The organism is Pseudomonas spirodelae (assembly GCF_034653255.1).
Lineage (GTDB): Bacteria > Pseudomonadota > Gammaproteobacteria > Pseudomonadales > Pseudomonadaceae > Aquipseudomonas > Aquipseudomonas spirodelae.
Window position 1 is genome coordinate 57,672 of record NZ_JAYEET010000045.1, and the last position, 56,461, is coordinate 114,132.

At 60.4% G+C, this 56,461-nt stretch carries 57 protein-coding genes and 1 pseudogene (2 of these 58 only partly in view); 36 read left to right on the forward strand and 22 right to left on the reverse strand.

Translation table 11 applies throughout. From position 1 onward, the window contains the following. A protein-coding gene (gene bioB, locus SOP97_RS14740; protein ID WP_322949843.1) for a biotin synthase BioB crosses the window boundary here: on the reverse strand, nt 1–480 show its beginning. The gene continues 576 nt to the left of window position 1, outside the view; only the first 480 of its 1,056 coding nucleotides appear in the window; it begins with the start codon at nt 478–480; its stop codon lies off the left edge, out of view. Between the two features lie 80 nt (nt 481–560). Between bioB and SOP97_RS14745 the strand changes: the two genes are divergently transcribed. From SOP97_RS14745 to rarD, 3 genes are all read left to right on the forward strand, one after another. Then, nucleotides 561–1,295, forward strand: a complete 735-nt coding sequence (locus SOP97_RS14745) for a ComF family protein (protein ID WP_322949845.1) — start codon at nt 561–563, stop codon at nt 1,293–1,295. A gap of 64 nt (nt 1,296–1,359) precedes the next feature. Further along, nucleotides 1,360–2,334, forward strand: a complete 975-nt coding sequence (locus SOP97_RS14750; RefSeq protein ID WP_322949847.1) for a serine/threonine protein kinase — start codon at nt 1,360–1,362, stop codon at nt 2,332–2,334. A gap of 289 nt (nt 2,335–2,623) precedes the next feature. Beyond that, the gene (gene rarD / locus SOP97_RS14755; protein WP_322949849.1) at nt 2,624–3,517 is read left to right on the forward strand and encodes an EamA family transporter RarD; all 894 of its coding nucleotides are present in this window, start codon (nt 2,624–2,626) and stop codon (nt 3,515–3,517) included. Between the two features lie 217 nt (nt 3,518–3,734). On the opposite strand, the gene SOP97_RS14760 is transcribed toward rarD, so the two are convergent. Continuing rightward, nucleotides 3,735–4,253, reverse strand: coding sequence for a glycine cleavage system transcriptional repressor (locus SOP97_RS14760; RefSeq protein ID WP_322949850.1), 519 nt, complete (start codon nt 4,251–4,253; stop codon nt 3,735–3,737). A 26-nt stretch (nt 4,254–4,279) separates the two neighbouring features. Continuing rightward, entirely contained in the window at nt 4,280–4,726 is a 447-nt protein-coding gene (locus tag SOP97_RS14765) for a GNAT family N-acetyltransferase (RefSeq protein WP_322949852.1), read from the reverse strand. 295 nt (nt 4,727–5,021) lie between these two features. Here SOP97_RS14765 and SOP97_RS14770 point away from each other — a divergent pair, with 295 nt between their 5' ends. The 3 genes from SOP97_RS14770 to SOP97_RS14780 all read left to right on the forward strand — a co-directional run bounded on the left by SOP97_RS14770 (nt 5,022) and on the right by SOP97_RS14780 (nt 10,016). Then, nucleotides 5,022–7,199 (forward strand): malate synthase G, encoded by a 2,178-nt coding sequence (locus SOP97_RS14770; protein WP_322949854.1) that lies wholly within the window; start codon nt 5,022–5,024, stop codon nt 7,197–7,199. Between the two features lie 187 nt (nt 7,200–7,386). Continuing rightward, complete coding sequence (locus SOP97_RS14775; protein WP_322949856.1) at nt 7,387–9,318, forward strand: putative nucleotidyltransferase substrate binding domain-containing protein; 1,932 nt, start codon at nt 7,387–7,389, stop codon at nt 9,316–9,318. Continuing rightward, nucleotides 9,315–10,016 (forward strand): 3'-5' exonuclease, encoded by a 702-nt coding sequence (locus SOP97_RS14780; protein ID WP_322949858.1) that lies wholly within the window; start codon nt 9,315–9,317, stop codon nt 10,014–10,016. The genes SOP97_RS14775 and SOP97_RS14780 overlap by 4 nt, the downstream gene beginning before the upstream one ends. Before the next feature lie 5 nt (nt 10,017–10,021). Here the strand turns inward: SOP97_RS14780 and trhP are convergent, their stop codons facing one another. The 4 genes from trhP to SOP97_RS14800 form a co-directional block, all read right to left on the reverse strand. After that, a complete protein-coding gene (gene trhP, locus SOP97_RS14785) occupies nt 10,022–11,338 on the reverse strand; it encodes a prephenate-dependent tRNA uridine(34) hydroxylase TrhP (RefSeq protein WP_322949860.1) in 1,317 nt (438 codons plus the stop codon). Nucleotides 11,339–11,468: 130 nt separating this feature from the next. Continuing rightward, nucleotides 11,469–11,975, reverse strand: a complete 507-nt coding sequence (locus SOP97_RS14790; protein WP_322949862.1) for a hypothetical protein — start codon at nt 11,973–11,975, stop codon at nt 11,469–11,471. 83 nt (nt 11,976–12,058) lie between these two features. Beyond that, nucleotides 12,059–13,828, reverse strand: coding sequence for a sodium:solute symporter family protein (locus SOP97_RS14795; protein WP_322949864.1), 1,770 nt, complete (start codon nt 13,826–13,828; stop codon nt 12,059–12,061). A gap of 3 nt (nt 13,829–13,831) precedes the next feature. Beyond that, nucleotides 13,832–14,092 (reverse strand): DUF4212 domain-containing protein, encoded by a 261-nt coding sequence (locus SOP97_RS14800; protein ID WP_274089164.1) that lies wholly within the window; start codon nt 14,090–14,092, stop codon nt 13,832–13,834. Between the two features lie 982 nt (nt 14,093–15,074). Between SOP97_RS14800 and SOP97_RS14805 the strand changes: the two genes are divergently transcribed. Then, the gene (locus tag SOP97_RS14805; RefSeq protein WP_322949865.1) at nt 15,075–15,446 is read left to right on the forward strand and encodes a GreA/GreB family elongation factor; all 372 of its coding nucleotides are present in this window, start codon (nt 15,075–15,077) and stop codon (nt 15,444–15,446) included. 42 nt (nt 15,447–15,488) lie between these two features. Here SOP97_RS14805 and SOP97_RS14810 read toward each other — a convergent pair whose 3' ends face one another. The 9 genes from SOP97_RS14810 to SOP97_RS14850 form a co-directional block, all read right to left on the reverse strand. Continuing rightward, complete coding sequence (locus SOP97_RS14810) at nt 15,489–15,653, reverse strand: hypothetical protein (protein WP_322949867.1); 165 nt, start codon at nt 15,651–15,653, stop codon at nt 15,489–15,491. Then, on the reverse strand, nt 15,650–15,952 hold the full coding sequence (locus SOP97_RS14815) for a hypothetical protein (protein WP_322949869.1): 303 nt from the start codon (nt 15,950–15,952) through the stop codon (nt 15,650–15,652). The genes SOP97_RS14810 and SOP97_RS14815 overlap by 4 nt, the downstream gene beginning before the upstream one ends. A 50-nt stretch (nt 15,953–16,002) precedes the next feature. Continuing rightward, complete coding sequence (gene creD, locus SOP97_RS14820; protein WP_322949871.1) at nt 16,003–17,352, reverse strand: cell envelope integrity protein CreD; 1,350 nt, start codon at nt 17,350–17,352, stop codon at nt 16,003–16,005. Between the two features lie 165 nt (nt 17,353–17,517). Then, nucleotides 17,518–17,670 carry a DUF3096 domain-containing protein gene (locus SOP97_RS14825; protein WP_167376774.1) on the reverse strand — a complete coding sequence of 51 codons (153 nt, stop codon included), beginning with the start codon at nt 17,668–17,670 and terminating at the stop codon, nt 17,518–17,520. A 128-nt stretch (nt 17,671–17,798) separates the two neighbouring features. After that, the gene (locus SOP97_RS14830; protein ID WP_322949873.1) at nt 17,799–18,233 is read right to left on the reverse strand and encodes a CBS domain-containing protein; all 435 of its coding nucleotides are present in this window, start codon (nt 18,231–18,233) and stop codon (nt 17,799–17,801) included. A gap of 136 nt (nt 18,234–18,369) precedes the next feature. Next, a complete protein-coding gene (gene creC, locus SOP97_RS14835) occupies nt 18,370–19,803 on the reverse strand; it encodes a two-component system sensor histidine kinase CreC (RefSeq protein ID WP_322949875.1) in 1,434 nt (477 codons plus the stop codon). After that, nucleotides 19,803–20,489: a two-component system response regulator CreB gene (creB, locus tag SOP97_RS14840; RefSeq protein ID WP_322949877.1), complete on the reverse strand. Its 687-nt coding sequence runs from the start codon at nt 20,487–20,489 to the stop codon at nt 19,803–19,805. The genes creC and creB overlap by 1 nt, the downstream gene beginning before the upstream one ends. A gap of 116 nt (nt 20,490–20,605) precedes the next feature. Continuing rightward, entirely contained in the window at nt 20,606–22,636 is a 2,031-nt protein-coding gene (locus tag SOP97_RS14845; RefSeq protein WP_322949878.1) for a methyl-accepting chemotaxis protein, read from the reverse strand. Between the two features lie 163 nt (nt 22,637–22,799). After that, complete coding sequence (locus SOP97_RS14850; RefSeq protein WP_322949879.1) at nt 22,800–24,026, reverse strand: HD-GYP domain-containing protein; 1,227 nt, start codon at nt 24,024–24,026, stop codon at nt 22,800–22,802. A 1,088-nt stretch (nt 24,027–25,114) separates the two neighbouring features. Here SOP97_RS14850 and proV point away from each other — a divergent pair. The 17 genes from proV (at nt 25,115) to SOP97_RS14935 (ending at nt 44,820) form a co-directional block, all read left to right on the forward strand. Continuing rightward, on the forward strand, nt 25,115–26,320 hold the full coding sequence (gene proV, locus SOP97_RS14855; protein ID WP_322949881.1) for a glycine betaine/L-proline ABC transporter ATP-binding protein ProV: 1,206 nt from the start codon (nt 25,115–25,117) through the stop codon (nt 26,318–26,320). Beyond that, a complete protein-coding gene (locus SOP97_RS14860) occupies nt 26,313–27,194 on the forward strand; it encodes an ABC transporter permease (protein WP_322949882.1) in 882 nt (293 codons plus the stop codon). Before proV ends, SOP97_RS14860 begins: the two co-directional genes overlap by 8 nt. Nucleotides 27,195–27,224: 30 nt before the next feature. Then, nucleotides 27,225–28,169 (forward strand): choline ABC transporter substrate-binding protein, encoded by a 945-nt coding sequence (locus SOP97_RS14865; protein WP_274087586.1) that lies wholly within the window; start codon nt 27,225–27,227, stop codon nt 28,167–28,169. 97 nt (nt 28,170–28,266) lie between these two features. Beyond that, on the forward strand, nt 28,267–29,124 hold the full coding sequence (locus tag SOP97_RS14870) for a glycine betaine ABC transporter substrate-binding protein (RefSeq protein WP_322949884.1): 858 nt from the start codon (nt 28,267–28,269) through the stop codon (nt 29,122–29,124). A gap of 230 nt (nt 29,125–29,354) precedes the next feature. Continuing rightward, nucleotides 29,355–29,795 (forward strand): YtoQ family protein, encoded by a 441-nt coding sequence (locus SOP97_RS14875; protein WP_274087685.1) that lies wholly within the window; start codon nt 29,355–29,357, stop codon nt 29,793–29,795. A 66-nt stretch (nt 29,796–29,861) separates the two neighbouring features. Further along, a complete protein-coding gene (gene betI, locus SOP97_RS14880) occupies nt 29,862–30,455 on the forward strand; it encodes a transcriptional regulator BetI (RefSeq protein WP_322949886.1) in 594 nt (197 codons plus the stop codon). A gap of 169 nt (nt 30,456–30,624) precedes the next feature. Then, nucleotides 30,625–32,094 carry a betaine-aldehyde dehydrogenase gene (gene betB, locus SOP97_RS14885; RefSeq protein ID WP_322949888.1) on the forward strand — a complete coding sequence of 490 codons (1,470 nt, stop codon included), beginning with the start codon at nt 30,625–30,627 and terminating at the stop codon, nt 32,092–32,094. Nucleotides 32,095–32,294: 200 nt separating this feature from the next. Further along, nucleotides 32,295–33,983, forward strand: a complete 1,689-nt coding sequence (gene betA, locus SOP97_RS14890; protein WP_322949890.1) for a choline dehydrogenase — start codon at nt 32,295–32,297, stop codon at nt 33,981–33,983. A 207-nt stretch (nt 33,984–34,190) separates the two neighbouring features. Then, nucleotides 34,191–35,930, forward strand: a complete 1,740-nt coding sequence (gene argS / locus SOP97_RS14895) for an arginine--tRNA ligase (protein ID WP_322949891.1) — start codon at nt 34,191–34,193, stop codon at nt 35,928–35,930. Further along, nucleotides 35,931–36,614 carry an SPOR domain-containing protein gene (locus tag SOP97_RS14900; protein WP_322949893.1) on the forward strand — a complete coding sequence of 228 codons (684 nt, stop codon included), beginning with the start codon at nt 35,931–35,933 and terminating at the stop codon, nt 36,612–36,614. 141 nt (nt 36,615–36,755) lie between these two features. Continuing rightward, the gene (gene hslV / locus SOP97_RS14905) at nt 36,756–37,286 is read left to right on the forward strand and encodes an ATP-dependent protease subunit HslV (protein WP_298184841.1); all 531 of its coding nucleotides are present in this window, start codon (nt 36,756–36,758) and stop codon (nt 37,284–37,286) included. 28 nt (nt 37,287–37,314) lie between these two features. After that, complete coding sequence (gene hslU / locus SOP97_RS14910) at nt 37,315–38,655, forward strand: HslU--HslV peptidase ATPase subunit (protein WP_322949897.1); 1,341 nt, start codon at nt 37,315–37,317, stop codon at nt 38,653–38,655. 68 nt (nt 38,656–38,723) lie between these two features. After that, nucleotides 38,724–39,098 (forward strand): gamma-butyrobetaine hydroxylase family protein, encoded by a 375-nt coding sequence (locus SOP97_RS14915; RefSeq protein ID WP_322949898.1) that lies wholly within the window; start codon nt 38,724–38,726, stop codon nt 39,096–39,098. A 388-nt stretch (nt 39,099–39,486) separates the two neighbouring features. Continuing rightward, nucleotides 39,487–41,166, forward strand: coding sequence for a class II poly(R)-hydroxyalkanoic acid synthase (phaC, locus tag SOP97_RS14920; RefSeq protein ID WP_274087596.1), 1,680 nt, complete (start codon nt 39,487–39,489; stop codon nt 41,164–41,166). A gap of 156 nt (nt 41,167–41,322) precedes the next feature. Next, nucleotides 41,323–42,183 carry a poly(3-hydroxyalkanoate) depolymerase gene (gene phaZ, locus SOP97_RS14925; RefSeq protein ID WP_322949901.1) on the forward strand — a complete coding sequence of 287 codons (861 nt, stop codon included), beginning with the start codon at nt 41,323–41,325 and terminating at the stop codon, nt 42,181–42,183. 252 nt (nt 42,184–42,435) lie between these two features. Beyond that, the gene (phaC, locus tag SOP97_RS14930; protein ID WP_322949903.1) at nt 42,436–44,118 is read left to right on the forward strand and encodes a class II poly(R)-hydroxyalkanoic acid synthase; all 1,683 of its coding nucleotides are present in this window, start codon (nt 42,436–42,438) and stop codon (nt 44,116–44,118) included. Between the two features lie 87 nt (nt 44,119–44,205). After that, nucleotides 44,206–44,820, forward strand: coding sequence for a TetR/AcrR family transcriptional regulator (locus tag SOP97_RS14935; protein ID WP_274087599.1), 615 nt, complete (start codon nt 44,206–44,208; stop codon nt 44,818–44,820). A 60-nt stretch (nt 44,821–44,880) separates the two neighbouring features. Here SOP97_RS14935 and SOP97_RS14940 read toward each other — a convergent pair whose 3' ends face one another. The 3 genes from SOP97_RS14940 to SOP97_RS14950 form a co-directional block, all read right to left on the reverse strand. Continuing rightward, on the reverse strand, nt 44,881–45,654 hold the full coding sequence (locus SOP97_RS14940) for a phasin family protein (protein WP_322949905.1): 774 nt from the start codon (nt 45,652–45,654) through the stop codon (nt 44,881–44,883). Between the two features lie 13 nt (nt 45,655–45,667). Continuing rightward, a complete protein-coding gene (locus SOP97_RS14945; protein WP_274087601.1) occupies nt 45,668–46,108 on the reverse strand; it encodes a phasin family protein in 441 nt (146 codons plus the stop codon). A 129-nt stretch (nt 46,109–46,237) separates the two neighbouring features. Continuing rightward, complete coding sequence (locus tag SOP97_RS14950) at nt 46,238–46,516, reverse strand: polyhydroxyalkanoic acid system family protein (RefSeq protein ID WP_274087602.1); 279 nt, start codon at nt 46,514–46,516, stop codon at nt 46,238–46,240. 173 nt (nt 46,517–46,689) lie between these two features. Here SOP97_RS14950 and ubiE point away from each other — a divergent pair, with 173 nt between their 5' ends. The 9 genes and pseudogenes from ubiE to SOP97_RS14995 all read left to right on the forward strand — a co-directional run bounded on the left by ubiE (nt 46,690) and on the right by SOP97_RS14995 (nt 52,579). Further along, nucleotides 46,690–47,460, forward strand: coding sequence for a bifunctional demethylmenaquinone methyltransferase/2-methoxy-6-polyprenyl-1,4-benzoquinol methylase UbiE (gene ubiE, locus SOP97_RS14955; RefSeq protein WP_274087603.1), 771 nt, complete (start codon nt 46,690–46,692; stop codon nt 47,458–47,460). Beyond that, nucleotides 47,460–48,077, forward strand: a complete 618-nt coding sequence (locus SOP97_RS14960; protein WP_274087604.1) for a ubiquinone biosynthesis accessory factor UbiJ — start codon at nt 47,460–47,462, stop codon at nt 48,075–48,077. The genes ubiE and SOP97_RS14960 overlap by 1 nt, the downstream gene beginning before the upstream one ends. After that, nucleotides 48,074–49,663, forward strand: a complete 1,590-nt coding sequence (gene ubiB / locus SOP97_RS14965) for a ubiquinone biosynthesis regulatory protein kinase UbiB (protein ID WP_274087605.1) — start codon at nt 48,074–48,076, stop codon at nt 49,661–49,663. Before SOP97_RS14960 ends, ubiB begins: the two co-directional genes overlap by 4 nt. Before the next feature lie 67 nt (nt 49,664–49,730). Beyond that, complete coding sequence (gene hisI, locus SOP97_RS14970) at nt 49,731–50,132, forward strand: phosphoribosyl-AMP cyclohydrolase (RefSeq protein WP_274087606.1); 402 nt, start codon at nt 49,731–49,733, stop codon at nt 50,130–50,132. Nucleotides 50,133–50,139: 7 nt separating this feature from the next. After that, a complete protein-coding gene (locus SOP97_RS14975; protein ID WP_274087686.1) occupies nt 50,140–50,472 on the forward strand; it encodes a phosphoribosyl-ATP diphosphatase in 333 nt (110 codons plus the stop codon). A 27-nt stretch (nt 50,473–50,499) separates the two neighbouring features. Then, the gene (gene tatA / locus SOP97_RS14980) at nt 50,500–50,739 is read left to right on the forward strand and encodes a twin-arginine translocase TatA/TatE family subunit (RefSeq protein WP_090254894.1); all 240 of its coding nucleotides are present in this window, start codon (nt 50,500–50,502) and stop codon (nt 50,737–50,739) included. A gap of 3 nt (nt 50,740–50,742) precedes the next feature. Then, a pseudogene (tatB, locus tag SOP97_RS14985) lies at nt 50,743–51,004 on the forward strand (Sec-independent protein translocase protein TatB); the annotation flags it as partial. A gap of 67 nt (nt 51,005–51,071) precedes the next feature. Beyond that, complete coding sequence (gene tatC, locus SOP97_RS14990; protein ID WP_274087608.1) at nt 51,072–51,875, forward strand: twin-arginine translocase subunit TatC; 804 nt, start codon at nt 51,072–51,074, stop codon at nt 51,873–51,875. Then, entirely contained in the window at nt 51,872–52,579 is a 708-nt protein-coding gene (locus SOP97_RS14995; RefSeq protein WP_274087609.1) for a 16S rRNA (uracil(1498)-N(3))-methyltransferase, read from the forward strand. The genes tatC and SOP97_RS14995 overlap by 4 nt, the downstream gene beginning before the upstream one ends. A gap of 82 nt (nt 52,580–52,661) precedes the next feature. Here SOP97_RS14995 and SOP97_RS15000 read toward each other — a convergent pair whose 3' ends face one another. Next, nucleotides 52,662–53,156 carry a winged helix-turn-helix transcriptional regulator gene (locus SOP97_RS15000; RefSeq protein WP_274087610.1) on the reverse strand — a complete coding sequence of 165 codons (495 nt, stop codon included), beginning with the start codon at nt 53,154–53,156 and terminating at the stop codon, nt 52,662–52,664. A 99-nt stretch (nt 53,157–53,255) separates the two neighbouring features. Between SOP97_RS15000 and SOP97_RS15005 the strand changes: the two genes are divergently transcribed. Next, the gene (locus SOP97_RS15005) at nt 53,256–53,984 is read left to right on the forward strand and encodes an SDR family oxidoreductase (protein WP_274087611.1); all 729 of its coding nucleotides are present in this window, start codon (nt 53,256–53,258) and stop codon (nt 53,982–53,984) included. Nucleotides 53,985–54,030: 46 nt separating this feature from the next. Continuing rightward, nucleotides 54,031–54,618: a 2-hydroxychromene-2-carboxylate isomerase gene (locus SOP97_RS15010; RefSeq protein ID WP_274087612.1), complete on the forward strand. Its 588-nt coding sequence runs from the start codon at nt 54,031–54,033 to the stop codon at nt 54,616–54,618. Nucleotides 54,619–54,626: 8 nt separating this feature from the next. On the opposite strand, the gene dtd is transcribed toward SOP97_RS15010, so the two are convergent. Both dtd and pip read right to left on the reverse strand, forming a co-directional pair. Continuing rightward, the gene (gene dtd, locus SOP97_RS15015; RefSeq protein WP_274087613.1) at nt 54,627–55,064 is read right to left on the reverse strand and encodes a D-aminoacyl-tRNA deacylase; all 438 of its coding nucleotides are present in this window, start codon (nt 55,062–55,064) and stop codon (nt 54,627–54,629) included. Continuing rightward, nucleotides 55,061–56,032 carry a prolyl aminopeptidase gene (gene pip, locus SOP97_RS15020; protein ID WP_274087614.1) on the reverse strand — a complete coding sequence of 324 codons (972 nt, stop codon included), beginning with the start codon at nt 56,030–56,032 and terminating at the stop codon, nt 55,061–55,063. Before pip ends, dtd begins: the two co-directional genes overlap by 4 nt. A 122-nt stretch (nt 56,033–56,154) precedes the next feature. Here pip and SOP97_RS15025 point away from each other — a divergent pair, with 122 nt between their 5' ends. After that, nucleotides 56,155–56,461, forward strand: the 5' portion of a protein-coding gene (locus SOP97_RS15025) for a hypothetical protein (RefSeq protein ID WP_274087615.1). 140 nt of this gene lie beyond the right edge of the window; 307 of the gene's 447 nt are visible here — the first part of the coding sequence; it begins with the start codon at nt 56,155–56,157; the stop codon falls past the right edge of the window.

Below are 56,461 nucleotides of genomic sequence, written 5' to 3' on the forward strand. Positions count from 1 at the left end.
CAGGTTGTGGTTGTAGTAGTCGAGGCCCGCCTCGGCCAACGCCTGGGTCTGGTCTTTATCCAGCTTGCCCAGGGTCATGCAGGTTTCCAGGCCCAAGGCTTTAACACCCTCAACCATCTTCAACACGTAGGGCATGTCTTTAGCCGACGGGTGCTTCCACGCCGCGCCCATGCAGAAGCGCGTGGAGCCGATGGCCTTGGCCTCAGCGGCGGCCTCCAGCACCTTCTGCACTTCCAGCAGTTTTTCCTTCTCCAGGCCGGTGTTGTAGTGGCCGGACTGCGGGCAATACTTGCAGTCTTCTGGGCAGGCGCCGGTCTTGATCGACAGCAGGGTCGAGACCTGCACGCGGTTCGCATCGAAGTGCGCACGGTGCACGGTCTGCGCGGCGAACAGCAGGTCGTTGAACGGTTGCTCGAAGAGCGCCTTGACCTCAGGGAGAGTCCAGTCGTGACGCAGGTTGGCAGCGGTGGTGGCGCTCATCGGTAATTCCTTATTGTTGGCGGCGCACTGCTAGATTCAACAGGCGCGACACGGATGCTCGGCATAATTATGGAAGGCTTATGCGCTGTCAACCTCACCAAAGCCATCAGGTTTACAACTGGTTAAAAAACAAACAATACTGCCTGCTCTGTGATGAAGCTGCAGATGGCGCGCTGCCTATCTGCACCAACTGCGAGGCAGAACTGCCCTGGCTGGGCGGACATTGCCAGGTCTGCGCCCTGCCATTACCCAGCCAGGGTTTGGTATGCGGGACCTGCCTGAAAAAGCCGCCGAGCTTTAGCAAGGTTGAGGTGCCTTGGCGCTACGCCTTCCCCATCGACAGCCTGATCACTCGGTTCAAGCACCAGGCCAAGTGGCCATTGGGACGTCTGCTCGGCGAGCTTTTGTCACATCATCTGCGCCATGCCTTTGATGACGGCCTGAGCAAACCAGCTCTGCTACTGCCCGTTCCGCTGGCGGATAAACGCCAACGCCAGCGCGGCTTCAATCAAGCGGGGTTGCTCGCCCAATGGCTCAGTCACCAACTGCAGACCCCCCTGCAACCGCACTGGCTACTGCGAACTATCGACACCCCAGCGCAGCAGCAACTGGATGCCGCCACACGCAAACGCAACCTGCGCAAGGCCTTTGCCTTGGCGGCGGATAGCCAGGTCAAAGACCTGCATGTCGCGTTGGTTGATGACGTACTGACCACCGGTGCCACCGCCGAAAGCCTGGCGCGCTTACTAAAGAAAGCCGGCGCGGCGCGGGTAGATGTGTATTGCCTGGCGCGCACACCCAAACCGGGCGACTGAGCGCGGCCAGCCATCCGCAGCGACATAAGGGTTACACTTTGCGGCCCACTCACCGGAGTCGCCCATGTCCCATCCATTTGCTGCACTCACGCCCGACCTGGTGCTGGATGCCGTGGAGAGCATCGGCTACCTCAGCGATGCCCGCGTGCTGGCGCTAAACAGCTATGAGAACCGCGTGTATCAGGTGGGCATTGAGGACGAAACGCCGCTGATCGCCAAGTTCTACCGCCCCGATCGCTGGACCGATGCGGCAATCCGTGAAGAGCACAGCTTTACCTTCGAGCTGGCCGAATGCGAGGTGCCGGTGGTGGCCCCACTGGTGCGCGATGGCGAAACCCTGTTCGAGTATTCCGGCTTTCGCTTTGCGCTATTTCCCCGCCGCGGCGGCCGCGCGCCAGAGCCCGGCAACCTCGACCAACTGTATCGTCTCGGCCAGCTGCTCGGCCGCTTGCATGCCGTGGGCTCACTCAAGCCGTTTGCCCACCGTGAAGCCTTGCAGGTGAGCAACTTTGGCCACGCATCGCTGGCCACTCTGCTGGAGGGCAACTTTATTCCACGCAGCTTGCTGCCGGCTTACGAGTCCGTCGCCCGCGACTTACTCAAGCGCCTGGACACGCTGTTCGCCGCCAACCCGGTGCAAGCGATACGCCTGCACGGTGATTGCCACCCCGGCAACCTGCTGTGCCGCGACGAGACCTTTCACATGGTCGACCTCGACGACTGCCGCATGGGCCCAGCCGTTCAGGACTTGTGGATGATGCTCGCCGGCGAACGACATGAGCGCCTTGGCCAGCTCTCCGAGTTGATGGACGGCTACCAGGAATTCCACGATTTCAACCCACGCGAGCTACCGCTGATCGAGGGCCTGCGCGCCCTGCGCCTGATGCATTACAGCGCCTGGCTGGCGCGGCGCTGGGACGACCCGGCCTTCCCCATGAGTTTCCCCTGGTTCGGCAGCGAACGTTACTGGGGCGATCAGATCCTGATCCTGCGCGAGCAAATGGCCGCACTGGATGAAGAGCCGTTAAAGCTGTTCTGATCGGCGCGCTGCCCCGCACCTAACAATGGCAATGCCCTGGAAGGCGAGAGCTCGAGGCGCCCCCCATCAGCGCGTAATACTGGGGATCGCGCCGCGCCCCCGAACCTACGACCTGCGCCCAACGACAGCGAATAGAGGGCGCAGACCTAACAGTTGCTCACACCGTGTAACGTCAGATTTACACTAATTCGGTGCAGGCCCCTGACAGCCAAGCTGAACGACCAGACAAGCCCCTGCGCCGCGACTAGAATCCCCGGTCTTTAGTTAGCAGCCTAAGCAAGGACCCAGCATGACCACCGTCAACCCGCGTCGCGGGTACATTCTCGGCATAACCGCTTACATCATCTGGGGCCTGTTCCCGCTCTATTTCAAAGCCATACAAAGCGTACCAGCGGTGGAAATCATCGTGCACCGCGCGCTCTGGTCTGCGGTATTCGGTGCCTTGCTGTTGCTGGTGTGGAAGCACCCCGGCTGGCTACGCGAGCTGCTGGCCAACCCCAAACGCTTTGCCGTGCTGGCACTCAGCGGGCTGCTCATCGCCAGCAACTGGCTGGTCTATGTATGGGCGGTGAATGACGGGCGCATGCTTGAAGCCAGCCTGGGCTACTACATCAACCCGCTGGTCAACGTGCTGCTGGGCATGCTGATTCTCGGCGAGCGCCTCCGCCGCTTGCAGTGGCTGGCCGTGGCCTTGGCCGCGCTGGGCGTGCTGCAGCAGTTGTGGCAGGTTGGCAGCATTCCGTGGGTATCCCTGGTGCTGGCACTGACCTTCAGTTTCTACGGGCTGATTCGCAAACAGGCGCCTGTGGCGGCCCTGCCCGGCCTGGTGGTGGAAACCTGGCTACTACTTCCTCTGGCAATCGGCTGGCTGCTGCTCAACCCCGTCGCCATGAGCACTCAAGCGGACTTCTGGAGCACCCCGGAAGCGCTCTGGCTGATTGTCGCGGGCCCGATCACCCTGGTGCCCCTGGTGTGCTTCAACGCCGCCGCCCGCCACCTGCCCTACACCACCCTGGGATTTCTGCAGTACCTGGCCCCGACCCTGGTACTGCTACAGGCGATCTTCCTGTTTGGCGAGCATTTCGACCCGAGCAAGTTGCTGGCCTTTATCTGCATCTGGGCTGGCCTGGCGATCTACAGCGTCGACGCCTGGCTGACCCTGCGCAAACGCCGACCTGTTTAAAAAACAACCAGCCCGCTGCAACACATAGCCCGCCTGGGCTGCAGCGGGTTGCCCCACGGTTATCCACAGAAGCATCCCCGGCCTTTGTGCACAACCATAGGTTAAGTGCTTATTTTTTAAGCAGTTAATCAAAAGCCCCGGGGCACTAAGCAGTGCTCCGGGGCTCCTCATGCTACCCACAGAGTTATCCACACGGGGCGGGGATAACCCCCACAGGCTACTCCTCGACCCGCAGCTTCAGCTCCACCATCAGGTCATCGGCCAGGCTTTCCAGCAGGCCCTGCAGGTGTTCCAGGCTCAGGCTCTGCGGCACGCCCAGCAGTGCTTGGGCTTGAAACAGCAGCTCGCCACTCATCGGCGCCGGCACCACCTCGGTGTTCAAGCTCTCCAGATTGACGCCCTGACTACTGAGCAAACGGGTGATATCGCGCACGATACCCGGGCGATCATTGCCCACCAGCTCCAGGCGAATCGGCTGCCAAACGCTCGTCGGCGCATCACCACCCACCGCGACCTGCACGCGAATACCCTGCGCCTGCAGCGCCTCCAGCGCCGAGACCAAGCCAGCATGCGCCGCCAGTGGCACATCGACCCGCAGTATCCCGGCGAACTGGCCGGCCATGCGTGACATGCGGCTTTCCAGCCAATTGCCACCATGCTCGCTGATGCATTGAGCCACACGCTCGACCAGCCCAGGCTGATCCTGGGCGATAACCGTCAGTACCAGATGATCCATGTTCTGCTCCTTAATTCAGCGGCTGCTCAATTCAACCCCAGCCAATAGGTATAAAACGCCTCATCACGCACATAACCCAGGCGTTCATAGAGGGCTTGTCCTGGCAGATTGCTCTTTGCCGTCTCCAACTGCAAACCGCAGGCACCGGTAGCTTCAGCATGCGCGCGAGCGGCATTCATCAACGCCTCGCCGACACCCTGACGACGCGCCGGCTCGCAGACATACAGATCACTCAGCAACCAAGCCGGCTGCAACGCTAGCGAGGCAAAAAAGGCATAGAGCTGAACAAAGCCCAATGCGCCGCCTTGCTCATCACGGGCCAGCAGAATCGTCGAGTCGGCGTTGTCCAGCCGAGCGGCAATAAAGTCGCGCACCTGCGCCGCGGGTTTGTCGACGTTATAAAACCCAAGATAGGCGCCAAACATCTCGCTCAGCTCATCCAAGTCTGCAACTGTGGCGGCGTGTACAGGCATAAGATTCGCACTCCCTAAAGGTGCAGAGCAGTATAGGTAAGCCCGGACAAACAGATTGAGCGCGATACGCACAATTAACTGTGTACTGTTTTTTGCTTTATATGAAACAATATTAGGAGAATGTAGCGACAAAAGGTCGCACAGAGTGACTGCAAAGCACTTCCTAGTCGCAGCGCGACGCGCACCGACTGATTTTCCCCTGATCTTGATGTAGTATGCCGCGCCTCGGACTACATGACTTATTACCCATGTCCGACGCGGCTATTGAGTAGAGCTGAGCAGAGTGAGGCAAGTGATGACTGAACGCGTTCAAGTAGGCAGCCTGCAGGTTGCCAAAGTGCTGTTCGACTTCGTGAACAACGAAGCCATCCCCGGTACCGGCCTGAGTGCCGAGACGTTCTGGGCAGGTGCCGAAGCGGTCATCAATGACCTGGCACCGAAAAACCACGCCCTGCTCGCCAAGCGCGACCAGATCCAGGCACAGATCGACGCATGGCACCAAGCCCGCGCCGGCCAGGCCCATGATGCAGCGGCTTACAAAGCCTTCCTGCAGGAAATCGGCTACCTGCTGCCAGAGCCGGCTGACTTCCAGGCCACCACCCAGAATGTCGACGAAGAAATCGCCCGTCTGGCTGGCCCGCAGCTGGTTGTACCGGTGATGAACGCGCGCTTCGCCCTGAACGCCTCTAACGCGCGCTGGGGCTCGCTGTACGACGCTCTGTACGGCACTGATGCGATCAGCGAAGAAGGCGGTGCCGAAAAAGGCCGTGGCTACAACAAGGTTCGTGGTGACAAAGTCATCGCCTTCGCCCGCGCCTTCCTCGACGATGCCGCACCGCTGGCGGCAGGCTCGCACGTCGACTCCACCAACTACAGCATTGTTGACGGCAAGCTGGTGGTCGCCCTCAAAGGCGGCAGCAACAGCGGCCTGCGTGATGACACGCAACTGGTTGGCTTCCAAGGCCCTGCCGAAGCGCCAATCGCCGTACTGCTCAAGCACAACGGCCTGCACTTCGAAATCCAGATCGACGCCAGCACCCCAGTCGGCCAGACCGATGCTGCCGGCGTTAAAGACGTGCTCATGGAAGCGGCGCTGACCACCATCATGGACTGCGAAGACTCCATTGCTGCGGTCGATGCCGACGACAAAGTCGTGGTCTACCGCAACTGGCTGGGCCTGATGAAGGGCGATCTGTCCGAAAAAGTGGCTAAGGGCGGCCAGACCTTCACCCGCACCATGAACCCGGACCGCGTCTACACCCAGACCGACGGCTCCGAGCTGACCCTACACGGGCGCAGCCTGCTGTTCATTCGTAACGTCGGTCACCTGATGACCAACCCGGCGATTCTCGATGCCCAAGGCAACGAGATTCCGGAAGGCATCCAGGACGCGCTGTTTACCAGCCTGATCGCCGTGCACAACCTGAATGGCAACACCAGCCGCAAAAACACCCGCACCGGCAGCATGTACATCGTGAAGCCGAAGATGCACGGCCCAGAAGAAGTGGCATTCACCACCGAGATCTTCGGCCGCGTTGAAGACGTCCTGGGCCTGACGCGCAATACGCTGAAAGTCGGCATCATGGACGAAGAGCGTCGCACCACCGTCAACCTCAAGGCGTGCATCAAAGCCGCCAGCGAGCGCGTGGTGTTCATCAACACCGGCTTCCTCGACCGCACCGGTGACGAAATCCACACCTCCATGGAAGCTGGTGCCGTTGTGCGCAAAGCGGCCATGAAAAACGAGAAGTGGATCGCTGCTTACGAGAACAACAACGTCGATGTCGGCCTGGCCACTGGCCTGCAGGGCCGTGCACAGATCGGTAAAGGCATGTGGGCTATGCCCGACCTGATGGCGGCCATGCTCGAGCAGAAAATCGCTCACCCGCTGGCCGGCGCCAACACCGCCTGGGTACCGTCGCCAACCGCCGCCGCGCTGCACGCGCTGCACTACCACAAGGTTGACGTGTTCGCCCGTCAGGCTGAACTGGCCAAGCGCGTGCCAGCCTCTGTTGATGACATCCTGAGCATTCCGCTGGCGCAAGACACCAACTGGTCGGCTGAGGAAATCCAGAACGAACTGGACAACAACTCGCAGGGCATCCTCGGTTACGTGGTGCGCTGGATCGACCAGGGTGTTGGCTGCTCGAAAGTACCGGACATCAACGACGTCGGCTTGATGGAAGACCGCGCCACCCTGCGCATCTCCAGCCAGCTGCTGGCCAACTGGCTGCGTCATGGCATCGCCACTGAAGAGCAGATCGTTGCCAGCCTCAAGCGCATGGCGCCGGTCGTCGATCGTCAGAACGCCAATGACCCGCTGTACCGTCCGCTGGCACCGAACTTCGACAGCAACATCGCCTTCCAGGCTGCCCTGGAACTGGTAGTCGAAGGCGCCAAGCAGCCAAACGGTTACACCGAGCCGGTCCTGCACCGCCGCCGCCGCGAGTTCAAAGCCGCTAACGGCCTGTAATTCGCAGCTGCTGTGAAAAACCGCCCTTCGGGGCGGTTTTTTTATGGCCGCAGATTAACCCAAGCAGCCCCTCACTGACGTCAGTCGCCACGCCAGGGCAGCCTGCTGAGGGCGCCTAGACTTACGTCCAATGGCAGCATTTGCCCCCACGGCCGAGCATAGGCTTCTGATGATTGTCGAGATGCCCATGAGCACAACGGACGCATTCGCCCAGGCAGGTAAGACGGCCGTGCTGCAGAACATCCATGGCACCATGGCGTTTCTGCAGAAGTTTCCGCCGTTCAACCAGATGGACACGGCCCACTTGGCGTACCTGGTGGAGAACTGTCAGCTGCGCTTCTACAGCGCGGGCGAAACCATCCTCAAACCGGATGATGGCCCGGTTGAGCACTTCTTTATCGTCAAACAAGGTCGCGTACACGGTGAGCGCCCGCACTCGGCGCGGCGCGGCACAGAAACCACCTTCGAAATTACCACCGGCGAATGTTTCCCCCTGGCCGCGCTGATCGGCGAACGCGCCACCCGCACGGAGCACCTGGCCGGCGAAGACACTTTTTGCCTGCTGCTGAACAAACCCGCATTTATCAAACTGTTCGCCCTGTCCAATCCGCTGCGTGACTTTGCCCTGCGCGGGGTCAGCAGCTTGCTCGACCAGGTCAACCAGCAGGTGCAGATGAGTGCGGTGGAAACCCTGGGCGCGCAGTATTCGCTGGACACTCGCCTTGGCCAATTGGCCATGCGCACGCCCGTCAGCTGTGCCCCAGAAATGCCACTGCGCGATGCGGTCAAACTGATGCACGAACAGCAGGTCGGCAGCATCGTCATCGTCGACCCCAGGCATAAACCACTGGGCATTTTTACCCTGCGCGACCTGCGCCGAGTGGTGGCGGACGGCAGTGTGCTGGAACAACCCATCGCCAGCCTGATGACCCCTGCCCCCTTCTATTTGCCGCCGGATGCCAGCGCCTTCGATGCGGCCATGGCCATGACCGAGCGGCATATCGCCCACGTCTGCCTGGTCGAGCACGACACACTCTGCGGGGTGATTTCCGAGCGCGACCTGTTCAGCCTGCAACGGGTCGACCTAGTGCACCTGGCGCGTACCATTCGCCATGCTGGGCGGGTGGAAACCCTCGCCGCGCTGCGCAGTGACGTCTGCCAACTGGTCGATAACATGCTCGCCCATGGCGCCAGCTCCACGCAGATCACCCAGCTGATCACCCTGCTCAACGACCACACCGTGTGCCGGGTCATCGAGCTGACTCTGGAGGACATGGGCGACCCTGGCATCCCGTTTACCTGGCTGGTGTTCGGCAGCGAAGGCCGCAGTGAACAAACCCTGCACACCGACCAGGACAACGGCATTCTCTTCGAGGCCCCTGATGCCGCCGAGGCGGCGGCGATACGCGGACGCTTGTTACCGCTGGCCCATGAGATCAACCTGCGCCTGGCCCAGTGCGGCTTTACCCTGTGCAAGGGCAATATCATGGCCGGCAATCCTGAGCTGTGCCTGTCGCGCCAGGAGTGGAGCAAGCGCTTCGACAGCTTTGTTCAAGCAACCACCCCGGAAAACCTGCTGGCTTCCAGCATTTATTTCGACCTGCGCGCCGTCTGGGGCGACCCGCAGGGCTGCGAACAATTGCGCCAGGGCATGCTTAAACACGTGGCGGGCAATAGCCTGTTTCAGCGCATGATGGCTGAAAACGCCCTACGCCAGCGCCCGCCGGTTGGGTTGTTTCGCGACTTTGTGGTGGCCCGTAAAGGCGCCGAGAAAGACACCCTCGACCTCAAGGTGCAAGGCCTGACGCCCTTCGTCGATGGCGCACGTTTGCTGGCTCTGGTTCACGGCATCGGTGCCTGCAACACCCTCGAACGCCTGCGCGCGCTGATCGACCAAGGCGTTATCGAGGCCCAGGATGGTGCGGCCTACGAAGAGGCCTATCACTACATCCAGCAGGCGCGTATGCAGCAGCACCAGTTACAGGCGCGCAATGGCCAACCTTATTCCAATCGCGTCGACCCCGATAACCTCAACCACCTGGATCGACGCATCCTGCGTGAGTCCTTCCGCCAGGCGCAGCGACTGCAGGGCAGCCTGGCCGTGAGGTATCAGTTATGAGCACATTTACCTGGCTGACCGGGCACAAGCCGGCACTGACCGAGGCGCAGCTTAAACGCCGACAACAACTAGCCGAGGCGGCGCCCCTCGACAGCCGCACGCTGCAGCAGCGCTTCGTCGTCCTCGACCTGGAAACCAGTGGCCTGAACATGCGCCGCGATGTGGTGCTGTCGATCGGCGCGGTGGTGATCGAAAATTCGGCCATCGACCTGAGCCAGCAATTTGAATGCACGCTGCAACGCGAAGGCCACCAGGCCAGCGCCAGCACCCTGATCCACGGCATCGCCCCGAGCGAAATTGCCATGGGCGAGGAGCCCGCTGAAGCACTGCTGGCCTTTATGGAGTTTGTCGGCGACAGCCCGCTGCTGGCCTTCCATGCCGAATTCGACCAACGCATGCTGGCCCGCGCCCTCAAGCAGAGCCTGGGCTACCGCTTGCAGCATGCGTTCTTTGATGTCGCGGAAATTGCCCCGCTGCTGTGCCCCAAGGCCGGCGTGGGCAACGCTGGCCTGGACGGCTGGACGCAGCACTTCGGCCTACAGGTGCAGCAGCGCCATCACGCCAGTGCCGATGCGCTGGTCACCGCTGAACTGGCGTTGATCCTGTTTAGCAAAGCGCGCCAGCAAGCGCTCGACAGCCTGCCCGTGCTGCTGCAACAGCTCAATAGCCGGCGGCGTAAACTGGCGCATTCGATCTAGCAGCCCTACAGATCGCGCATCAACAAGCCATATTCCAGCTGCACCTCAGGCGGCACGGGCAGGTACAGCACGTGGCCGTCCCCAGGGGCGACGGTCATTGCCTGGCCATTACGGTTTTCCAGCTGTTCAAGGCTAAAGCGCAGGTTGCCCTGGGGGGTCATCAGCTCCAGGCCGTCGCCGATGGCAAAGCGGTTTTTCACCTTAACCTCAGCCAACTCGCCGCGCCGCTCGCCTGTCAGCTCACCGACAAACTGCTGCTGTTCGGAGACCGAGCTACCGCGCTGGTAGTTCTGGTATTCGTCGTGCACATGGCGGCGCAGAAAACCCTCGGTGTAACCGCGATGGGCCAGGGATTCCAGAGTGTTCATCAGGCTCTTGTCGAACGGCTTGCCGGCGATGGCATCATCGATGGCCTTGCGGTACACCTGAGCCGTACGCGCCACGTAGTAGTGGGATTTGGTGCGCCCCTCGATTTTCAGTGAGTGCACGCCCATCTGCACCAGACGCTCGACATGCTGCACCGCGCGCAGGTCCTTGGAGTTCATGATGTAGGTGCCGTGCTCATCTTCAAACGCCGGCATGGGCTCGTCTGGGCGCGAGGCGTCCTGCAGCAGAAACACCTGCTCGGTAGGCGCGCCAACCCCCAGGGTCGGCTCAACGATGCGCACGATATCGCCCAGCTCGTTCTGAGCGCCCTGCTCGGCTTTGTATTCCCAGCGACAGGCATTGGTGCAACTGCCCTGATTAGGGTCGCGCTTGTTGATATAGCCCGACAGCAGGCAGCGCCCGGAGTAGGCCATGCACAGCGCACCGTGGACAAAGACCTCCAGCTCCATGCCGGGTACTTCACTGCGAATTTCGGCGATTTCTTCCAGCGACAGCTCGCGCGACAGGATGACCCGGCTCAACCCCTGCTGCTGCCAGAACTTCACGCTGGCCCAGTTCACCGCATTGGCCTGCACAGAGAGGTGAATCGGCATCTGCGGGAAATGCTCACGCACCAGCATGATCAAGCCCGGGTCAGACATGATCAGCGCATCGGGTGCCATCTCAATCACCGGCGCCAAGTCCTTGAGGAAGGTCTTCAACTTGGCGTTATGCGGGGCAATATTCACCACCACATAAAACTGCTTGCCCTGTGCGTGAGCCTCGGCAATGCCCAAGGCCAGATGCGCGTGGTCAAACTCGTTGTTACGCACCCGCAGGCTGTAACGCGGCTGGCCGGCATACACCGCATCCGCGCCATAGGCGAAGGCGTAGCGCATATTCTTCAGGGTCCCCGCCGGGGACAACAGTTCAGGGTAAGCAGGGAGAGTGGCCATAAACCGCGAGCTCGGGAAACCAAGGGGGTCGCGATTTTAGGGAGCCCGCCAAGGGGCTGTATTGATCTGTGTCTATGGCACGGCCCCAAGCTAACGCCGAAGCCGAACCAACAGGTGAATCTACAAGCCCTTAAGAGCAGGCACGCTGGTAAAGCACACCGTCACGCTCTATGCGCTTCATCTGTTGCAGCAGCGGCTTCTTCTGCGCATCCAGCGGCAGCAGCTCGGCGGTGGTGCAGTTGAGCAAATGGGGCTGATGACTGACCCGATCAACATGCTGCTTTTCAAAGCGGTACAGGTTGAACGCCACCAGGTTGCTACCCGCCGCCTCCTCGCGCAGCAGGCTTTTGCTGTCGAGCACGGTAAAGGCCGTGGTCATTGGCCAGAAGAACGTCCACGGCCGCCAAAACACCTCGCCGGACTCACTGGATACCAGCACGGACTCCGCCGGCTGACGCTGCAGCTGATGCTCGAACCAGGAGTACTCGTAGTAAATCTGGTAGCTCAGCATGCCCAAACCGCCAAACGCAGGGATGATCCACTTCGGCAAACGATTGCCCGTCAGTTTGCGCAGCAGCATGGCAATACCCGCCGCCCCCAGCCCCGCAACCCCGATGGCAAGTAGTGTCCACAACATTGACTGACTCCCGAAATAAAACGGGCCTCACAAAGAGGCCCGCTGATAAAACCCTGATCAGCATTGATCAGGCTTGATTATGCTCAGTGGCTCAACGCGCCACCAGCACCTTTGGGAGTACGTACGCTTTCCACCAGGTCTTGAATCTCCTGAGGCGGGGCCACAGTAGAGAGGGACACGGCGTAGGCAACCGCGAAGTTGATCACCGCACCCACAGTACCGATGGACAGCGGCGAGATGCCGAACATCCAGTTATCCGGGGTGTTGGCGAAGGTCGCCGTGCCAGGGATAAAGAACCAACCCAGGTACAGGAAGATGTACACGACAGTGAACACCAGGCCTACCAGCATGCCGGCAATTGCACCCTTGTCGTTTACCCGCTTGGAGAAGATCCCCATCATCAACGCTGGGAATAGCGTGGCCGCCGCAATACCGAAGGCCAATGCCACCACCTGCGCCGCAAAGCCGGGCGGATTAAGCCCCAACCAGGTGGCCAGCAGGATCGCTACCGCCATGGAAATCCGCGCAGCGCGCATTTCCCCCTTCTCACTGATCTTGGGATTGATCATGTTCTTGATCAGGTCATGACTCACTGCCGAAGAGATGGCCAGCAACAGACCCGCCGCCGTCGACAATGCAGCCGCAATTGCACCTGCTGCGATCAAGCCAATTACCCAGCTTGGCAGGTTGGCAATTTCCGGGTTAGCCAGTACCAGAATATCGTTGTTAACGGTCAGCTCGTTGCCCTTCCAGCCACGTGTTTCAGCAGTCGGAGTAAAGGCTGGAGCGGCATCGTTGTACAGCTGAATACGGCCGTCGCTATTCTTGTCTTCCCACTTGATCAAGCCAGTCGTTTCCCAGGTTTTCACCCAGTCCGGACGCTCTGCATACACCAGCGCTGGCGCCGCATCACCCTGCGGGTAGACGGTGGTCAGCAGGTTCAGGCGAGCCATGGAGGCCACAGCAGGTGCAGTGAGATACAGCAGGGAAATGAAGATCAGGGTCCAACCAGCCGACCAGCGCGCATCAGCCACTTTCGGCACAGTGAAGAAGCGAATGATTACGTGCGGCAGACCCGCCGTACCAATCATCAGCGACAGGGTGAACAACACCATATTCAACTTGCTGCTGATATCCCCGGTGTAAGAGGTGAAGCCCAACCCCATAACCACTTCATTGAGCTTCTGCAGCAGCGGCACACCTGACTCGACATGGTCACCGAACATGCCGAGCATCGGAACCGGGTTACCCGTCAGTTGCAGGGAGATAAACACCGCAGGAATGGTGTAAGCAATGATCAGCACCACGTACTGCGCCACCTGGGTGTAGGTGATGCCCTTCATGCCGCCGAACACCGCGTAGCAGAACACCACGCCAGCCGCGATCCAGATACCGGTGGAGTTGCTCACTTCAAGGAAGCGCGAGAATGCCACACCCGCACCAGCCATCTGGCCGATTACGTAGGTGACGCAGATGATGATCAAGCACACCACGGCAGCCAGGCGTGCGCCATTGCTGTAGAAGCGGTCGCCGATGAAGTCTGGCACGGTAAACTTACCGAACTTACGCAGGTAAGGCGCCAGCAGCATGGCCAGCAGCACATAACCGCCGGTCCAGCCCATCAGGTAAGTGGAGTTGGCATAACCGCCGGCAGCGATCAGCCCCGCCATGGAAATAAAGGAAGCGGCCGACATCCAGTCAGCCGCAGTGGCCATGCCGTTGGTGACGGGGTGAACACCACCGCCAGCGACATAGAATTCCTTGGTTGAGCCGGCACGGGCCCAGATGGCGATGCCGAAATAGAGCACGAAGGAGGCGCCCACAAACAGCATATTGATTACAAACTGGCTCATGGGTTATTCCTCGACACCGAATTGTTTATCGAGTTTGTTCATTCTCCACGCGTAGAAGAAAATGATCCCGACAAAGGTGATGATCGAACCTTGCTGAGCGAACCAGAAACCAAGGTCAGTACCACCGACAGAAATGCCTGCCAACATGGGTCGAAGCAGTATGGCGAAGCCGTATGAGACCACTGCCCAGACAATCAGGCTCCACGTGATCAGCCGAACATTCGCCTTCCAATACGCTGCAGCGTTAGCTTTTTCAGAAGTCATAAACTCCTCCGGTTATTGTTATTCTCGTACAGCTTCAAACTAGCAGCAGGACACCACAAGCCGACAGATAGACATTGGTATTAGCTGGCGGGCGCCTCGCTGAATTTTTATATTTCTCCTTAATTAACAATCACTTCGCTGAAAATTAAGGCGCTCCAACGGGTCACCACACCACCTTGGTCTAACACCCTGCGCAGTACGGCCTGCCAATACCTGCGCACAACAGCCCCGTACGCAGCGCCTCAGACCAGGCGGAAAGCGCATTTAAAAGCTCGGAAATGGCCGCGGCCGGGTAAGCGTAGCAGCTGAAAAAACAGGCATTAATGCACGCGCTGATCGTTGGAGTGCCTCGACGCCGGCGCAGCCCGCATCGGCTGAAGTCGACAAAAACAATATGACGCCATCAAATCAGCCATAGAAAAGGCAGCCCCACCCGACGCTGTTTATTGCAGTGCGCTGAACATTATCTAGATTATTAACCCGTACGCTTTCCGTTAAAAACTCAAGGCCATACTGCATACATAAAGTGCGCCTTCACACAGGGCGCCTACTGCGTAAAAAGCAATCGAGCAATAAAGGCTCGCACGGCACTAAAACAGCCCCTCTATCACCGTGAAAAAACTAAAATACATTGCATTCGCAGAACTGGCAGCAGGCTGCCGAGCCCGCCAGGCGGCAGGCTTGCTTATATTCCTAGATGCATTATGGTAGCGCCCATAGGTTGCTGGCTGACAATAAAGCAAACTTTTTACTGCGCCGTTAAATAACCACTTATCTACCGACAAAAAACGCCAAGAACGTCTAAATCCTGCGTTGAATCAGCAATAGCTGATTAGTCATTAAACCTTAGACACAAGAAATATTATTAACCCAGAAACCTCACTAAACACCGAAGCCCGCCTATTTAACCCATTAATAAACACCCATAGCCGTCTGTTTATTTAACCGGTTTAATCCGGACTTGTTGCGTCTAGGAGACACCATGACGTTGCATACACGCAAAGCCCTGTTAAAAAACGCCCGCGTTTGTTTGATTGGTCCACGTGACCTGACGGCGCTAATCGGCAAACTTGAGCGTATCGAGCGCTTACGCTCGAGCGGCCACCTGGCTCAGGTAGCCAGCATCGGCAGCACGCTCAAACTACTCGACCTGGAAGCCGACAGCATGGCCAAACTGACTTTGGTGGCAAACAGCCAAAGCAGCCCGGATATCCATGAAGTTTCAATCTTTTCGCCACTCGGCAGCGCGCTACTTGGCGCGGTATCAGGCGAGGTCATTTCCTTGCAAAACTTCGCAAGAGGCTGTCGCTACTTGGTAATCAGCGTGGTGGACGCAGACGCAGAGACCGACTAACCAGCCCCTCTGCGCTCCGCCTCGCAGACACTGCAGCTCGTTTCAGCGGCCACCCGGCTTATCGCTTGGCCGCTGCTCAGGCGCTATCGGCTGATAGGTGCGCGCCTGCCAAGCGCGCGCACTCGGGCGCGGAAACAGTCGAGCAATCTGCACGGCCAAATGCGCACCAAGCCGCGCATCCTCACGCAGCCCAACATAGCCGCTCACCGTGCATACCACAGGCGAAAAAAGCCGATAGCCAGTAGCAGTGCGACCTGTCCCAGCGCCGCACACAAACTCAAGAACGATTGCACCACACGACTCTGGGCGGCGTTGACCAGCCCGGTTAGACCTTCCCAGAACGCCTCCGGCAACAGCAGCAGGCTCAACTGCGCCAGCGGTTGACCGGTTAGCTGCAGGCCTTTGATCAGGTCAAACTGGCCACAGAACATCAACCCCAAGAGAACCCCTATGGCTACTGCCAGGCCCAGGGCGATACAGGCGGAAAACTGAATGAATAAGCGCATTGTGTTTACCTCTCCAAGGCGGGCGCAGCCTGAGCGGCGCCCTGGCTAAGTCAAAGGCTGCTGGCCGGACCGGCTTTACCCACGCCGTACCAGTCGAGTTTGCGCGTCAGCACCATCACCCCGGTCAGCACAGCAAACACCAGGACCGAGCCCATCAGCAGGGCGTAATCCTCAGCCCCAAGCAGACCGAACAACATGCCGTAGAGCAGCGCCAACAAGGCGCCGAAACCCGCGCCGCGCAGGGCGCTGTGCAATACGTAGCTGACGTAGAAGCCAATCAGCAGCACACAGGCCGTCGCGGCAATGCCATAGGCCAAGGCAAAACTCAGGTGTTCAGAGAGCGACAACAGCAGCAGGTAAAACAGCGCCAGCGACATGCCCACCAGGGCGTATTGCACCGGGTGCACGGCCATGCGCTTGAGCACTTCAAAGAGGAAGAACACGGCGAAAGTCAGGCCGATAAACAGCAGCGCGTATTTGATTGCCCGTTCGGTTTTCAGGTACTGGTCCACCGGGTCGACAAAACTCACGCCAAAGTGGCGAGCGGTCAGCGCCTGGCAGCTGTCACCCCGCACACAATCGGCCAACGCTTCTTCCAGGTTGGTGGCGAAGAAACTGGTCTGCCATTGCGCCTGGAAACCCTTGGCTGTGATTTCTCGGCTGCTCGGCAGGTATTCACCGATAAAGCTCGGATGCGGCCAGCTCGAGGTCAACTCGACCCGGCTATCACGGCCCACCGGGGTGATGCTCAGTTGCTCGGTGCCCTGCAGTTTCAGGTCAAAGGCAAACTCTAGGCTTTGCCCGCCCAGGGTATTCAGCGCCGGCAACGGTGCATGCACACCGGCGCCGAAACGCTCATCGGCACTGCCAGGGGCAAAGCTCAGGTTTGTGCCGTTGAAGCGCAATTGCAGGTCATTGCTGATGCCGCGAATGTCACTGATACCGACCGAGAGGAAGGGCCGGTCGAACTGGTACAGCCCCAGATCGCCCCCCAAGCCAAGCCGAACCGGCAGCTTGAAGGCGCCACTGATCTGGTTGTCGCTGCGGTACAACAGCGCCTTGTAGATACCACGCGCCCGCTCTTCAGTGCTGACCGTACCGTTGAGCACAAAACGCTCCGGCAGGAAGTACAAGCGGCCTCGACTCTTCTGCTCTTCCAGGTAGCGCTCGCCGGTCTTGGCGTGGGTTTTCCACTGGTTCCAAACCTTGGTGTAAGGCATGACCAGAATTGGCCCGGTGAGCTGTTGGCGATAACTGGAACTGCGGGCGATATCCTGCAACACCTGTGCCCGCTGCTGCTGCCGCTCGCTCACTAGCCCGCCGATCATCAGCAACGGTATCAGCAACAACACGATCAATAAGGCGATAGCGCCCAACTTGAAACCCAGAATACGGTTCATGGTGCAACTCTCCGCTACGGTTTAGGTAGGCAGAGTCTGGGCAGCGCAAGTGGGGGTTTTATGGCGGGAAGATGGAGAATGTGTGGAGAGTCGCGGCAAATGGCCAAGCGCCGCGCGCCGGCAAGTTGAACGGAGCCGCCCTGGTAAACCGGGGCGGTTTAGCCCTTAAAAACTCAAGTTAAAATTACCCGTGCCGAATATGCCGACCAAGCCGACCACAATCAGATAGATCGCCACGATGTAATTCAGCAAGCGCGGTACCACAAGGATCAAAATACCGGCGATAAGCGAAAGCAGCGGAGTAAGGGCTAGGGTCATGATCGTTACCTGAGGGTTATTGAACCGCCAGTATGCGCGCCAGGCCCAGACCGCACAGCACTATCTACGCACGCGCGTTGGCGCTTACCCAATGGGTCAAGACAGGCTGCGCAGCCGCTGCAATGGCTCTACTCGCCGCGAATATATTGTTCCAGCTGCTGAATCAGGCTGGCCTGCTCGGCGATGGTGGTTTTGACCAAGTCACCAATCGACAACAGGCCGATGAGTTCGCCTTCAGCCAATACCGGCAAGTGGCGTAAATGGCGGTCGGTCATCAGCTGCATGCAATGCTGCGAGGTGTCACGCGGGCTCACCGTTAAGACATCTGCTGTCATAATTTCGCTGATCGAAATATCGCCCGCAGCGCGCTCCAGCAGCACGACTTTACGCGCGTAGTCACGTTCGCTGACGATGCCGGCCAGGCGGCCCTTGTCCAACACCACCAGCGCACCGATGCCTTTTTCGGCCATCAGCTTGATCGCTTCGAGTACCGAAGTGGTCGGGGTGACGCTATAAACCGCGGCCTGCGGCTTGGCGCGGAGTATCTCGGCGACTGTGATCATGCAGTGGCTCCTGCTCAGTTTCTTCTTAGACAGTAAGGATAGTGCGCGGACTGGCCCTCGTCGCCAACCCAACGACTCGATCAGAGCATCTGCCCGAACTCAACGCAACCTGCAAACGCAGTACCAAGCGAACCGCTCACTCACCCAGGAAACGCGGTAATCGCAGGCACACCTCGACGCCGCCTTGCGCATTGCCGATCTGCAATGCGCCGCCGTGCAGTTGCATCACCTCCTCGACAAAGTTCAGCCCCAAGCCGGTGCTCTTGCGCCCGCTATTGGGGCGCGGCAGCGAGTAGAACCGTTCGCTCAGGCGCGTTAAGGCATAGTCGGGAATGGGCTCGCCCTGGTTGAACAAGCGCACTTCAACCTGCTCACCACGTGCCTGCGCACTAAAGCGAATCAGGCCGCCAGGGGGCGTGAAGTCCAGAGCGTTATCCAGCAGATTGGCCAGCGCCTGACGCAGCAGAAACGCCTCACCACACACACTGAGCGCAGGCTCAATCAGATTCTCAACTTGTAAGTCGCCGGCCTCAATGCGCGCCATCTGCGCCTGCAATAACGCGTCGATCAATGGCCGCAGCGGCACCTCCACCTGCTCTTCCAAGCCTTGACGTTGCTCGACCTGAGCCAGGTGCAGCAGGCGCTCAATCAGTTGCTGCATGCGCGCGCTTTCCTGCTCGATATTGGCCACGAAGCGCTGGCGTTGTGCAGCCGGCATCTCGCTGTCGAGTAATTCCGCTGCGCCGCGAATCGCCGCCAGCGGGCTTTTCAGTTCGTGGGTCAGCGTGTGCACGTAACGCTCGACATAGGCCTTGCCTTCCAGCTCGGTACGCATGTGTTCGATCGCCTCGGCCAGTTGCGCCAGCTCGCCACCGTGCACGCTCGGCAACTCGGCACGCTGCCCTGCGCTAACCGCCTGGGCGTAGCGAGTGAGCTTGCGCAGCGCGGCGCTGAGCCACAAAGACAGCAACGCTCCGATCAACAAACCGAGCACGATCAGCCCACCGCCGAGCCAGGCCAGGCGTTGCTCGGAACGCTCGATATACGGCTGCAGGGTGCGATTGGGTTTGGCCACCGAGACCACGCCGATAATCTGCGCGCCATCCATGATTGGCGCCGCCACGTACATCACCGAAGAGTCGGGATCGCTTGGGTCTTCCTTGGTTGAACGCGCACCGTATTCGCCGCGTAGAGTCAGCAGCACATCGTTCCAACGCGAATAATCCTGGCCCACCGCTGCGCCCGATGAGTCGAGCAACACAACGCCCTGGGCGTCGGTTACATAGATGCGGTGGTTAACCTGGGTTTTCTCCACGCCCCAGATCTGCGCGCGCGGCTGACGTTGACCGTAGGCCTGTAACACCTGCGGTAAACGGCTCTGTTGCAGGCGGCCGGCTTTGACCTCATCGCGCAAAATCTCCGCCAGCAGGTTGGCGGTATCGACCAGGGTTTCCTCGGTGGACTGACGCACTCCGGGGCGGATTTCATCCATCACCGTGCTCAGGACAAACCAGCCAGCCAGGCCGACAAACAGGAAATACACCAGAAAGATGCGAATCCCCAAGGGCATCAGGCGTGCCTCGGCGAGTAGCTGTAACCCAGGCCGCGATGAGTCTGGATCGGCTCGGCATCAGCGCTCACCTGACGCAGCTTGGCGCGCAGGCTTTTGATATGGCTGTCGATGCTGCGCTCGTAGCCGGCATCGGCGGCGACACCCAGACCATCAAGCAGTTGCTCGCGGGAGAACACCCGTTCGGGCTGCGCCAGCAGGCTTTGCAGTAGACGGAACTCATGGCGGGTCAGGCTGAGTAATTGGCGGTGGTAGTGAATCTGCACCCGCTCGCTGTCGAGCTGGAACGGCCCATCAACCGGGCCCGCAGCGGGCACTTCACGCGGCACCATACGCTTGAGGATGGCTTTGACCCGCGCCGCCACCTCCCGTGGGCTAAAGGGCTTGACCACGTAATCGTCGGCACCGATTTCCAGGCCCACCACCCGGTCGATCTCCTCACTGCGTGCGGTGAGGAAAATCACCGGCACCTCAGAGAACCGCCGTAGGCGCTTGCAGGCTTCAAAGCCGCTGATATCCGGCAGGCCCACATCGAGAATCAATAGATCCGCCGGATTGCGCTGCTGTTCGGCCAGAGCCTGCTCGGCCAGGCTTAGCCAGGTGGTGGTAAAGCCTTCGTTCTGCAGAGCGAAGATCAGGGTGTCGGCGATCGCGGCTTCGTCTTCGACAATCAGAATGTGCGGCATGGCGTCCTGCTCGTGGCAATTCGGCGAGGAGCCTGCGACAGCCAGCCGATAGCGTCAAGGTCGGGCGCGGAGCCGATGGACAAGCTGCGCGTTGTCCACCCTACACCGGCCTGGCCTTAATCCAGCTTGAAGCGCGCCGTATTCTGCGCCAGCACCTGACTCCCCTGGCGCAGCTCTTCGGCCGCGTGACTCACCGCCTGCGCGCCTTCAAGCAAGGCACTGGCGGCCTGATCGACCTGCTGAATATTGCCGCTGACTTCATCGGCCGTAGCGGCCTGCTGCTCGGCAGCCGTGGCGATTTGTGCCAGGCGATCAGTCACCAACTGCACCGATTCAACAATCGCACTCAAGTCTTCGCCCATGGTCAGCACGCTGCCCACATCCCCTTCGGCCTGACGTACAGCCTCTTCCATCTGGGTGACTGACTGGCCGACCACGCGGTGCAGGTTGGCTACCGTCTCGGCAATTTCCGCGGTGGAGTTTTGCGTGCGCTGCGACAGCAAACGCACCTCATCAGCGACCACCGCAAAACCGCGCCCCTGCTCACCGGCACGCGCGGCTTCAATGGCCGCATTGAGCGCCAGCAGGTTGGTTTGCTCGGCAATGCCCTTGATCACATCCACCACACGGGTGATCTGTTCAGTCTGCGTGCGCAGTTGCTGCAAGGTGGTGGCGCTTTCACCCAGACGGCTGCTGAGTTGGCGCATGCTCTGGCTGGTGCGGGTGCTGCGCTGGTTACTTTGGCTGGCGATCTCACGGGTTTGGTTGGCCTCTACCGCGGCTTGCTCGCAACTCTGCGCCACGCTTTGTGCAGTGGCGGCCATTTGCGTGGCGGCGGCAGCAATCTGGCTCATTTGCGCCTGCTGCTGCTCGACCGACGCCAGCGCATTGCGCGCTTCGCCATTGAGCACCTGCACCGTACCGCCTAACTGTTGGCTCTGCTGGTCAACCCCCTGCATGGAGCCACGTAACTGCTCGACAGCGGCATTCAGGGCCATGGCGATACTGGCCAGATCATCCGCGCCGTGCACCTGCATGCGCACACGCAGATCGCCGTCACGCAGCCCCTCTGCAGCCTGGATGATGCCGGCCGTGCTGCGACGGATAGAGGCATTCAGGCAGAACAGTACATACAGCGCCAGCACACTCAGCAGGCTGAATACACCGACAACCTCAAGCATGGCGACCTGAGCCTTCTGCCGGTAATAACCGAGGCTGCCAGCAAACTGCTGGTACAGCGCGGCCTGCAAACCGAGCAGCTGACCCTGCAGGGTTTCAATGCGCTGCACGAACTGCTCGGGGGTCAGGGCCATCGGGCTGGCTTCGAACATGTCGCGGTCGATACCCGCGAGGAAGGCCTCATAGCCCTGCAACGCTTCATCATAAGGACCTTGCAGCTGCTGCATTGCGCGCGGCGCTTCGATGCCGAGGGTCGATTGCGCCTTGAGTAGCTGACTGCGCGACTCATCCAGGCTGCGCCGCAGGTCGCGGATCAGTACGCGACTCTGCAGGGTGAAATGCTGCGACACCACCGCGCCATACCCCTGGCTGGCAAAACTGCCCAATTGCTCGAGCAGGCGCGGCAAGGTGTAGGTCAACTGCTCCATCATCAGGTAGGTGTCGAGATGCGGGTCGAGGATCAGGCCACTGTCGGTGGCCACTTGCTCGCGCAGTGCAAGCAGCGTCAGGAGGTTCTTTTGGTAACGCTCAAGCGCATCTGGCAGGGCGAGTTTACCCAGCACATCAACGCTCAAATCGGCCGTCCCGGCGTTGAGGGTCTGCACATGCTGGCGGGCCTGGTCACTCAGTAGCGCTGACTGGAGTGGTTGCTCCAGGGCCTGCAAGGTCGTCCCGAGGTCAGCTTCACGCTCACGCAACAATGCTTCGGCGGCTTTCTCTGTACCCTTCCAGCGCGACAGCAAGGTGCGTTGCTGAATCAACGCGTGCTGTACACCGGCCATGACCTGCAGCGCACTACTGCCTTCGAGTTCATGGTCAATGGCGTTGAGCCGATCGAGGTTATTGCTAATGATGACCCACAGTGAAAACCCCAACGGCAGAGCAAACAACACAAACACCAGCTGAAATTTACGCGCAAAGCTGAACCGTTCCAGCAGCCGCACGCCCGGTTTGAGTACTCCAGTCATACACACCTCAACCTGTGAAGCGCGCCAACTACAAGGGCACGCCAGAGCAAAGTCTCAAGCAAGAAGCACGCCCAGGCCGCGAATCTGTGGGGGTTGATGGACACGAGCAAGGGTGAAGGGTACATAGCGCGAGCACGGCAGATTGCCGACTCAGCGCACGGGATTAATTGGCGAGACCGCTCCAGAGCTCGTCGACATGGCGAAACCCCCACGTTTCGGCGCTCTCACGCCCGATGATTTTGTCGCGCCCGCCCAGCTTGCTCAGGTCGAGGACCTCCTGAGGAATCGGGGTTTTCGCCTTGGCCGAAAAAAATACTTTGACCTTGGGTGCGAGCAGGGATTTAGCCTGCTGTTCAATGACCACACCAATGCGCCCGCTTTCCAGGCGCACCAGCGAGCCCACCGGGTAGATGCCCACAGTTTTGACAAACGCCTGAAACACCACCGGGTCAAAGTGGCCTTTCCATTCGGCCATCTTGCGGATTGATTCAGCCGGGTCCCAGCCTTGCTTATAGGGCCGATTGGAGGTGATGGCGTCATAGACATCGCACACCGCCCCCATGCGCGCATACAGGCTGATTTGTTCACCGACTAGGCGATGCGGGTAGCCGCTACCGTCCATTTTCTCGTGGTGGTGCAGGCACACGTCCAACACCAGTGCGCTGACTTGCTTGCTCTCCAACAACATGCGCGAACCGGCCTCGGGGTGATCGCGCACCGTGGCGAATTCATCATCGCTAAGCTTGCCCGGTTTATTCAGCACGGCATTGGGAATCGCCATTTTGCCGATGTCATGCAGCAAGCCGGCAAGCCCGGCTTCGCGCACCTGCACCTCGTTAAGGCCTAAATTGCGCGCCAGGGCGATCATCAGCGCACAAACGGCCACTGAGTGCATATAGGTGTATTCATCGGCGTTTTTTAGCCGCGCCAGGCTGATCAACGCATTGGGATGGCGCATGACCGATTCGGAGATTTCCTCGACCAACTCACCGGCCTGCCCAAAGTGCAGCGCCTGGCCCATGCGCGCATCGCTGAACATGCTGATAATCGCTGCCTTGGAGCGGGCGCAGAGTTTGACCGCACGCCGCACCTCGTCCTCCATCGACATTGCCAGGCTGACGACGGGCGCCTGCACAGCCGCGAGCAATTTCGCCTCGGCCTGAGCTGCCACCTCTTCAGGGCTCACGCTGGGGACGCCGGCATCGACATCCAGCCCCTTGCTGACGTCGATCCACAACTCGCCAATGCTACTGACCTTGATCCGCTGCAGGTCTTTTGCCGACTTGAGCAAAAACTTGGACTTCCAAAAGGGGTGGTCCATCCATGCGCCACAGAACTCATGGATATACATACCGATACGCACGTCGGCCACAGCAATGCGCTTCAACATGGGTTGCCTCAGGTGAAAAAACCAATACCGCATAGACAGCGTAGATGATCACGCCGTCTGTATTGGTATGAACTTAGGCCGTCGATGGCAATAAGACATCAGTCGCGGACAAGCACCTGCCGACGGACCTGACTTATCCCAACCGCCCCTAAAATACCGGGCATACCACTCTTTTAGCCGAATATAGCCACTCAATCGCCACAAATTCTTCGCATCACGGTCATTGCCTTGAATGCATCCGCGCGCCCCACTCAAGGGCCAAGCCCTGCCTTGAACGCAAAACCGCACAATCCCCCCTGAACAACGGGCAAAAACCGCATTCAATCGCACCCTACCCGCAGCAAATCAGCGGCCATTTTTAGCGACTCAACCACGACCCAGCGACTGGTTTTTTGATTCCCTTGCCACACACTTTTGGCTGCCGTGAGTGGCGATTTTTTGTTTTAGACTGAACAGTCAAACAACAAAAACAGCTAAAAAAGCCCTTCGTTCAAAAAAAATTACAGCTTTTTGCGATTGCCGCGCAGCCCCCTAACCACCTTACCTGCGGCCGATTCAACGACTACGCGCCACGGCTGGCGCGGCCTCCAGCCTTGCCCAAGGCAGCGAAACATCTGTTATGGTTTTTATAGGCAGTCGCTAGGCCGCTGCACTTCAGCATGCTCACTTTCGCGATTTTTCGCCGCTGATCGTTAACGATTTGCCGGTGATGATCACGCCCCGCTGAAGCCGTTCGCCATGGCGAACACGACCTGGTTGACGCTCGAACTGACAACGCACCTCGTGACGAGATGTGTTTGCCCGAACCATCGGGCGGTTTTACCTGCAGAGGATATGGATCACGGTTTGCAATACGGCAAAGAACGGTTTACTCAACAGCACTCCCGCGTTTCGCCCACGTTCATTGCGTACCTGGAGCGGGGCCGCCCCCATGCCCGACGCGACCCGCGTCATCCCGCCGTGTCATCCCTCCCTGCCTTCACCCACTCAAGCCTGCCACGCTCGCCAATGTCAGCGCGCGCTGTCCGTTATTGCCTTGGCATTTGCCCCGCGCAGCTACGCAGGCCCCTTGAAGGGACACCCACTGCATGCCATCTGGAAAAATCGTTGTCGAAAATCTCTACAAGGTCTTCGGTGACAATCCACAAGACGCCATCGACCTGCTGAAACAGGGCTGGGATAAAGAGCGCATCCTCGCCGAAAAAGGCGCTGTAATCGGCGTTCGCGACGTTTCATTCAGCGTCGAAGAAGGTGAGATTTTTGTGCTGATGGGCCTCTCCGGCTCCGGCAAATCGACTTTGATTCGCCTGATCAACCGTTTGGTCGAACCCAGCGCGGGTAACGTCTTTATCGACGGTCAGAACGTCGCCAAGATGCCGCAAGCGGAGCTGGTGGAACTGCGCCGCCGCGACATGAGCATGGTCTTCCAGTCCTTCGCCCTGATGCCTTCGCTGAGCGTGCTGGATAACGCCGCCTTCGGCCTGGAAGTGGCCGGCGTGGCCCGCAAGGAGCGCGAAGAGAAAGCCATGGAGGTGCTCACCCAGGTTGGCCTGGACAGCTTTGCCGACAAGTACCCGCACGAGTTGTCTGGCGGCATGCAGCAACGCGTCGGCCTGGCGCGCGCCTTGGCGGTCGACCCGTCGATGATGATCATGGACGAAGCCTTCTCGGCCCTCGACCCACTCAAGCGCCGCGAGATGCAGGACCTGCTGCTGGACCTGCAGAAAGAACACCGGCGCACCATCATCTTCGTCTCCCACGACATCGAGGAGGCCATGCGCATCGGCACCCGCATCGGCATCATGGAGGGCGGCAAACTGGTGCAGGTCGGTACGCCACAAGAGCTGGTGGATAACCCCGCCAACGATTACGTGCGCAACTTCTTCGACACCGTCGACACCAGCCGCTACCTCACCGCCGGGCAAATCATGACCGACACGGTGCCGCTGTATGTGCACAACGGCGAAGCGCCAGATGCCGCGCAGATCTGTCAGGAGCTGCAGGATCAGGATCAGCACTACGCGTTTATCGTCAATGAGAACAACGAATTCCAAGGCTCCATCAGCCTGGAAAAGATCGCCCTGATGGTCAACGGTGATGCCGTTCAACCGCTGGAGCCCGACGCCCTGCAACAGATCGAGCCGCTGTCCCATGACATGCCTCTGGAGCAGATCATTGGCCGCGTGGTGGAAACCGACGGCCCGGTGCCGGTAGTCGACGAGGACGGCCAATACAGTGGCTCGATTAGCAAGGGCAGCCTTCTGAGCCGCATGCAGGGAGAATCCAATGAGTGAGAAAAAAATCGACCTGGGCACCTGGGTCAACGACGGCGTGGAATACCTGCTGGATAACTACAGCGGCGCGTTCGACAGCATTGGCGGCGTGGTCAATGGCTTCTCCGAGGCCCTGGAAAACCTGCTGATGTGGCCGCCCGCCTGGCTGCTGATCGCCCTCTTCGTCGCGCTGGGCTTGTGGCGCATCGGTGTGAAGTTCGCGGTGTTTACTGCCGTTTCCTTTGCTCTGATCGTGCTGACCGGCTTCTGGGAGCAGACCGTGGTGACCCTCGGCCTGACCTTCTCCGCCACCCTGATCAGCCTGCTGCTGGGCATTCCACTGGGCATCTGGGCCGCCAGCAGTGAGCGGGTAGCCACCACCATTCGTCCGGTGCTGGATTTCATGCAGACCATGCCGGCGTTCGTTTACCTGATCCCGGCGGCCATGCTGTTCGGCCTCGGCCGCGTGCCCGGGATCATCGCCACGGTGATCTTTGCCATGCCACCGGCGGTACGCCTGACCAACCTGGGCATCCGCCAGGTCAACAAGGAAATCGTCGAAGCCGGCCAGTCGTTCGGCTGCACCGGGCGCCAGCTGCTGTTCAAGGTGCAACTGCCCAACGCCATGCCTTCGATCATGGCCGGGGTTAACCAGACCATCATGATGGCCTTGTCGATGGTGATCATCGCCTCAATGGTCGGCGCTGGCGGCCTGGGCAACGAGGTGCTGGCCAGTATTCAGCGCCTGGATATCGGCCTCGGCTTTGAAAGCGGCATGGCGGTGGTACTGCTGGCGATCATCCTCGACCGCATCACCGAAAGCTTCGGCAACCCGCAAATCGCTAATCGCCCCGGCGTGTTCGCCTGGCTCAACGCCAAGCTGCAACGCACGTAACGCCCCCACTTTTTGCTCAAGGAGTTAGCCATGAACCCGATCAAAAGCCTTGCTGGCGTCACCCTTATCAGCTGCGCCCTGACCCAGGCCGCCTGGGCCCAAGAGCCTGAAAGCTGCAAACAAGTGCGCTTCGCCGAAATCGGCTGGGCCGACATTGCCGCCACCACCGGCGTGGCCATGACCCTGACCGAAGGCCTGGGCTACCAGCCGCGCAAAATCATGGCTTCGGTGCCCATCGCCTTTACCGGCGTGAAGAAAGGCCAGATTGATGTCTTTCTCGGCTACTGGGCACCCTCCATGGATGCGGTGATCGAGCCGTTCCTCAAGGATGACGGGGTAAAAGTCCTGCCCAAAGCCAACCTCGAAGGCGCCAAGTACACCCTGGCAGTGCCGACTTACGCCGCCGAAGCCGGCCTCAAGAGTTTCCAGGATATTGCCAAGTTCAAGGACCAGCTGGGCGGCAAGATCTACGGCATCGAGCCCGGTAATGACGGCAACCTGCTGATCGAGAAAATGATCGAGGACAACCAGTACGCACTGGGCGACTTCCGCATGGTCGAGTCCAGCGAAGCCGGCATGCTAGTGCAGGTGCAGCGCGCCGTGAAGAAGCAGCAACCGGTGGTCTTCCTCGGCTGGGCGCCGCACCCGATGAACACCCAGTACGACCTGACCTATCTGGCGGGTGGTGACGAGGTATTCGGCCCCGATTACGGCGCCGCCAAGGTCTATACCGTCGTCTCGAAAGACTACGAGGCGCGTTGCGCCAACGTTGGCAAGCTGCTGAACAACCTGCAGTTCAGCGTCGAGATTGAAAGCCAGCTGATGGACAAGGTGCTGCAGAAAGAAGACCCCACCAAGGTCGCCAAAGACTGGATCCGCGCCAACCCACAGGCGCTCGACCAGTGGCTGCAGGGCGTGACCACCTACGACGGCAAAGACGGCGCCGCTGCGGTTAAGCAGTACCTGGCGCTCTAACCCCGCCGGGCAGGCCTCAGCGCCTGCCCACTCTTCTATATGTTCGCCAACCTCACCGCTGTTACTTAGCGGCTATCTGATATGGAGCACACTTCGTATGCGCACAATCAAGACTCGTTGCCTGCAAGCACTCGGCGTCGCCACCCTGGCGTTGGGCATGTCCAGCGCCATGGCAGCCGACCCGGTCACTCTCAAAATCGGCTACGTAAACGGCTGGGACGACAGCGTAGCGACCAGCCATGTGGCAGCAGAAATCCTGCAAAGCAAGCTCGGCTACGACGTAAAACTGCTGCCGGTTGAGCCTGCCATCATGTGGAACGGCCTCGCCCGCGGCGACCTCGACCTGACCCTCAGCGCCTGGTTGCCGGTCACACACGGCGAGTATTACGCCAAGGTCAAAGACAAGGTCGAAAGCCTCGGCACCAACTACGACGGCGCGAAAATCGGCCTGGTTGTGCCGAACTACGTCAACGCCAAAAGCATTGAAGACCTGAATGCATCAGCCGCCGACTTCGATGGCCAGATCACCGGCATCGACGCGGGTGCGGGCATCATGCGCCGCACGGAAGAAGCGATTGACGCCTACAAGCTCGACCTCAAGCTGCTGAGCAGCTCTGGCCCAGCCATGGCGTCCGCATTGGCGCGCGCCGAGAAGTCGCAAAAAGCCATTGTCGTACCGGGTTGGGTACCGCATTGGATGTTCGCCAAGTGGGACCTGCGCTTCCTCGAAGACCCGAAGAATGTCTATGGCGATGCCGAACATGTCGACACCATGGCCAACCCAGGCGTGAAGGATAAAGCACCGGAAGCCGTCGCGTTCCTCAACAAGTTCAACTGGGACAGCGCTGAGATTGGCTCGGTCATGCTCGCCGTACGCGACGGTGCCAAGCCCGCTGCGGCGGCCAAAGACTGGGTTGCCAAGCACCCAGAGCGCGTCGCTGAGTGGCTTAAGTAAGCCGCCCCGGCTGATTAAAAAGGGCGAGCGAATGGCTCGCCTTGTTCGGCCTACTCGTCGATGGCCGCCAGCCCCTTAGCGGCCTGGCGGCGCTGGATTGTCACGGCGTGGCGCTGGCCTTCGCCCCCACGCGCGGCCCCGCCGTGAAAAAGCCGCGCCAGCGTGGCAAACTGGCCGGCCGCTTAGGCCGTGACGCCTCCATCCTTCACCCAATGACTCAAGAGGTTTGCATGACCTGGACTGTCTATCTCTCCGGCGAAATTCACAGCGACTGGCGCCAGCAAATCATGTCGGGGGCCGAACAACTTGGCCTCGACATCCACTTCACCTCCGCCGTTACCGACCACGAAAGCAGCGACGCCGCCGGTGACGTGCTGGGCGCCGAAAGCCAGCCCTTCTGGCGTGACCACAAGTCTTCCAAGGTCAACGCCATCCGCACCAAAAACCTGATTGAACAGTGCGACATTGCGGTGATCCGCTTCGGTGATAAATACAAGCAATGGAACGCTGCCTTCGACGCCGGTTACTGCGCGGCGCTGAGCAAGCCGTATATCACCCTGCACAATGACGACATCATTCACCCGCTGAAGGAAGTCGACGCCGCCGCCATGGCGTGGGCGCAAACCCCGGAGCAGGTGGTCGAACTGCTGCGTTACGTCACCAGCGCATAAGCACCGAGTCTCTGCGCTGCCTGCGCAGAGACTCGCCCCGCTCACATCCTGCACACGGAGTCGCCCATGCCCAAGGTTGGCATGCAACCCATCCGCCGCTCGCAACTGATTAAAGCCACCCTGCAGGCTGTCGACCAAGTCGGCCTGGCTGACGCCAGCATTGCCTACATCGCGCGCCTGGCCGGGGTGTCTAACGGCATCATCAGCCACTACTTCAAAGACAAGAACGGCCTGCTTGAGGCAACCATGCGTCACCTTATGCAGGCGCTCAATCTGGCGGTACGCGAACGCCGCGCCGCGCTGCCCGACGACAGCGCACGGGCGCACCTGCGCGCCATCATCGAAGGTAATTTCGATAGCAGCCAGGTCAACGGCCCGGCCATGAAAACCTGGCTGGCATTCTGGGCCAGCAGCATGCACCAGCTCTCCCTGCGCCGCTTGCAGCGGGTCAACGACCAACGCCTGTATTCCAACCTGTGCAGCCAATTCCGCCGCACCCTGCCAGTTCCCGAGGCGCGCCAAGCAGCGCGAGGGTTGGCGGCCCTGATAGACGGTTTGTGGCTGCGCGGCGCCCTGACCGGGGAAACCTTTGACACCCAGCACGCCGCAAAAATCGCCTGCGATTATCTGGATTTGCAACTGGGCATCAACACGCCCTGACCCTTAGACAAGGCCTACAAAAACGCTGCACGCCACGAATGGCAAGGGCTGCAGCTTGCCCAAGGCTTTTTGTTGATTGAACGATCAATAAAAATAACGTAGGCTCGACCGCTAATTCCCCGCGCCGGGCGGCTCCAACGTCCGCGCTTCACCGACGAGAGGAACGATCATGCCGCGCTTCCCCGAACAACCCCTCTACATCCATGGCGCACCCAGCGCCGCCAGCAGCCAGCAGACCTTCAACAGCCTCAATCCGGCGAATGATGAACTACTGGCCGTGGTGCAACACGCCAGCCAGGCCGACGTCGAGCGCGCCGTAATCAGCGCCGCCGCCGGGCAAAAAGTCTGGGCTGCGATGACCGCCATGCAGCGCTCACGCATCCTGCGCAAGGCCGTGGATATTCTGCGCGAACGCAACGATGAGCTGGCCGAGCTGGAAACCCTCGACACTGGCAAACCGCTGTCGGAAACCCGCTACGTCGATATCGTCACCGGCGCTGACGTGCTGGAGTACTACGCCGGCCTGGTTCCCGCCATCGAAGGCGAGCAGATCCCGCTGCGCGACAGCAGTTTTGTCTACACCCGCCGTGAGCCGCTGGGGGTGGTCGCGGGCATCGGCGCCTGGAATTACCCGATTCAGATCGCCCTGTGGAAATCCGCCCCAGCGCTGGCCGCCGGTAACGCGATGATCTTCAAACCCAGCGAAGTCACGCCGCTGTCGGCGCTCAAACTCGCCGAGATTTACAGCGAAGCCGGCGTACCGGATGGCGTCTTCAACGTGCTGAATGGCGACGGCCAGGTGGGCCAGTGGCTTACCGAGCACCCAGGCATCGAGAAAGTCTCCTTTACCGGCGGCACCGTGACCGGCAAAAAGGTCATGGCCAGCGCCTCCAGCTCGTCACTGAAAGAGGTGACCATGGAGCTGGGCGGCAAATCGCCCTTGATCATCTGCGCCGACGCCGACCTTGATCGCGCGGCCGACATTGCGATGATGGCCAACTTCTACAGCAGCGGCCAAGTCTGCACCAACGGCACCCGAGTGTTCGTACCGCGCGCGTTGCTGGCCAGCTTCGAAAGCAAATTGCTCGAACGGGTCAAACGCATCCGCATCGGCGACCCGCAAGATGAAGCCACCAACTTCGGCCCGCTGGTCAGCCTCACTCATCTGGAAAAAGTCATGGGCTATATCGACAGTGGCCGTGCCGAAGGCGCCCGCCTGCTGATTGGCGGCCAACGCCTGCAAGACGGCGAACTGGCCCAGGGCGCCTATGTCGCGCCGACGGTGTTCACCGACTGCACCGACAGCATGCGCATCACCCGTGAAGAAATCTTTGGCCCGGTGATGAGCCTGCTGGCCTACGACAGCGAAGACGAAGTGATCCAACGCGCCAACGCCACCGACTTCGGCTTGGCGGCCGGTGTCGTGACGTGCGACGTCAACCGCGCGCACCGCCTGATTCACCAGCTGGAAGCCGGGATTTGCTGGATCAACACCTGGGGCGAATCCGCCGCGCAAATGCCCGTGGGCGGCTACAAGCAGTCCGGTGTTGGCCGCGAAAACGGCCTGACCACCCTGCAGCACTACACCCGCCTGAAATCCGTGCAGCTCGAACTGGGCGACTTCGCCTCGGTGTTCTGATCGAGATCGTAGGATGGGTTAGCGGCGCGGCGCAGCACGTTTATGCGCACCGCAGAGCAAGGCGCCGCGTAACCCACCCGCTCGTCAATCCGATCGACCCGGTGGGTTACGGCGCACCGAGATCGGATGCATAACCAAGCCCGGTCTTGCGCCTAACCCACCCTACGGGTTGCACAGACCCGCTATTACAGGTGACGTCCATGTCCCAAGAATTCGACTACATCATCATCGGCGCCGGCTCGGCCGGTAACGTACTGGCCACCCGCCTGACTGAAGACGCCGACGTCAGCGTGCTGTTGCTGGAAGCTGGCGGCCCCGATTACCGCGTGGATTTCCGCACCCAGATGCCCGCCGCCCTGGCCTTCCCGCTGCAAGGCCGGCGCTACAACTGGGCCTACCTCACCGACCCCGAGCCGCACATGAACAACCGCCGCATGGAGTGTGGGCGCGGCAAAGGTCTGGGCGGCTCGTCCTTGATCAATGGCATGTGCTACATCCGCGGCAACGCCCTGGATTACGACGGCTGGGCCAAAGAGCAGGGGCTGGAAGACTGGAGCTACCTGGATTGCCTGCCCTACTTTCGCAAAGCGGAAACCCGCGACATCGGCGCCAATGCCTACCACGGTGGCGACGGCCCTGTGAGCGTGACCACGCCGAAGAACGGTAACAATCCGCTGTTCCACGCCATGATCGAAGCCGGCGTGCAGGCCGGTTATCCACGTACCGACGACCTCAATGGTTACCAGCAAGAAGGCTTCGGCCCGATGGACCGTACTGTCACGCCCAAAGGACGGCGCGCCAGCACCGCGCGCGGTTACTTGGATCAGGCCCGCGAACGACCGAACCTGACCATCGTCACCCACGCCCTGACTGATCGCATTCTGTTCGACGCCAAACGCGCCATCGGCGTCGACTACCTGCACGGCGACAGCAGCACAGCCACCACTGTTAAAGCTCGCCGTGAAGTGCTGCTGTGCGGCGGCGCGATTGCCTCGCCGCAAATCCTGCAACGCTCAGGCGTCGGCCCGGCAGCGCTGCTACGCGAGCTGGACATCCCCTTGGTGCATGACCTGCCTGGCGTTGGCGAGAACCTGCAGGACCATTTGGAGGTGTACCTGCAGTACGCCTGCAAGGAGCCGGTGTCTCTGTACCCGGCGCTGCAATGGTGGAACCAGCCAATGATTGGCGCGCAGTGGCTGTTCCAGGGCAAAGGCATCGGCGCCAGCAACCAGTTCGAGGCCGGCGGCTTTATCCGCTCCAGCGCAGACTTCGAGTGGCCGAACATCCAGTACCACTTCCTGCCGGTAGCGATTAATTACAACGGCAGCAACGCGGTTAAAGAGCATGGTTTCCAGGCGCACATGGGCTCCATGCGCTCGCCCAGCCGTGGGCGTATCCAGGTCACCTCCAAGGACCCGCGCCAGCACCCGAGCATCCTCTTCAACTATATGAGCAGCGCACAGGACTGGCGCGAGTTCCGCGACGGCATCCGCATCACCCGCGAAATCATGGCGCAGTCGGCGCTGGACCCGTATCGCGGTCGCGAGATCAGCCCAGGCCGGGACGTGCAGTCCGACGCCGAGCTGGATGCCTTTATCCGTGAACACGCAGAAACCGCCTACCACCCTTCCTGCTCCTGCAAGATGGGTGAAGACGTCATGGCCGTGGTTGATGGCCAAGGCCGGGTACATGGTGTGCAAGGCCTGCGCGTAGTGGATGCGTCGATCATGCCGCTGATCACCACCGGCAATCTGAATGCCCCGACCATCATGATGGCCGAGAAGATCGCCGATAAAATCCGTGGTCGCAGCCCGCTGCCGCGCAGCACGGCGCCGTATTTCGTCGCCGGCAACGCGGCTGTACGCCTGACCTCACAGCGCAGCGCCTAAGCCAGGCCGCAGTACGGCTGCAATCTGCGGGCGGCTTTGCGGCGGCCAACGTGGCCCGGATTGCAGCCGGGCAACACCGCGGCGCGGCGACCTTTAGCCGGAGAAAACCACAGGCTGCTTGAAGCTGCGGGCGAAGGGCGTCGATAATGCGCAGTTTTCAACCAGCGCCTTTGTGCGCCGCCGCACCAACGGCCGACCGAGCAGACCATGAAAGACACCATTCGCCACCTGATCCAGCAAGCCCTGACCCGCCTCACTGCCGAAGGCGTGCTGCCTGAAGGCCTGAGCCCGGCTATTCAGGTGGAGAACACCAAAGACAAGACCCACGGTGACTTCGCCAGCAATATCGCCATGATGCTGGCCAAGCCGGCCGGCATGAAGCCGCGTGACCTGGCCGAAAAGCTGATCGCCGCACTGCCCGCGGACGAGGCCATCAGCAAAGTCGAAATCGCCGGCCCGGGTTTTCTCAACTTCTACCAGAACACCCAAGCCCTGGCCGCGCGCCTGGACGCCCTGCTGGCCGATGCCAAGCTCGGCGTGCGCAAAAATGGTCCGGCGCAGCGCGTAGTGGTCGACCTGTCGGCGCCTAACCTGGCTAAAGAAATGCACGTGGGCCACCTGCGCTCGACCATCATCGGCGACGGTGTGGCGCGGGTACTGGAATACCTCGGTGACGAGGTGATCCGGCAGAACCATGTCGGCGACTGGGGCACCCAGTTCGGCATGCTGCTGGCTTATATGCAGGAAAACCCAGAGGCCGCTGAAAGCGAGCTGGCCGACTTGGAAGGTTTCTACCGCGCGGCGAAGAAGCGTTTCGACGACTCGGCCGAGTTCGCCGAGCGTGCCCGCGAGCTGGTGGTGCAGTTGCAGGCTGGTGACGCCGAATGCCTACGCCTATGGCACCGCTTCAACGATATTTCCCTGAGCCACTGCCAGGCGCTGTATGACCGCTTGGGCGTCAAACTGAGCATGGCCGACGTCAAGGGCGAGAGCGCTTACAACGACGACCTGGCCAATGTAGTCGCCGACCTCAAGGCCAAGGGCTTGCTCAGCGAAAGCGATGGCGCGCAGTGCGTGTTTATGGACGCGTTCAAGAACGCCGAAGGCAACCCGCTGCCGCTGATCGTGCAGAAGGCCGGCGGCGGTTACCTGTACGCCACCACCGACCTGGCCGCCACCCGCTACCGCGCCAACGTGCTCAAAGCCGACCGCGCGCTGTACTTCGTCGATCAGCGCCAGGCCCTGCATTTCCAGATGGTCTTCACCGCCGCGCGTCTGGCCGGTTTCGTCCCCGCCACCATGCAGCTGGAGCACATGGGCTTCGGCACCATGAACGGCGCCGACGGCCGCCCATTCAAGACCCGCGACGGCGGCACGGTGAAGCTGGTCGACCTGCTCGATGAGGCCGAAGAACGCGCCTACACCCTGGTCAAAGGTAAAAACCCTGAACTCGACGAAGCCGAACTGCGGCAGATCGCCCGCGCAGTGGGCATCGGCGCGGTGAAGTACGCCGACCTGTCCAAGCACCGCACCAGCGACTACCGCTTCAACTTCGAGCTGATGCTGAGCTTCGAGGGCAACACCGCGCCGTATCTGCTGTACGCCTACACCCGCGTGGCCAGCGTGTTCCGCAAACTGGGCAAGGGTTTTGATGAAATTCAAGGCAGCCTCAGCCTGCAGGCCGCCCAGGAAATCGAGCTGGCCGGCAAGCTCGCGCAGTTCAACGAAGTGCTTGGCAGCGTCGCCGACAAGGGCGAACCGCACCTGCTCTGCGCCTACCTGTATGACCTGGCCGGGCTGTTCTCCAGCTTCTACGAGAACTGCCCGATCCTCGCCGCCGAGGACGAGGCCACGCGTAACAGCCGCCTGCGCCTGGCCGCACTGACCGGACGCACCCTCAAGCAGGGCCTCGAGCTGCTCGGCCTGGAAACCCTGGAGCGCATGTAAGTGGCGGTGAAAAAGAAGCCCGCCGCCAAACGCGGCGCCAGCCGTTACAAGGCACCAGCGAAAAAGCCGGTGCCGGGCTGGTTCTGGCTGGTCTGCGGCCTGGTGATCGGCGGCTTTATGGTGTTTTTGTTCAGCCTCGAACCCGGCCGCGATGAAATCAAACGCAGCAAGGTCGAACAAGCCCGGGCCAACCAGGCCAGCAAAGCGGCGAGCGCCAAGCCCGCCACTCAGGAGCCGACCAAGCCCAAGTACGACTTCTACACCCTGCTGCCAGAATCAGAAGTGATCTTGCCGCAGCAGGCCGTCGAAGAGCCTGTGGTTACGCCGCCGCAGAAACCAGTAACGCCGGAAGAGGCTGCCAAGATTGATGCGGCACGTGCCCAGGCGGCGCTCAATGGTCAGGTGCCGCCACCGCCGCCGGTGATTGCCAAAGGTCCAGTCAGCTCGCAGTTTTTCCTCCAGGCTGGCTCATTCCGCCGCAAGGACGACGCCGATAGCCTGCGCGCGCAGATCATCCTGCTCGGGCAGAACGTCAAAGTGGAATCCGGCACGGTACGCGAGGAAACCTGGCACCGCGTTTTGGTTGGCCCCTTCGCCAGCCGCGAACAGCTCGGCCAAGCGCAAAAGTCCCTGGCCGCCAGCGGCTTTAGCAATCTGTTGTTACAGCAGCGCCAGGTGCAATAAACCCCACGAATTCAGGCCCTGTGGCGTGCTCTGACGACTATTTGTCGGACGGGAATCGTTCCAGGGCTTGAAGCGGGCCACCGCTGCCCCCACTTCATTCGGCATTGGGCACTTTCGCCCCGCTGCGTGGAGACTCTCCCCTTGACCACCATCGTTTCAGTACGCCGCAACGGCAAAGTCGTCATGGGCGGCGACGGCCAGGTGTCCCTTGGCAATACCGTGATGAAAGGCAACGCGAAAAAAGTTCGCCGCCTGTACCACGGCCAAGTACTCGCCGGTTTTGCCGGCGCCACCGCCGATGCCTTCACCCTGTTTGAACGCTTTGAAGGCCAACTGGAAAAGCACCAAGGCAATCTGGTCCGCGCCGCCGTCGAGCTGGCCAAAGACTGGCGCACCGACCGTTCCCTGAGCCGCTTGGAAGCCATGCTGGCCGTCGCCAACAAAGATGCTTCGCTGATCATCACCGGCAACGGCGACGTGGTTGAACCCGAGCATGGCCTAATCGCCATGGGTTCCGGCGGCGGTTTCGCCCAAGCGGCGGCCATGGCCTTGCTGCAGAAAACCGAATTGAGCGCCCGTGAAATCACCGAAACCGCGTTGAACATTGCTGGTTCCATCTGTGTCTTCACCAATCAAAACCTGACTATTGAAGAGGAAGACTGCGCCGAGTAAGGCGCGGTCTTTTCTGGAGTACCCCCGCATGTCCATGACGCCCCGCGAGATCGTTCACGAGCTCAACCGCCATATCATCGGTCAGGACGACGCCAAGCGCGCCGTGGCCATCGCCTTGCGCAACCGCTGGCGGCGCATGCAGCTGCCGGTTGAGCTGCGCGCTGAAGTCACGCCCAAGAACATTTTGATGATCGGCCCAACCGGCGTCGGTAAAACCGAAATCGCCCGGCGCCTGGCCAAACTGGCCAATGCGCCGTTTATCAAGGTGGAAGCGACCAAGTTCACCGAGGTCGGCTATGTCGGCCGTGATGTCGAGTCGATCATCCGCGACCTCGCCGATGCGGCGATCAAGATGCTGCGCGAGCAGGAGATGATCAAGGTCCGTCACCGCGCCGAAGATGCCGCCGAAGAACGCATTCTCGATGCCCTGCTGCCGCCAGCGCGCACCGGTTTCAACGAAGAAGCGGCCTCGAGCAACGACTCCAATACCCGCCAACTGTTCCGCAAGCGCCTGCGCGAAGGCCAGCTGGACGACAAGGACATAGAGATCGAAGTCGCCGACGCCCCGGCCGGTATCGAAATCATGACCCCACCGGGCATGGAAGAGATGACCAACCAGCTGCAGAACCTGTTTTCCAGCATGGGCAAGGGCAAGCAGAAGAGCCGCAAGCTCAAGGTCAAGGAAGCCCTCAAGCTGGTGCGCGATGAAGAAGCCGCGCGCCTGGTCAACGAGGAAGAACTCAAGGCCCTGGCCCTGGAAGCCGTTGAACAGAACGGTATCGTGTTTATCGATGAGATCGACAAGGTCGCCAAGCGCGGCAACACCAGCGGCGCCGATGTATCGCGCGAAGGCGTGCAGCGCGACCTGCTGCCGCTAATCGAAGGCTGCACGGTCAACACCAAGCTGGGCATGGTGAAAACCGACCACATCCTGTTTATCGCTTCCGGTGCCTTCCACCTGAGCAAGCCGAGCGATCTGGTGCCGGAGCTGCAAGGTCGTCTGCCGATCCGTGTCGAGCTCAAAGCCCTCACCCCGGAAGACTTCGAGCGCATCCTCACTGAGCCGCACGCCTCGCTCACCGAACAATACGTCGCGCTGCTGAACACGGAAGGGCTGGGCGTTCAGTTCGTCGCCGAAGGCATCAAGCGCATCGCCGAGATTGCTTACCAGGTCAACGAAAAGACCGAGAACATCGGTGCGCGCCGCCTGCACACCCTGCTCGAACGCCTGCTGGAGGAAGTCTCCTTCAGCGCCGGCGACCTGGCGGGCCAGCAAAATGGCACGCCGATCGTGATCGACGCGGCCTACGTCAACAGCCACCTCGGTGAGCTGGCGCAGGACGAAGACCTCTCGCGCTATATTCTGTAACCCCCGCCGCAATCAGCCTGGCCGCGCTTACCGCGGTCAGGCTGAATGACCTTTAACGGAAAGCAGACATGCGCATCCCCACCGCGATCAAATTGCACAAAGCCTCGAAAACCCTGGAGCTGCACTACGGGCCTGACGAGCAGTACACCCTGCCCGCCGAGTTTCTCCGTGTGCATTCGCCCTCGGCGGAAGTCCAAGGCCACGGCAAGCCTATTTTGCAAACCGGCAAGCTCGGCGTTGGCCTGAGCAAGATCGAACCTGCCGGCAACTACGCACTCAAGCTGAGCTTCGATGACGGCCACGACAGCGGCCTATTCAGTTGGGATTACCTTGAGCAATTGGCCCTGCGCCAAAGCGAACTGTGGCGTGACTACCTGGCCGCGCTTAGCGCTGCCGGCAAATCCCGCGACCCCAGCGAAAGCCTGGTCAAGTTAATGCTCTGAAGCGCCAGGTGCGCTCAGCCTCAGCAATTGCCCTAAACGCTCGGCATCTTCTCCTATTCGCCCTCTTCGCGGCGCGACAACCCGCAGCGCCACGCCAGCCCTCTAGCCGTTGGTTACTGGCCGGTTAGAGCGCATTTTCTAATCCTTCTCTGCATACTTCCTCCCTATACCGTCCAACATGCGGCTCGCTTGCACAAAGCCATAAACTCGGGTAACCAAGTAACTGGAAAATCTATCGTGGCTGGCCTGACCAGTGACAGGACGATTGCGGAGCGATCCGCCCTTGGTAATCCGGGCAATACCTGGCCTTTAGAACGTGTTCAAAGCCTCGTGAGCTAGAGCCATGCAAGACGCCGGTATTTCGTCTCAGGACAATGGAGCGTTGTAGATGACAAATAAGAATAATGATGACCTGAAGCACCAGGCTTCGGAAAACACCCTAGGCCTCAACCCGGTCATTGGTATCCGTGGTAAAGACTTGCTCAGCTCCGCCCGCATTGTGCTCAAGCAGGCCCTCAAGCAACCCCTGCACAGCGCCAAACACCTGGCCCACTTCAGCATCGAGTTGAAGAATGTGATGCTCGGCCAATCCGAACTCACGCCGAACGACGGCGACCGGCGCTTTGCCGACCCAGCCTGGAGCCAGAACCCGCTCTACCGCCGCTACCTGCAGACTTACCTGGCCTGGCGCAAAGAACTGCATGACTGGGTCGAACACAGCAACCTGTCCGAGCAGGATGCCAGCCGTGGTCACTTCGTGATCAACCTGATGACCGAAGCCATGGCGCCCACCAACACCATGGCCAACCCGGCGGCGGTCAAGCGCTTCTTCGAAACCGGCGGCAAAAGCCTGCTCGACGGCCTGGGGCATCTGGCGAAGGACATCGTTAATAACGGCGGCATGCCCAGCCAAGTCGACATGAATGCCTTTGAGGTCGGCAAAACCCTGGCCACCACCGACGGTGCCGTGATTTTCCGCAACGACCTGCTGGAGCTGATTCAGTACAAGCCAATCACCGAGCAGGTGCAGGAGCGCCCGTTGCTGGTGGTACCGCCGCAGATCAACAAGTTCTACGTATTCGACCTGTCGCCGGAAAAGAGCGTGGCGCGCTTCTTGTTGCGCAACGGTATCCAGACCTTCGTGGTCAGCTGGCGCAACCCGACCAAAGCGCACCGCGAGTGGGGCCTATCGACCTATATCGAAGCGCTGAAAGAAGCCATCGACGTGGTCAGCGCCGTCACCGGCAGCAAAGACATCAACATGCTCGGGGCCTGCTCCGGCGGCCTTACCACCACCTCTCTGCTCGGCCACTATGCGGCGCTGGGCGAGAAGAAAGTGCACGCCCTGACGTTGCTGGTCAGCGTGTTGGATAACCGCCTGGAAACGGATGTCGCGCTGTTTGCCGACGAGAAGAGCCTGGAAATGGCCAAGCGTCGCTCCTACCAGGCCGGCGTGCTGGAAGGCAAAGACATGGCCAAGGTGTTCGCCTGGATGCGCCCTAATGACCTGATCTGGAACTACTGGGTCAACAATTACCTACTGGGTAACGAGCCGCCGGTGTTCGACATCCTCCATTGGAACAACGACACCACGCGCCTGCCGGCTGCTCTGCATGGCGAATTTATCGACATGTTCACCTCCAACCCGCTGATCCGCCCGGGCGCACTGGAGGTATGCGGCACGCCAATCGACCTCAAGCAGGTCACCACCGATTTGTTCTGCGTAGCAGGCACCACTGACCACATCACGCCTTGGGAGTCTTGCTACAAATCGGCAACCCTGTTCGGCGGTAACGTCGAGTTCGTACTGTCCAACAGCGGGCATATCCAGAGCATTCTTAATCCGCCGGGCAACCCGAAAGCACGCTACATGACCAACACCCAGATGTACGCGGACCCGAAAACCTGGCAGGCCAGCTCAACCAAGCACGCCGACTCCTGGTGGCTGCATTGGCAAACCTGGCTCGCCGCGCGCTCCGGGGAACTGAAAAAAGCACCGACCCACTTGGGTAATAAGAAACACCCCGCCGGCGAAGCCGCCCCCGGCACTTACGTTCACGAACGTTGATCCCTGCGCATTGCGCAACATTGCCCGCGGCACTGGACGTGCCGCTCCCCCACCCGCTGATTGACAGCGGTGGGGCGAACCAGGCTTCGCCCTGGCGCTTCTGAAAAAGACCCGGAAGGTCTGATTCAGCGTTTTAACTGACTAGGGCCTCTGCGCATGTCGCTACCTTTCGTATTCCGCACCATCGAACTGGACGGCCAGACCATCCGTACAGCCGTTCGCCCCGGCAATGGCGAGATGACGCCCCTGCTGATTTTCAACGGCATCGGCGCCAACCTGGAGCTGGTCATGCCCTTCGTACGCGCCCTGGACCCAGGCCTGGAAGTGATTGCCTTCGACGTCCCTGGCGTTGGCGGCTCATCGACACCCAGCACGCCGTATCGCTTCCCTGGCCTGGCCAAGTTGGCCGCACGCATGCTCGACTACCTCGACTACGGTCAGGTCAATGCGATTGGCGTGTCCTGGGGCGGCGCCCTGGCGCAGCAGTTCGCCCACGATTACCCGGAGCGCTGCAAGAAACTGATTCTGGCCGCCACCTCAGCCGGCGCCGTGATGGTCCCCGGCAAGCCCAAGGTGCTTTGGTGCATGGCCAGCCCACGGCGCTATGTGCAGCCTTCCTACGGCGTGCAGATTGCCCCAGAGATTTACGGTGGAGCGTTCCGCCGTGACCCTAAGCTGGCCTTGGCGCACGCCAGTAAGGTCCGTTCGGGCGGCAAGATGGGCTACTACTGGCAGCTGTTCGCCGGCCTCGGCTGGACCAGCATCCATTGGTTGCACAAGATCCGTCAGCCGACCCTGGTGATGGCCGGTGACGACGACCCGCTGATCCCGCTGGTGAATATGCGCCTACTGGCTTGGCGCATTCCCAACTCGGAATTGCACGTGATCGACGATGGCCATCTGTTCCTGGTGACCCGCGCTGAAGCGGTTGCGCCGATCATCATGAAATTCCTGGAAGAGGAACGTCAGCGCGCAGTCATGCACCCACAACCCTTGCCCGCACGCACTCACGGTTAATCACACCCCACACAAGCTGTTCGCACCGGGAAGGTGCTGACAGCGCAGCGCTTGACCCACTTTCGGGCACGTTGTATTACCTGAGAATTGCCGCGCGGCAGTCTGGAATGCACGTGTGCGCGCCTTGGTACAAGCCTTGCTGATCAAGGGTCTGTTGCTGTCTCGCTTGCGCGTCACGTAGCCGCGCACCAACAGCAATAAACGCAACTAGCAATTTTGCAGTCTCACGGTTTGACGACGGAGTGTTGCCCCATGCGAGACCTACCGGCCAAACGCGCGCTACCCGCTAACAAAAGCGTGATGAACGTACAAAATGCGGTGGTCGGCCTGCGCGGCCGCGATCTGCTCTCCACCCTGCGTACGCTAGCCCTGCAAGGGGTCAAGCAACCCATCCATAGCGCTCGTCATGCACTGGCCCTCGGCGGCCAACTAGGCCGCGTACTGCTCGGCGACAAGCCGTTCAAGGTCAACCCGCAAGACCCACGCTTTGCCGACCCGACCTGGCGGGACAACCCACTCTACAGTCGCAGCCTGCAAAGCTATCTGGCCTGCCAGAAACAACTAAACAACTGGATCGATGAGAGCAACCTGGACGCCGACGATCGGGCCCGTGCGCGCTTTGTCACCACCCTGCTCGGTGATGCCCTGGCGCCGTCTAACACCTTGCTTAACCCACAGGTGATCAAAGAGCTGTTCAACAGCGGTGGCAGTAGCCTGTTTAAGGGCGTGAGCCACTTGTTTGATGACTTGGTAAACAACGACGGCATGCCCAGTCAGGTCAGCAAGCATGCCTTCGAGGTCGGCCGTAACCTGGCCACTACCAGCGGATCCGTGGTGTTTCGCAGCGAATTGCTGGAGCTGATCCAGTACAAACCGATGAGCGAAAAGCAGTACGCCAAGCCGCTGCTGATTGTGCCGCCGCAGATCAACAAGTTTTATATTTTCGACCTCTCCAGCGAGAAGAGCTTCGTCCAATACGCGCTGAAAAACGGCTTGCAGACGTTCGTGGTCAGCTGGCGAAATCCTGACCCTAAGCATCGTGAGTGGGGCCTGTCGAGCTATGTGGAAGCCCTGGAGGTCGCCATTGATGCCTGCCGCGAGATCACCGGCAGTAAAGACGTCAACTTGCTCGGTGCCTGCGCCGGCGGACTGACCACTGCCGCCCTGCAAGGCCACCTGCAAGCCAAACGCCAGCTGCGCAAAGTGGCCAGCGCCACCTACATGGTCAGCCTGCTCGATAGCCAGATCGACAGCCCAGCCATGTTATTTGCCGACGAAAAAACCCTGGAAGCCGCCAAACGCCGCTCTTATCAGCAAGGCGTACTGGATGGTCGCGACATGGCGCGGGTGTTTGCCTGGATGCGCCCCAATGACCTGATCTGGAATTACTGGATCAACAACTACCTACTCGGCAAACAGCCTCCGGCCTTCGACATTCTCTACTGGAACAACGACAACACCCGCCTGCCTGCAGCCCTGCATGGCGACCTGATCGACTTTTTCAAACACAACCCACTGACCCACCCGCGCGGCCTGGAAGTCTGTGGCACACCAATTGACCTGCGCAAAGTCAACGTGGACAGTTTCAGCGTCGCGGGTATAAACGACCACATCACCCCCTGGGATGCGGTGTACCGCTCGACCCTGCTACTGGGCGGCAACCGGCGTTTTATCCTGTCCAACAGCGGGCATATACAGAGCATTCTCAACCCGCCGGGCAACCCCAAATCCAACTACCTGGAAAGCCCTAAACTCACCGGTGACCCACGCGCTTGGTATCACGACGCCGAGCACCTGCAAGGCAGTTGGTGGCCGGTATGGCTGAGCTGGATGCAAGAGCGATCCGGCGAACAGCGCGACACCCAAATGACGCTGGGCAACCCAGACTACCCGGCCATGGAAGCGGCACCGGGTACCTACGTGCACGTGCGTTAACGCGCCACTCCGGCCATCATCAACCGTGGCGCAGCCTGCTGCGCCACGCCACTTTCAGCCTTTCTGCGCACAGAATAAGAAGAGCCGATGAAGACCCGCGACAAAATCCTTGAGTGCGCCCTGCTGCTGTTCAACCAGAAGGGCGAGCCGAATGTCTCCACCCTGGAAATCGCCAACGAGCTGGGCATCAGCCCGGGCAACCTGTACTACCACTTTCATGGCAAAGAACCGCTGATCCTCGGCTTGTTCGAACGTTTTCAGGCCGAACTCGCCCCGCTGCTTTCGCCGCCCGAAGACGCACAGCTGGATGTAGAAGACTATTGGCTGTTTCTGCACCTGATCGTCGAGCGCCTGGCCCACTATCGCTTTCTATTCCAGGACCTGTCCAACCTGACCAGCCGCCTGCCCAAGCTTGAACGCGGCATGCGCCATTGGCTCAATAGCTTAAAACGCACCTTGGCCGAACTGCTGGCGCAACTGCAGATAGAGGGCCAACTGCGCAGCGATACCCAGGCGCTGGGACAACTGGTCGAGCAGATAACCCTGACCCTGATGTTCTCCCTCGACTACCAGCGCATCATTGGCCGCGAAGGTGAGAGTCGCCTGGTGGTGTATCAAGTGATGATGCTGGTCGCCCCGCACCTGGCCGAAGAACCCCGTTACGCCGCCGAACACTTGGCGCAGCGCTACTTGGAAGAGTAAGCCCTCACAAACGCAAACGCCCGGCTCGTGCCGGGCGTTTGCGTGGGCTGCAGCGCAGTCTTACGGCTGTGTAGCAGGTGTTACCGGTGCAGCTGGCACAACGGCCACAGCAGGCGCGGCAGGTGCAGCGACTACCGGCGCAGCGGGCTTGGCCGCAGCAGGTTTGGCGGCCGGCTTAGCGGCGGGCTTGGCCGCTGCTTTTACCGCAGGCTTCGCAGCGGCTTTAGCAGCAGGCTTGGCCGCAGCCTTGGCCGCAGCCTTGGCGGCAGGTTTAGCCGCTGGCTTAGCCGTGGCTTTGGCAGCGGGTTTAGCCGCTGGCTTAGCCGTGGCTTTGGCAGCGGGCTTAGCCGCAGGTTTAGCGGCCGGCTTGGCGGCTACTTTCTTGACGGCAGGCTTAACCGATTTGACCGAGACACCGGTCAGCTGCTCAATCTGCTTGGTCAGGCTTTCAACTTTCGCGTTGAGCGCTTTCACTTCATTGCGGCTCGGTACACCCAGACGCGAAATGGCATTGTTCAGACGCTTGTCGAAGGCTTCTTCCAGCTCGTTCCACTTGCCCAGCGCCTTGTCTTTAACTTCATCAACGCGCGACTTAGCGGTGTCCACTTTCGTGTTCACGGTGCTTTTCACAGCGCCAACTTGCTTGTCGACTTCGCTCTTGGCTTGCTTCTCAGCTTTTTCGCCATCCTTGACCAGCGTGTCGAACAGCTTGTTGCCGTCCTTGCTGACCTTGGAATAGGCGCCCAAACCTGCCAACCAGATTTGACGCGAGTATTTTTCGACTTCGCCGACCCAAGAGGTGGCTTGCTTTTCGGTTTTCTTTTTGACGGCCATTCTGCAGCTCTCCTTATTTGGTGCGCGCGACGTGATCGAGCAACGCGCTCAACTCGTCGAGCTTAGCAGACAGGACTTCTACGTCCTGCTTAGACGGGATGCCCAGGCGGTTTAGGGCGCTGGCTACACGGTTATCGAACGCCTTCTCGATTTTGTCGAGACGCCCTTCAAACTTATCTTTGACGCTGCTGACATTGCTGGTGACGGTGTTCTTCACACTGTCGATCTGGCTGTTGGCCGCTTCAACTTGTTCGTTGACCAGCTTCTTGCCTTGTTTTTCAACACCTTCGCCGCTTTTCACGAGTTCTTTGAAGTACTCGGAACCTTCTTGACCGGCTTTGGCGTAAGCGCCCAGACCCGCCAGCCAGATTTTACGGGCGTAAACTTTTGCGTCGCTCAGCACGCTGCTGGTTTCTTCAACGACGGCTTTCTTTTTAACGGCAACTTTCGACATGGTGCACCTCACTCTAATGTTTCGAGGAAACGCCCACGGAATGCAGGCTTAGCAACACGGTATCGATGAAAATTAGAAACCGCATACTAAGCCGCTTAAAAACTGCCGAAGCCTGTTGAGGCCCTGGCGTCAGGCCTGCAGGTTCTTGTCCAGCGCGTCTTCGATTTCGCGCTTGATGCTGCTGCTCATCGCCGAGAGCAACAAGCCCAGGCTGAGCTGCACACGCACGCTACTTTCATGCACCTCAATACGGCCGTCAGCACCGCTGCGTTTAAACTCCAGGTTGTCGCCATTCCAGCGGTAACGCACGTCATATTCGCGCGCCAATCGCTCAGCTAGTTGCTCAGCTTTCTCACGGGCGGCCTCGCGGCCTAGGTTGTGGGGGCGTTCAACGGTGATCTTGGCCATGGCATTTCTCCTCGCCAGTTAACTGCGACCTTAAGTCGCGAGACTATAGCAAGCTGCACACATGCAAAGCCCTCAGGCTTTTACTTCACGCGTGCGGTTTGGAGCCTATGCCTGCATTTAGGTTTAGAATGGCCGCCTCTTTGATTCAGCCTCTCTGTTTAGGAAAGGGCACGATGAACGACCCGCGCAAGAACAGCGACAGCGAACCCACCACGCATTTTGGTTTCCAGGATGTGCCGGAAAGCCAGAAGGCGGAAAAAGTCGCCGAGGTCTTCCACTCGGTGGCGGCCAAGTACGACCTGATGAACGATGTGCTGTCCGGCGGCATGCACCGCCTGTGGAAGCGCTTCACCATTGAACTGTCCGGTGTGCGCAGCGGCAACCGGGTGTTGGATATCGCCGGTGGCACGGGCGACCTGACCCGCAAGTTCTCCAGCCTGGTTGGCCCGACCGGCGAAGTGGTACTGGCCGACATCAACGAGTCGATGCTGCGCGTTGGCCGTGATCGTCTGCTCGACAAAGGCGTGTCCGGCAACGTCAGCTTCGTCCAGGCCGACGCGGAAAAACTGCCGTTCCCGGATAACCATTTCGATGTGGTGACCATCGCCTTCGGCCTGCGCAACGTGACGCATAAAGAAGATGCAATCCGCTCAATGCTGCGGGTGCTCAAGCCTGGTGGCCGCCTGTTGATCCTGGAGTTCTCCAAACCCTCCAGCCCGCTGCTGTCGAAGTTTTACGACGCGTATTCGTTCAAGTTCATGCCGTTGGCCGGCAAGCTGATCACCAACGACGCCGAAAGCTACCGCTACCTGGCCGAGTCGATCCGCATGCACCCGGATCAGGACACCCTCAAGGCGATGATGGTTGAAGCCGGCTTCGAGCGCGTGACCTTCCACAACATGACCGGCGGCATCGTCGCCCTGCACCGCGGCATCAAGCCCTGATGTTAATCACCGGGCTGCTGGCCGGGGTCGAGCTTGGCCTCAATCGCGTATTGGCCATGGACAGCACGGCGCTGCCGCGCCTGGCGCGCTTGAGCGGTCGCGTAATAGCAGTGGAGTGCACGGCGCCGAGCCTGCAACTGTTTATTCTGCCCAGCGCGACCGGCCTGCAATTGGCCGCGCAGTGGGCCGGCGAGGCTGATTGCAGCCTACGCGCGCCGGCGGCCAGCCTAGTACGCCTGGCCACCAGTAAGAATAAGACCAGCATCCTGCACAGCCCCGAAGTCAGCCTGGACGGTGACAGCGCCGCCCTGCTGGAACTGGCCGGCATCCTTCAGGACCTCGAACTGGACTGGGAGTATGAGCTGTCACGCTGGCTCGGCCCGGTTGGCAGCCAGTTGCTTGGCGGCCACCTGCGCAGCCGGGTGAGCTGGAGCAGCCAAGCCCTCGACAGCCTGCGCCTGAACCTGGCTGATTACCTCAGCGAAGAGTCCCGCAGCCTGGTCGGCCAGCGCGAGGCCGATGCGCGCTTCGCCGAACTCGATCACCTGAAGTTGTCACTCGACCGTCTCGATGCCCGCATTGAGCGCCTTGCCCAAAACCATAAGCCCATCGCATGAAGCTGCTTGCCGTCCGTCGTCTGCTGCGCATTCAGCGCGTGATTATCCGCTATCAACTGGATGACCTGTTGTTCGCCCTGCCGCTGCCACTCTGGCTGCGCGCGTTGCGTTTTGCCCTGCCCTGGCGCTGGTTGCCACGTCGCACGCTTAACCTGTCGCGCGGCGCACGCCTGCGCTTGGCGCTGGAAGAGCTGGGGCCGATCTTCATCAAATTCGGCCAGGTGCTCTCAACCCGCCGCGACCTGCTGCCACTGGATATCGCCGACGAACTGGCCAAGCTACAAGACCAAGTACCGCCGTTTGACCCTGCTCAGTCGCAGGCGCTGATCGAAGCCCAGCTGGGTGCCAAGGTCAGCGAGGTGTTTGCCCGCTTCGATGCCCAGCCGCTGGCGTCCGCCTCGGTGGCGCAGGTGCATGGCGCACAACTGAAAAGCGGCGAAGAAGTGGTGGTCAAGGTGATTCGCCCCGGCCTGGAACCGGTGATCGAGCAAGACATCGCCTGGCTGTTCCTGCTCGCCAAAATAGCCGAGAAGTCCTCCGCCGATGCACGCCGCCTGCGCCCGGTGGAAGTGGTCAGCGATTACGAGAAAACCATCTACGACGAACTTGACCTGCTACGTGAAGCGGCCAACGCCAGTCAGTTACGGCGCAATTTCGAAGGCTCGCCGCTGCTCTATGTCCCTCAGGTTTACTGGGACCTGTGCCGACCGAAAGTACTGGTGATGGAGCGCATCTATGGCATTCAGGTCACCGACCTGGCGACCCTGGCTGACCAGCGCACCGACATGAAGCTGCTGGCCGAACGCGGCGTAGAGATCTTCTTCACCCAGGTGTTCCGCGACAGCTTCTTCCACGCCGACATGCACCCCGGCAATATCTTTGTCAGCACGCGCACGCCGTGGAACCCGCAGTACATCGCCATCGACTGCGGCATCATCGGCAGCCTCACCGCCGAAGATCAGGACTATCTGGCGCGTAACCTGCTGGCCTTTTTCAAGCGTGACTACCGCCGTGTGGCGCAGCTGCATATCGACTCTGGCTGGGTGCCTGCCGAGACCAAGGTGAATGACTTCGAGGCCGCCATCCGCACCGTCTGCGAACCGATTTTTGAGCGGCCGCTGAAAGATATTTCTTTTGCTCAGCTGCTGCTGCGTCTGTTCCAGACCGCGCGGCGCTTCAATATGGAAGTGCAACCGCAGCTGGTGCTATTGCAGAAGACCCTGCTGAATATCGAAGGCCTCGGCCGCCAGCTCTACCCGGATCTTGATCTGTGGAGCACTGCTCAGCCGTTCCTTGAGCGCTGGATGCGCGAGCGCATCAGCCCACTGCATCTGCTGCGTAACCTGCAACTGCAAGCTGAGCAAGTCCCACACCTGTCGCAAATCGCCCGCGAGACGCTGGAGCGCCTTAACCAGCAGCCCGCGCAGCGTCAGGAGCAGCCGGCGACTACCCAGCACTGGCTGGGACGGCTGTTGGGCGCGGCCCTGATTGCCGGCGCCGTCAGCCAAGGCCTGGCCTTGACCCTGCTCGTCTGGCCGAGCTGGGTAATGGCTGTGGCGGGGGTTTATCTGGTGTTGCGCCGATAGCCACACTGGGTGCGCACTGGCACAATAGCTTTCTGAACCAAGCAGCCCGTTACGGGCGGATATAGCGATGACTGACTGGCTCGACGAAATCAACTGGAACAGCGACGGCCTGGTGCCGGCAATCGCTCAGGACCACCAAACCGGCCGTGTACTGATGATGGCCTGGATGAACCGTGAAGCCCTGGCGCTGACGGCCACCGAGCAGCGCGCCATCTACTGGTCGCGTTCGCGCGGCAAACTCTGGCGCAAGGGTGAAGAGTCCGGCCATGTGCAGAAGCTCCACGAACTGCGCCTGGACTGCGATGCTGACGTGATCATCATGAAGGTCGAACAACTGGGCGGCATCGCCTGCCATACCGGCCGCGAAAGCTGCTTTTACCGCGTATTCGATAACGGCAGCTGGAAAACCGTCGATGCGGTGATCAAAAACCCGCACGCCATCTACAACCCAGGACACAACCATGAGTGACACGGCCATGACTGATACCCTGAGCCGCCTGGCCGAGGTGCTGGAGTCGCGCAAAGGCGCGGCCGCCGACAGTTCCTATGTCGCCAGCCTGTACCACAAGGGCCTGAACAAGATTCTGGAAAAGGTAGGCGAGGAGTCGGTGGAAACCATTCTGGCGGCCAAAGATGCTGCCGTCAGCGGCGACTGCAGCGATGTGATCTACGAAACCGCCGACCTGTGGTTCCACAGTTTGGTCATGCTTGCCGCCCTCGGCCAGCACCCGCAAGCGGTACTGGACGAACTGGACCGGCGCTTTGGCCTGTCCGGCCACGCGGAAAAAGCCGCACGCCCGCAAAACTAATCAACCTCTTACTACGGAGTACGCATTATGGGATTCGGTGGCATTAGCATCTGGCAACTCCTGATCATCCTGCTGATCGTGGTCATGCTGTTCGGCACCAAGCGCCTCAAGGGCCTGGGTTCTGACCTGGGCGACGCGATTAAGGGCTTCCGTAAGTCGATGGACAACGGCGACGCTGAGAAGCCGGCCCCTGCCGTGGACGAGCCGAAAGGTCAGACCATCGACGCTCAGGCGCGCAAGGTCGAAGAACCGGCGAAAAAAGACTAAGCCATGTTCGATATTGGCTTTACCGAGCTGCTGCTGGTGGGCATCGTCGCCCTGCTGGTATTGGGCCCTGATCGCCTGCCCGGTGCTGTGCGCACCGCTGGCTTGTGGATCGGCCGGATAAAACGCAGTTTTAGCGCGATCAAAGCAGAGGTCGAGCGCGAGATTGGCGCAGACGAAATTCGCCGCCAGCTGCATAACGAGCAGATTCTCGACCTTGAGCGCGAAATGAACGCGGCCAAGCAGAAGCTCAATGCACCGCTCAGCAGCCTGGGCGAAACCACCCCCACGGCCGAAAGCGTCAAAAACAGCAGCCAGGATAAAAGCCCGCAGCCATGAGCCAACGACCGGACAGCGACCAGGAAATGCCCCTGGTCTCACACCTGACTGAGCTGCGCACCCGCCTGTTGCGTATTGTTGGGGCCGTGTTCCTGCTGTTTGCCGGGCTGTTCTATTTTTCTCAGGACATTTACGCCCTAGTCGCCGCCCCGCTGCGCGCTTACTTGCCGGAAGGCGCGACGATGATCGCCACTGGCGTGGCTTCGCCCTTCCTCACGCCCTTCAAGCTGACCCTTATGGTCGCGTTGTTCCTGGCGATCCCGATCATCCTGCATCAGATCTGGGGCTTTATCGCGCCGGGCCTGTACAAGCACGAAAAGCGTATTGCCGTACCGCTGCTGATTTCTAGCATTCTGCTGTTCTATGGCGGCATGGCCTTCGCCTACTTTGTGGTGTTCCCGATCATGTTCGGCTTCTTCGCCAGCGTGACCCCGGAAGGCGTGGCGATGATGACCGACATCGGCCAGTACCTAGATTTTGTCCTCACCCTGTTCTTCGCCTTTGGCGTCGCATTTGAGATCCCGATCGCCACCTTCCTGCTGATCTGGATCGGCGTGGTGGATGTCGCCACACTGCGTAAAAGTCGCCCCTACGTGGTGGTCGGCTGCTTTGTCGTCGGCATGGTGCTGACGCCGCCCGACGTGTTCTCGCAGACCTTGCTGGCGCTGCCCATGTGGATGCTGTTTGAGGCCGGCTTGTTGTGCGGCAGCCTAGTCAAGCGACGCCCTGACGAGGATGCAGCAGACAACACCGACAGCGAAGACGCGCCCCACGATCAACCGCCAGCCGCACAACCGTGAACCTGCTGCTACTCGAAGACGGCGACTTTATCGCCGCAGACCGCGTATTGCTGAGCGGGCGCCGCCTTAAACACCTGCAGGACGTGCACCGCGCTGAAGCCGGCGACAGCCTGCGGGTCGGTCGCCTCAACGGCCTGATGGGCAGCGGCCAGCTGCTGCGCCTGGATGCCGAGCACGCCGAACTGTCGGTGCAGTTCGATCAAGCGCCGCCTGAGAAACTGCCGCTTACCTTGCTGCTGGCCCTGCCCCGGCCGAAGATGCTGCGGCGCGTGCTGCAAACCGTCAGCAGCATGGGCGTACCTCGACTGATTCTGCTCAATAGCTATCGCGTTGAAAAAAGCTTCTGGCAGACCCCCTTTCTGGAGCCAGCAGCCATTCGCGAACAGCTGATTCTCGGTTTGGAACAAGCCCGCGATACCGTGCTACCCGAGGTGATCATCGAGAAGCGCTTCAAACCCTTTGTCGAAGATCATCTGCCACACCTCACCGCCGGCACTCTGGGCCTTGTCGGTCACCCTGGCGATTACCCGGCTTGCCCACGGGCAGTCGAACAGGCCATCACACTGGCCATCGGCCCGGAAGGCGGCTGGATTCCCTACGAAGTGGAAAAGCTTTCCGAAGCCGGCCTGCAACCCGTGCAACTGGGTGCGCGAATACTGCGGGTGGAGACAGCGGTTACTGCACTACTAGCGCGACTGTTTTAACCGGCATCCCTGCCCCGCAGGCGGGATGGCGCTGTATCCATCCACTAGCTCAAGGGGGTAGATGAGCAAAGCGTCATCCACCCTACACAACCTGCTTTTCGTGCCAATGCGCCGGCAGTAGCTGCCCCTTGAGAGCCGGCGCTTCCTCCAGCTGTACATCCCTCGCCGCCAACGGTTCACCACAGTCCGAGCACACCAGCACACCATGCATCGGCTGACCGCACGTGCGGTGAACATGCCGGATCGGTGCACCCTCGACTCCGCTCATATGGCGGTCGCCCCAATGCACCAGCGCCATGATGGCCGGGTACAGATCACGGCCTTTGGCGCTCAGGCAGTACTCCTCACGCAACGGCCGCTGCTGATAAGCCACTTTGTCCAGCACACCCGCTTCAGCCAGTTTTTTCAGGCGATCGGCCAGCACATGCCGGGTAATCCCCAAGCGTTTCTCGAACTCGTCAAAGCGACGAATTCCGAGAAAACACTCGCGCAGCACCAGCAACGTCCAGCGATCACCCACCACCGCCATCGTACGCGCCAGCGAACAGGGTTGTTGATCAAGCTCTTCCCAACGCATGACTCATCTCCGCAATCGATAAGGCACATTAGCTTGACAGGTTCCAAAATGGAACCGAGTATCGAGCCAGGTTCCAAAATAGAACTGACGGAGACTGCAATGACCGCACGTAACGCAATTCTGGTAGTCGGGGCCGGCGACGCCACCGGTGGCGCCATCGCTAAACGCTTCGCCCGTGAGGGCTATGTCGCCTGCGTGGCACGCCGTAATACCGATAAACTCGGCCCGCTGGTAGCCGAGATTGAAGCGGCCGGTGGTAGCGCGAGGGCCTTTGGCTGCGATGCTCGGGTAGAGGAGCAGGTGATTGACCTGTTCGCTACCATCGAGCGCGAGGTCGGCCCGCTGCATGCGGTGATCTTCAATATCGGCGCCAACGTGCAGTTTTCCATCACCGAAACCACTGAACGGGTCTACCGCAAGGTTTGGGAAATGGCCGCCCTGGCGGGCTTTCTCACCGGTCGTGAAGCGGCCAAGGTCATGCTACCGCGTGGCCAGGGCACCATCATCTTTACCGGTGCCACCGCCTCGTTACGCGGCCGGGCCAACTTCTCTGCCTTCGCCAGCGCCAAGTTTGCCCTGCGCGCCCTGGCCCAGAGCATGGCCCGTGAACTGGGCCCACAAGGCATCCATGTCGCTCATCCAATTATCGACGGCGCCATCGACACCGCTTTTATCCGCGACACCTTCCCCGCGCTGTACCAGCGCAAGGAACAGGACGGCATCCTCAACCCCGCGCATATTGCCGACACCTACTGGCAGATCCATTGTCAGCCGCGCGATTGCTGGGTGCATGAGCTGGATCTGCGCCCTTGGACGGAAACCTTCTAGCCACCACACGCCCAGCCAATAACAAGACCGCCCCGAGGAACATGCAATGAGCAAAACCGTTGAATTCTTTTTCGACTTTGGCAGCCCGGCCAGCTACCTGGCCTGGACCCAGCTACCGCAGATTGCCGATAAAGCCGGCGCCCAAATCATCTGGCGGCCGATGCTGCTCGGCGGTGTATTCAAAGCCACCGGCAACCAGTCGCCCGTGATGATCCCGAGCAAGGGCCGCTGGATGCTGCAGGATCTAGCCCGCTTCGCCGCACGCTATGGCGCCAGCATGCAGTTCAACCCGCACTTTCCGATCAATACCCTCACCCTGATGCGCGGCGCAGCCGGTTATCAGGGCAGCGAACGCTTCGAGCACTACGTGAAAACTCTCTTCGAGGCACTGTGGGTGCAACAGAAAAACCTCAGCAAGCCAGAGGTCGTGGCCGAAGTATTGAGCAGCGCGGGTTTCGACCTGACTGAGTTTGAGCAACTGGTCAGCGATGAAGCGGTCAAGGAACGCCTCAAGGCCACCACCGAAGAAGCCATCAAACGCGGCGTGTTTGGCGCACCGACCTTCTTCATCGGCGAGGAAATGCACTTCGGCCAGGATCGCCTGGACTTTGTCGCCGAAGCCCTCGCGCGCTAGCCGCGCTGTTAGCTCTCCAGCAGAAAGGTCACCGGCCCATCATTGACCAGATGCACCTGCATATCGGCGCCGAACTGGCCGGTAGCGACCTGCGGGTGTTTGGCGCGGGCCTGGGCAACCAGCAGGTCGAACAGCTCGGCACCCAACGCCGGCGGCGCGGCGCTGGAAAAGCTCGGGCGCAGGCCACTCTTGGTATCGGCGGCCAGGGTGAACTGCGAAACCAGCAACAAGCCACCGCTGACATCACTGAGCGACAAATTCATCTTGCCCGCCGCGTCGCTGAATACCCGGTAATTGAGCAGCTTGTGCAGGATTTTTTCGACGCTGCCCAGGGTGTCTTGCGGCTCGACGCCGACCAGCGCCAGCAGGCCCTGATCAATCGCACCAACCACTTCGCCTGCTACTTCTACTCGGGCGGCGCGTACGCGTTGGATCAGCGCCTTCATGCTTCATCCGGCGTCAGGTTGAGCAAGCGCCGCGCCATTTCATCTGCAGCCCGCACCAGAGCATCGGTAATGCCAACTTCGGCAGCCGAATGGCCGGCATCACGAATGATCTGTAGCTCGCTGTTAGGCCAGGTCTGGTGCAGGGCCCAAGCGTTATCCAGCGGGCAAATCACGTCATAACGGCCATGCACGATGACCCCAGGCAGGTGGGCGATTTTCGGCATATCACGCAGCAACTGGTCTTGCTCAAGAAAGGCGTTATTGACGAAATAATGGCATTCGATCCGGGCAATCGACAGGGCGCGATGGCTATCGGTGAAACGGTCGACCACCTGTGGATTAGGCCGCAGGGTGGCGGTACGGCCTTCCCAGCTAGACCAGGCCTTAGCCGCGTGCATTTGGGCGATCTGGTCAGGGCCGGTCAGGCGTTTATAGAACGCTTGCACCAGATCAGCGCGCTCATCCAGCGGGATCGGCGCCAGGTAATCCTCCCAATAATCAGGGAACAGGCGGCTAGCACCGGCCTGATAAAACCAGCTGATTTCCTGCGGGCGGCAAAGGAAGATGCCCCGCAGAATCAGCCCATGCACCCGTTCTGGATGCGCCTGCGCGTAAGCCAGGGCCAGGGTCGAGCCCCAAGAGCCGCCAAACAGCACCCATTTGTCGATACCCAACTGCTCGCGGATCACTTCCATGTCCTCGATCAGCGCCTGGGTGGTGTTGTTTTCCAGGCTGGCGTGAGGAGTGGATCGCCCACACCCGCGCTGATCGAAGGTCACGATGCGATAGAGATTAGGGTCGAAATAGCGGCGACTGGCCGCATCACAACCGGCACCAGGACCGCCATGGATAAACACTACAGGCAAGCCATCCGGCGAACCGCTTTCGTCCACATAAAGCACATGCGGTGCCTGCACCGCCAGCTCATGACGGGCGTAGGGTTTAATCTCCGGATACAAGGTCTGCATGGCATGCTCCTGACTTGACCTGAATAAAGCGTTGCGTAACGTAGACGGGCTTGCGCTAGATAACCGCGGCGCAGCCGCTTGACGCTCTGCCGGGCATCATAACCATGAAACAGGAGTTGAGCATGCCAACACGGATATTTGCCTGGGCTTTCTTGATGTTTTGCGCCCTGCTCACCGGTTGCGGCGCCAAGGACGATCCGCAGGCCGCGCTGGAGGCCGCGCTGGAGGCCGCCTTACAACAACTGCAGGACAATCTGGAAGCGAAGAACAACAGCGCAGTGCTTGAGCAGTTGCACCCGCAGTTCTCGGCGCAGGGCGAATTGGATCGCGAGTGGGCAAAGCGCACCTTGTTGCTACTGTTTATGCGCCACAAGAACATCAAGGTGCTGGCCCTGAGCAAGCACAGCGACATCGACGCGACCTACCGTG

Coding starts and splice junctions, on each gene's coding strand:
- tatC (WP_274087608.1), top strand. CDS start 51,072: ATGAGCCAACGACCGGACAGCGACCAGGAAATGCCCCTGGTCTCACAC.
- SOP97_RS14745 (WP_322949845.1), top strand. CDS start 561: ATGCGCTGTCAACCTCACCAAAGCCATCAGGTTTACAACTGGTTAAAA.
- pip (WP_274087614.1), bottom strand. CDS start 56,032: ATGCAGACCTTGTATCCGGAGATTAAACCCTACGCCCGTCATGAGCTG.
- SOP97_RS14750 (WP_322949847.1), top strand. CDS start 1,360: ATGTCCCATCCATTTGCTGCACTCACGCCCGACCTGGTGCTGGATGCC.
- SOP97_RS14800 (WP_274089164.1), bottom strand. CDS start 14,092: ATGACTTCTGAAAAAGCTAACGCTGCAGCGTATTGGAAGGCGAATGTT.
- SOP97_RS14825 (WP_167376774.1), bottom strand. CDS start 17,670: ATGACCCTAGCCCTTACTCCGCTGCTTTCGCTTATCGCCGGTATTTTG.
- hslU (WP_322949897.1), top strand. CDS start 37,315: ATGTCCATGACGCCCCGCGAGATCGTTCACGAGCTCAACCGCCATATC.
- SOP97_RS15005 (WP_274087611.1), top strand. CDS start 53,256: ATGACCGCACGTAACGCAATTCTGGTAGTCGGGGCCGGCGACGCCACC.
- SOP97_RS14870 (WP_322949884.1), top strand. CDS start 28,267: ATGCGCACAATCAAGACTCGTTGCCTGCAAGCACTCGGCGTCGCCACC.
- rarD (WP_322949849.1), top strand. CDS start 2,624: ATGACCACCGTCAACCCGCGTCGCGGGTACATTCTCGGCATAACCGCT.
- SOP97_RS14845 (WP_322949878.1), bottom strand. CDS start 22,636: ATGACTGGAGTACTCAAACCGGGCGTGCGGCTGCTGGAACGGTTCAGC.
- SOP97_RS14770 (WP_322949854.1), top strand. CDS start 5,022: ATGACTGAACGCGTTCAAGTAGGCAGCCTGCAGGTTGCCAAAGTGCTG.
- SOP97_RS14975 (WP_274087686.1), top strand. CDS start 50,140: ATGACTGATACCCTGAGCCGCCTGGCCGAGGTGCTGGAGTCGCGCAAA.
- SOP97_RS14775 (WP_322949856.1), top strand. CDS start 7,387: ATGAGCACAACGGACGCATTCGCCCAGGCAGGTAAGACGGCCGTGCTG.
- proV (WP_322949881.1), top strand. CDS start 25,115: ATGCCATCTGGAAAAATCGTTGTCGAAAATCTCTACAAGGTCTTCGGT.
- betB (WP_322949888.1), top strand. CDS start 30,625: ATGCCGCGCTTCCCCGAACAACCCCTCTACATCCATGGCGCACCCAGC.
- ubiE (WP_274087603.1), top strand. CDS start 46,690: ATGAACGACCCGCGCAAGAACAGCGACAGCGAACCCACCACGCATTTT.
- SOP97_RS15000 (WP_274087610.1), bottom strand. CDS start 53,156: ATGCGTTGGGAAGAGCTTGATCAACAACCCTGTTCGCTGGCGCGTACG.
- SOP97_RS14945 (WP_274087601.1), bottom strand. CDS start 46,108: ATGTCGAAAGTTGCCGTTAAAAAGAAAGCCGTCGTTGAAGAAACCAGC.
- SOP97_RS14915 (WP_322949898.1), top strand. CDS start 38,724: ATGCGCATCCCCACCGCGATCAAATTGCACAAAGCCTCGAAAACCCTG.
- SOP97_RS14795 (WP_322949864.1), bottom strand. CDS start 13,828: ATGAGCCAGTTTGTAATCAATATGCTGTTTGTGGGCGCCTCCTTCGTG.
- argS (WP_322949891.1), top strand. CDS start 34,191: ATGAAAGACACCATTCGCCACCTGATCCAGCAAGCCCTGACCCGCCTC.
- SOP97_RS14850 (WP_322949879.1), bottom strand. CDS start 24,026: ATGTTGAAGCGCATTGCTGTGGCCGACGTGCGTATCGGTATGTATATC.
- SOP97_RS14935 (WP_274087599.1), top strand. CDS start 44,206: ATGAAGACCCGCGACAAAATCCTTGAGTGCGCCCTGCTGCTGTTCAAC.
- SOP97_RS14765 (WP_322949852.1), bottom strand. CDS start 4,726: ATGCCTGTACACGCCGCCACAGTTGCAGACTTGGATGAGCTGAGCGAG.
- phaZ (WP_322949901.1), top strand. CDS start 41,323: ATGTCGCTACCTTTCGTATTCCGCACCATCGAACTGGACGGCCAGACC.
- creD (WP_322949871.1), bottom strand. CDS start 17,352: ATGAACCGTATTCTGGGTTTCAAGTTGGGCGCTATCGCCTTATTGATC.
- SOP97_RS14875 (WP_274087685.1), top strand. CDS start 29,355: ATGACCTGGACTGTCTATCTCTCCGGCGAAATTCACAGCGACTGGCGC.
- phaC (WP_274087596.1), top strand. CDS start 39,487: ATGACAAATAAGAATAATGATGACCTGAAGCACCAGGCTTCGGAAAAC.
- SOP97_RS14760 (WP_322949850.1), bottom strand. CDS start 4,253: ATGGATCATCTGGTACTGACGGTTATCGCCCAGGATCAGCCTGGGCTG.
- SOP97_RS14960 (WP_274087604.1), top strand. CDS start 47,460: ATGTTAATCACCGGGCTGCTGGCCGGGGTCGAGCTTGGCCTCAATCGC.
- dtd (WP_274087613.1), bottom strand. CDS start 55,064: ATGAAGGCGCTGATCCAACGCGTACGCGCCGCCCGAGTAGAAGTAGCA.
- betA (WP_322949890.1), top strand. CDS start 32,295: ATGTCCCAAGAATTCGACTACATCATCATCGGCGCCGGCTCGGCCGGT.
- SOP97_RS14860 (WP_322949882.1), top strand. CDS start 26,313: ATGAGTGAGAAAAAAATCGACCTGGGCACCTGGGTCAACGACGGCGTG.
- creC (WP_322949875.1), bottom strand. CDS start 19,803: ATGCCCTTGGGGATTCGCATCTTTCTGGTGTATTTCCTGTTTGTCGGC.
- SOP97_RS14780 (WP_322949858.1), top strand. CDS start 9,315: ATGAGCACATTTACCTGGCTGACCGGGCACAAGCCGGCACTGACCGAG.
- SOP97_RS14815 (WP_322949869.1), bottom strand. CDS start 15,952: ATGCGCTTATTCATTCAGTTTTCCGCCTGTATCGCCCTGGGCCTGGCA.
- SOP97_RS15010 (WP_274087612.1), top strand. CDS start 54,031: ATGAGCAAAACCGTTGAATTCTTTTTCGACTTTGGCAGCCCGGCCAGC.
- SOP97_RS14790 (WP_322949862.1), bottom strand. CDS start 11,975: ATGTTGTGGACACTACTTGCCATCGGGGTTGCGGGGCTGGGGGCGGCG.
- SOP97_RS14830 (WP_322949873.1), bottom strand. CDS start 18,233: ATGATCACAGTCGCCGAGATACTCCGCGCCAAGCCGCAGGCCGCGGTT.
- ubiB (WP_274087605.1), top strand. CDS start 48,074: ATGAAGCTGCTTGCCGTCCGTCGTCTGCTGCGCATTCAGCGCGTGATT.
- hisI (WP_274087606.1), top strand. CDS start 49,731: ATGACTGACTGGCTCGACGAAATCAACTGGAACAGCGACGGCCTGGTG.
- SOP97_RS14865 (WP_274087586.1), top strand. CDS start 27,225: ATGAACCCGATCAAAAGCCTTGCTGGCGTCACCCTTATCAGCTGCGCC.
- SOP97_RS14950 (WP_274087602.1), bottom strand. CDS start 46,516: ATGGCCAAGATCACCGTTGAACGCCCCCACAACCTAGGCCGCGAGGCC.
- betI (WP_322949886.1), top strand. CDS start 29,862: ATGCCCAAGGTTGGCATGCAACCCATCCGCCGCTCGCAACTGATTAAA.
- phaC (WP_322949903.1), top strand. CDS start 42,436: ATGCGAGACCTACCGGCCAAACGCGCGCTACCCGCTAACAAAAGCGTG.
- SOP97_RS14940 (WP_322949905.1), bottom strand. CDS start 45,654: ATGGCCGTCAAAAAGAAAACCGAAAAGCAAGCCACCTCTTGGGTCGGC.
- creB (WP_322949877.1), bottom strand. CDS start 20,489: ATGCCGCACATTCTGATTGTCGAAGACGAAGCCGCGATCGCCGACACC.
- trhP (WP_322949860.1), bottom strand. CDS start 11,338: ATGGCCACTCTCCCTGCTTACCCTGAACTGTTGTCCCCGGCGGGGACC.
- tatA (WP_090254894.1), top strand. CDS start 50,500: ATGGGATTCGGTGGCATTAGCATCTGGCAACTCCTGATCATCCTGCTG.
- SOP97_RS14805 (WP_322949865.1), top strand. CDS start 15,075: ATGACGTTGCATACACGCAAAGCCCTGTTAAAAAACGCCCGCGTTTGT.